Source organism: Agrobacterium tumefaciens (genome assembly GCA_025559845.1).
Classification (GTDB): domain Bacteria; phylum Pseudomonadota; class Alphaproteobacteria; order Rhizobiales; family Rhizobiaceae; genus Agrobacterium.
Window position 1 is genome coordinate 2,993,358 of record CP048469.1, and the last position, 57,671, is coordinate 3,051,028.

Sequence of the window (57,671 nt, forward strand, 5' to 3'; positions counted from 1 at the left end):
CAAAACGGGATGGCAATCCGTCGGCCTTCTTCCGCATTTTCCCGACGCCGCTCGTCTGCCGGCGGAAGATGCGCTCGGCCTCTCCAATGTCCAGACCGCCAAGGACGGCGCAAAAATCCGCATCGCGGTTCCGATCCTGCCGCATATTTCAAACTTCGACGATCTCGACCCCTTGGACATGGAGCCGGATGTCGAACTGGTCCGCATCCGGCCGGGCCAAGCAATTCCTGGCGACTGCGCGCTGGTCCTGCTCTGTGGGTCAAAGTCCACCATCGCAGACCTGAACGCTCTGAAGACATCCGGGCTTGATATCGACATCAGGGCTCATCTGCGCCGTGGCGGCATGGTGCTTGGGCTGTGCGGTGGTTATCAGATGCTCGGCAAAATGGTCTCAGACCCTGACGGCATCGAAGGTCCTCCGGCCACGGTCGAAGGTCTTGGATTGCTTGATGTCGCAACAACCCTCACCGACGACAAGAGATTGGTGTCCGTGCAAGGGACCAGCTTCGATGGAACATCGTTTACCGGCTATGAAATGCATGTCGGACAAACATACGGAGCCGACTGCACACGGCCTTTTTCGAAAATCGGCAATCATACCGAAGGTGCAATCTCATCTGATGGACGGGTCTTTGGCACCTATATTCACGGTCTTTTTGCCGATGATGCACAAAGAAGTGTCTGGCTGCAGCGATTGGGAACGGAAAGTTCCCACTTGAACTACGAAGCCGACGTCGATGCGGTGCTCGACCGGCTGGCTGAGCACATGGAAGCCCATATCGATCTCGACGCATTGCTTGCTATAGCGCGATAGCGAGCGCAAGCACGCCAAACAGGCTGATCAACAGTCCATCCGCAATGCGAGCCAAAAGCAGAGCCTGGCGAATATCCGACGCAGTCAGATCACGTCTCCCGCCGTCGCCCATGAAGCGGGCCTCGATCATCTGCCCCCCATAAGAACGTGGCCCGGCAAGCGCAAAACCGAGCGCACCGGCAAGCGCGGCCTCCGGCCACCCGGCATTGGGAGAACGATGATGGCGGGCATCGCGGAAAACAGCACGGATCGCCTGGCGAGGCGAGGCATCTTTCACAAAAAACGCAGCCACGACAAACAGAAGGCCGCTCAGTCGTGAGGCTGGCAAGTTGACGAGATCATCTAGCCGGGCTGACGCCCAGCCGAATGCTTCATGGCGTGAGGATCGATGCCCAATCATACTGTCTGCCGTATTGATCGCCTTGTATCCCGCCCCGCCCGGCAAGCCAAGCATGGCAAGCCAGAAGGCGGGCGCCACGACACCGTCCGAAAAGTTTTCTGCCAGGCTTTCGATCGCTGCACGGCATACCGCCGCCTCATCAAGCTTCTCAGGATCACGCCCGACAATCATCGAAACGGCCTTGCGCCCACCTTCAAGCCCCTCTTGCTCAAGGGCTGTCGCAACGGCTGCGACATGCTGCTCAAGGCTCCTTTGCGCGGGAAGGGATGCACCCACGATCGCAACAAGCAAAAGACCAAGCGGCATAAGTAACAAGGTCGATTGGGCAATCCATGCGACAAGGATCGTGCTACCGAGGAATACGGTCAACGCCATCAAACCCGCCATCTTGCGCTGTGAAAATGCGTCTTCTTCCCGGTTCCATTTTTTGTCAAGGAGCGCGATAAGCGAACCGATCCAGGTGACGGGATGACCGACGCGCTTGAAAAGCCAGTCCGGGTATCCCGTCAGACGTTCGATCACGAGCGACAAAAAAGCGAGAGCAAGGAACATGGGCGACAACGTACCAGAAAAGGCGCAACCTGCGATCCATCACGGCGGTAATCTCGGTCGGGCACGTCGGTTGTTTCCTCAGGCACCTGAACCATGGATCGACCTTTCGACCGGGATCAATCCGCACTCCTATCCGCATTCGCCCATTCCCGCTAGCGCATTTGCCCGCCTGCCTGAACCCGACACCCTCTCAGCGCTGAAGAAGCGGGCAGCAGAGAGTTTTGGCGCACCTTCTGAGGATCATATCGTTGCCTCGCCAGGCACGCAGATGCTGATGCCGCTCCTGGCACAACTGGCACTCGATCGCGGTGCACGGCGAGGGGGTGTCCTTGCGCCCGCCTATGCCGAACATGCCCGAACGGCCCGAATGGCAGGCTTGCCAATGACGGAAGTCCAGTACGTCAACGACCTCCTGGCCTGTGACTACGCGACGATCGTCAATCCCAACAATCCCGATGGACGAGTCATGGATCGAGACGCGCTGTCGGCAATCGCCACTTCCATGAGACACAAAGGCGGCCTGCTGGTCGTCGATGAGGCCTTCATTGAAACCGGAACCGCAGAAAGTCTCGCAAGTCTCACAAACGAGGATGCACTTGTTGTCCTGCGATCTTTCGGAAAATTCTACGGCATGGCGGGCGTGCGCTTGGGTTTTGCAGTCGCCCATCCCGATATCGCCGCCGATCTGGAATCCCGGCTTGGTCCATGGGCTGTATCGGGACCGGCCCTGCATATCGCAACGGAAGCGCTCGCTGACCGGACGTGGCAGGACGCCATGCGACTCCGGCTAACGATGCAGGCTGGTCGTCTGGATACGCTTCTTCGAAAGGCCAGTTTGTCGATCGTCGGTGGAACGTCGCTGTTCAGATTGGCGAGAGATGAGCGCGCGCCACATCTTTTCGACCACCTTGGTCAAAGCGGCATATTGGTGCGCGTGTTTGACGAAAGGCCGAATGATGTTCGTTTCGGCCTTCCCGCAACCGAGGAAGAATGGCAGCGCCTCGAAGACGCGCTGCACACATTCGATTATCCTTCGAACGTATAGGTCTCGATCGACTCCTGCTTCATCTCGATTGAGAAGCCCGGTAGCCTTGGTGGCATATAGGCCGCATTGCGAATTTCGCAGGGTTCGATGAAGTGCTCGTGCAGGTGATCGACATATTCGATCACTCGGCCTTCCTTGGTCCCGGAAACGACAAGGTAGTCAATCATGGAAAGGTGCTGCACGTATTCGCAAAGACCTACGCCACCGGCATGCGGCCAGACCGGAAGACCATATTTTGCGGCGATCAGCAGAACGGCCAGAACTTCATTCAGTCCGCCCATGCGGCAGGAATCGATCTGCACCACATCGATTGCACCTTCGGCAATGAACTGCTTGAACATGATGCGGTTCTGGCACATTTCACCGGTCGCAACCTTAACCGGACCGATGGCTTCACGGATCTTGCGATGGCCAGCAATATCATCAGGGCTTGTCGGCTCTTCGATGAAGAACGGCTTGGCGAAAGCGAGTTTTTTAACCCAGTCGATCGCCTGATCCACTTCCCATACCTGATTGGCATCGATCATCAGATAGCGATCCGGACCAATCACCTCACGAGCGATGGTAAGGCGGCGAATATCATCTTCCAGATCACGGCCAACCTTCATCTTGACGTGGTTGAAGCCGGCATCGATTGCCTCCTGGCAGAGACGGCGCAGCTTGGCATCGTCGTAACCGAGCCAACCCGCCGACGTCGTATAGCACGCATATCCCTCGGCCTTCAGCGTCTCGATACGCTCCTTTTTGCCACCCTCGGCTTTTTTCAGGATCGCCAGCGCTTCGTCGCGGGTCAGCACATCGGTAAGATAACGGTAGTCGACGATATCGGCGATTTCTTCGGCGCTCATATCCGCGACAAGCTGCCAGACAGGCTTGCCCGCCTTTTTGGCCAGCAGGTCCCAGACGGCGTTGACCACCGCACCGGTGGCAAGATGCATGGCGCCCTTGTCTGGACCAATCCAGCGAAGCTGGCTGTCGCTGGTCAGATGGCGCCAGTATTTGCCAGGATTTTCAAGAACCGTCGCAAGATCAGTGCCAACGACCAGATGATGCATTGCCTCGATTGCCATGCAGCAAATGTCGTTGCCGCGACCAATGGTGAAGGTCAGTCCGTGGCCTTTTAAACCAGGTTCGTCCGTGTCGAGAATGACATAGGCTGCGGAATAATCAGGGTCTGGATTCATCGCATCGGAGCCATCAAGGCTTTGAGACGTGGGAAAGCGCAGATCGAAAACGCGCAAATCTGTAATCTTGGTCATGCCGTTCACTCGCGGTCAGGGGTCACTAATAGGTTAGAGCGTGGGAATAAAATGCAGAATGTTTTCCATCGCTCTCTCGTTGTTTCGGCCTCGGACTGTCTTTCTGTCCAAAGCCTAATCGTGGTGGAAAACGTTCTCCATCATTGCCCACCACTCGCCATCCTTGCGACTTTCGAGCGGCCGCTGGCAGGGAATGGTGAAGGCCCACCATTCCCGGTTCTTTTCACTGGTGGCCATCTTGGCCATGTCCGCATCGAAGTCCGTGCCGTGATATTCCCAGGTGCCAAACAACAGGTTTTCTGGTTCACGCAGGAAAATCGTATAGTTGCGGATGTTACAGTCGCTGATGAGCGCCAGAACCTCCGGCCATACGGCAGCATGCAGCCGTTTGTATTCCGCAATCATCTCCGGCTTCACGCCGATGAGCATTCCCATACGTTGCATCGTCATATCCCGTTATTGATAGTCGCCAAGCCGGCACGGAGCTTCGGCTGCGGCAGGGAGAGTTGCAGACGCTCGGCCCAGGCAATGACCGGAGCGAAACGTCGACGTTTTTTTTCGTCGTGATTGCTGGCAATATCGGCAAGCCGGTGCGCCAGAAACGGGTTCATGAAGCGTTCGCGCACCTCGTCGACATAGGCTGGCGCCTCATCGCCCATCCCGGCAGCGGCAAAGACGGGCAAAACCTCGCCACGCCAGACAGCTTCAAGATCGGCCGAAAGGCCCTTGTCCTGCATCGCTTCGCGTACCGTTTCATCCGGCGCACGACGATCCTGCTGCCAGCGCTCGGCGAGATAGGAATGTCCGAGATTAAGCAGAAACAGTTTCAGCGTCTCATATCGATTGAGGTCATCCGTCAGCACAATCGCCGGATGGCGGCAGGGCAGCGTCAGACCGTCCTGTTTTTCGATCGCCCAGAGGGCGTAGGGCTCCGCCACTGCTCCAACCGGGTCGATGGCTTCGGAAACGATACGATCGACCAGACTGTTGGCGAAACGGCACTTCTCGTTGAGATAGAAGGCAAATCCGGCCGGTAACTGCCAGGCATTCGCCAGGTCGCGCAGAATGGATTTTAGCCTGTCGCCATTACGAGGAACGAGTTCGCACGGAAATATCGAAACCGGAACTTCCGGGCTCTTCTGAAATCGCTCCAGAAGCAGCATGCAAAGCTTCGCTGGAAAACTCCTCGGAACCGACGTGAAATCCGCCGCCAGATGAGGCCCGTCGCCAGCATCGAGATCGTAACCGCGATCACCGGTGTTGGATAAAATGACATCGGCTTTCATCGCGATATCACGAACGTCGCCCCAGTCATTCGCCGCAGTCAAAGACCTGATAACCGCACGCCCCGTATATTCGTGATCGACAATCTCGCCACCCTGCAAACCCCGGATACGAACAGGATAGCCTTTGTCAGAACCAAGCGCTGCAATGCGCTTGGCGCTTTCCGCACTGCTGGTAGTCTGCACAATCGCAATACGTCCAATCGACTGACCCGTGGCCAGAGCCTCCGAAATGAAAAAATCCGCGTGTGCCAGCAGGAAACGACTAGTGCCGAATTGCAGGATCGGGGTGTCGATCGTCATGCGACCTCCACCATGCCCTTGATGACGCCAGCCTTCGGATCGGTGAGACCGGCGAATTTCGACGGCACCTCGGAGAGAGCCATACGATGAGTAATCAGTGCTTCCGGCACCTTTCCGGCGCGTAACGCTTCCATCACCCGCTCAAAATCATCAGGCGTCGCGTTACGGCTGCCCAGCAGGGTGGTTTCACGTTTGTGAAACTCCGGATCATTGAAGCTGATGTCGCTAGCAACGATGGAAACAAGAACATAAGAGCCACCGTGCCCCACGAAGGAGAAACCGCGCTCCATGGCTTTCGGATTGCCGGTCGCATCGAAGACAACATCAAAGAAATCGCCGCTCGTGATATCCGAGAGTTGATCCTTGTCGCCTTCACCGAGCGCGACGACATGCGCCGCACCGAGATGCGTCTTGCAGAAATCCAGCCGGTCCGCGCGACTATCGATCATCGTCACCACACCGCCGTTCAAAACAGCAAAAACAGCCACTGCCATACCGATCGGTCCGGCGCCGACGATCAGAACCTGCTGGTCTTGTTCAACAGCTCCGCGCCGCACGGCATGCGCACCGATGGCCAGGAACTCGGTCATCGCGGCCTGATCCAGCGTCAGCCCTTCGGCCTTCAGCACGAACTGTTGCGGCACACTCAGATATTCGACCATCCCGCCATCGCGATGGACGCCCAGAACACCGATATTGCGGCAGCAATTGCTCTTGCCTTTCAGGCATGCGCTGCAATGACCACAGGACATGTAGGGAATGATGGTGACGACATCCCCGTGCGACAGCACACTTCCATCGGGCGCTTGTTCGACCGTACCGGAGAGCTCGTGTCCCATGACACGCGGATATGATAGATAAGGCTGATTGCCGGTAAAGATATGCAAATCTGTTCCGCAGACGCCGATACGACGGATGCGCACCAGCACCTCACCTTCGCCGCGCGCCGGTTTAGGCAGTTCGCGCGCGCTCAATTGACCGGGTGTATCACAGAAAATTGCCAGCATGGGTCACCTGTCGGAAAGTCTGTAGAAACGGGCGGCATTGCCGCCGAATACTGCTGCGTGGTCTGTGGGGGGTATGATCTCATGGCATAAATCGATCCACTGCTGGTAGTCGCCAGCAAGTCGCAGGACCGGCCAGTCACTACCAAAGATCACCCTTGCCGGACCAAAAAGCTCAAGAATGGTCTCGGCATAAGGACGTACTGCCTCGGGCTTTTGTTCTCCCCGTTCGGTCAGCAGACCGGAAAGCTTGCAGTGCACATTGGGAAGCGCTGCCAATGCGGCCATATTGGCACGCCAGCCGGCATAGATACCCTTGGCGATCAACGGCTTTGCACCATGATCAATGACGACGGGCAAAGCGGGATAACGGCGCGCAAAGCTCAGAAGATGCGGCAGGTGCGGAGGTAGAACCAATGCATCAAATACCAGCCCATGATCGATCAGGGCTTTGACTGCAGGCTCCAATGCGACGTCATCGATCCAGTCAATGTTGGCAATGTCCTGCAACATGGGGCGGACACCTTTGAAGGCTGGATGCGCCGCCCTGCTTGCAATCACGGCAGGAGCATTGTCGGCCTTCAGATCCACCCAACCGACCACGGCCTTTATGAAGTCATTCTTCTCCGCCTGCGCCAGCATGAAGTCGGTATCGGCAGCGTTTTCCATCGTCTGCACGAGAACGGTGCCGGTCACACCCGCCTTTCGCATCAGGGGAAAAAGATCCTCGGGAAGAAAATCACGGTAGATGGCTTGCAGGGAGGGTGGCGGCCATTGACCGGCACGATCCTTCAACAGCCAGAAATGCTGGTGGGCATCGATGACCATTTTATCAGGCCTTTCCACTCGGCACCGGCGAACCCTCAGCAATCAAACCGCGACGGTGCAGCTCTGACCAGAATTCATGCGGAATTTCCTGTTCGAACCAGCCGATATTGGAAGAAAGCTGTTCGGCATTGCGTGCACCGGATACAACGGTAACGGCTGCAGCATGGGCGAGCGGGAACTGCAGCGCAGCAGCCTGCAGTGAAACACCAAGCTCCTCGCAGACATCATGAAGCGCGTCGACGCGGGACAATATCTCCTGAGGCGCGTCAGCATAGTTGAACTTGCGGTTACCGGCGAGAATGCCGGAATTGAATGCGCCCGCGACAACGATGCCTACACCCTTTTTCGCGCAGGCATTCATGAACGACAGGCTCTGCTGTTCCAGCAACGTATAACGGCCGGCCAACATCGCAACGTCTATGTCAAAGACTTCCATGGCATCACGAACGATCTCCCATTCGTTGACGCCAAGCCCGACAGCACCTGTCGAACCTTCTTCGCGCAGCCTGCCAAGTGCCTTGAAACCACCGCCCGACGTCAACTGCTCCCAGTAATGCTGGTGTCTGTCGCCGTGCGTGTAAGGGCCGATATCGTGAATATAGAGAATATCCGGCTTCAGGACACCGAGCCGCTGCTGGCTTGCTTCGAACGAGCGCAGGATACCGTCATGGGAATAATCATAGACCGGGCGGAACGGCAGAGGCGCGACATAGGCATCCTCTTCCGGTCCAACTGTTTCGTCAGGCACCATGACGCGCCCGACCTTGGTGCTCAGCGTATAGTCGTTACGATCGTGCTCCGTCACCATCGTGCCGAGGCGGCGTTCGGAACGGGTGTAGCCGTAAAATGGTGCAGTATCAAAATAGCGGATACCGCTTTCCCATGCCTTGTCGAAAGCGCCCTTCGATTCCGCATAAGGCGTAATCCGATAGAGATTACCCATCTGGGCACAGCCAAGACCCATCAGGGTAACATCGACATTGCGACGAGGCAGCTTGCGTGTGTCGGAGACTTTCATTGCGGGCACTTTCGAAAATACACGGGACTTGGGCGGATGAGCGCCGCACGAGCGGCACCCATCCTGAGTACAGACAATCAGTAGAGAACGTTCTTCGCTTCCGGCTTTTCGATGTTGTCCTTGGTCACGACAACCACACCGGTATCGACGAACTTGTCGGCCTTTTCCTTGCCGATAAGCTTCGCGACGGTTTCAACGCCCTTTTCGCCCATCTGGTAAGACCCCTGAACGACGATACCAGCAAGCGTGCCGTCCTTGACGAAGCTCTGCAGATCCTGGTTACCGTCAAAGCCGATAGCGACGACCTTGCCAGCCTTGCCGGACTGAGCCAGTGCGCGGCCAACACCAATTGCTGTCGGCTCGTTGGCACCGAAGATACCCTTGAGGTCGGCATTTGCGGCCAGAACGTCGGTGGTCTGGTTCAGCGCCGTTGCCATCTGCGACTGCGAATAGAACGGACCAACGATTTCAAGCTTGGAGTTGGCCTTGATGTAGTCAGTGAAACCGCCGACGCGGCCGATTTCAGAACCTGCACCGGCAACATAGGACATCACGGCAATCTTGCCTTCCTTGCCAACCTTTTCGATCAGCGCCTGGGCAGCAAGTTCACCGGCCTTCTTGTTGTCGGTTGCGAGGAAGGACTGGTAATATTGCTCTGCGCCCTTGGCGAGCTGGGAGTCGACAATCACCACCGGAATACGGGCCTCCCAAGCCTTCTTGACAGCGGGAACGAGCGCATCCGGATCGGAAGGGGCCAGAACGATGCCTGCAACCTTACGGTTGACGGCGTTCTCAACCATGTTGACCTGATCGGCAATGGCCGATTCCGATGCCGGACCCTGGAAGGTCATGGTGTGACCGGAGGCGTTCTTGATCGCTTCATCCGCGCCTTTCTGGACGTTCTGCCAGAAGGTGGAGTTGACGGTCTTGACGATGACGGCAATTTCACCGGCCTGCACGGTGGAAACGCTCCACAGGGCGATTGCGGATGTCAGAAGGGCAGTCGCGATTTTTTTCATTTTTTCCTCCATTTTGTCGGCACGCTGGGCCTCCCCCATGCCGTTCTTGTTTGCGGAAAGGGTCCGCAGCCCCTTTTCATCAGCGACGATTGCGAAGCTGGTCGATCCAGACGGTGACCAGAATGACGAGGCCGATGATAATCTGTTGCGTGAAGGCAGAAACGCCGTTCATGTTGAGACCATTGCGCAGAATGCCGATAACGAAGGCGCCAATCGCTGTGCCGGAAATCGTACCGACACCGCCAATCAACGACGTGCCACCAATGACCGCGCTGGCGATGGCATCGAGTTCGTACATCACGCCTTCATTCGGCTGTGCGGTGACGAGACGCGACATCAGCACACAACCCGTCAGACCCGCCAGTGTACCGGACAGGATGTAGGTGAAGTTGGTGACGCGGGCGACGTTCACACCGGAGAGACGGGCGGCTTCCGCATTCGAACCGACAGCATAAATATGACGTCCGAGGATCGAACGGTTGAGCATGAACGAAACGGCAAAGGCAATCACCACCATCAAAATGACGGGGTAGGGGATGCCTGGGAAAACCACGTTGGGAAACCCGTCATCGCCAATCGTCACGATGCGGAAGAGGGCACCATTGCCGAGTTCACCGAACGATTCGCCAAGACCGGACACAGCACGTGCGCCGGTAATCTGCAGGGCAACGCCACGGGCGATCAACATCATGCCGAGCGTCGCGATAAACGGTGGCAACTTGAAGCGCGTCACGAGAAGACCGTTGATGAAACCACACAACGATCCCGTCAGAATGCCGAGCAACATGCCAATCGGAACCGGCATGCCGAGTTCCTTCACGGCGAGTGCGGCAACGACGCCGGCAAGTGCCAGAACCGAGCCCACCGAAAGATCGATACCGCCGGTGATGATGACACAGGTGGCGCCTATGCCGAGAAGGGCAATAGACGTCACCTGAAGCGCGATCGTCATGGCATTGTTAACGGAGAAAAATGCGCTGCTGGTGGCGGAAAATACCATTGTCAACGCCACGAGACTGCCGAGCGCCGCAAACTTCTGGATGATATCCTTCTGCCGGTCGCTGAACGTGAAGCTCTTCTGGGGTTCTGCAATATTCGACATGTGTTTCCTCACTGCACCGGCCGGCTGTAGCCGGATGCATAGCGCATGATTTCTTCTTGATTGGTCTTGGCGGTTTCGAGCACGCCGGTAATCCTGCCTTCATGGAAAACAGCAATGCGGTCCGTCAGCCCGAGAACCTCCGGCAACTCGGAACTGATGAGAATGACGCCGATGCCCTGAGCAGCCAGCTCATCCATGATCTTGTAGATGGCAAACTTGGCGCCCACGTCGATACCGCGGGTCGGCTCGTCGAAAAACAGAACCTTCGACTGACGAAACAGCCATTTGCCGATAATGATCTTCTGCTGGTTACCGCCTGAGAGAAGTCGCACGGTCTGTCCGATCGATGGCGTACGGACATTCAGAAGGTCCACGTATTTTTTCGCGACCATATCGTGCTTCTTGAAGTCAATGAGGCCGAAACGGTTCGAAACCTCTTTCATGTTGGCAAGCGTTGTATTGGCCGCAACCGACATCTTGATCGCCAACCCATCGCTTTTGCGGTCTTCCGAAAGATAGGCGATGCCTTCTTCGATTGCGTCTTGCGGCGATGAAATGGAAAGCTCGCGCCCGTTGAAGACTATTTTTCCCGCATCCAGCGCATCGGCACCGAAAATCGCCCGTGCCACTTCCGTACGTCCAGCCCCCATCAAACCGGCGAAACCGAGAATTTCGCCTCGACGCAGGGAAAAACTGACGTCCTGGAACACGCCGGCGCGGCTGAGCCCCTCGACCGAGAAGATGATATCGTCTGAAGGTTGTGAGGTACGCTCGGGGAATTTGTCTTCCAGGGAGCGGCCAACCATGCGCGTAACGATATCGTCGACCGTGATTGCTTGGAAATCGTCCGTCGAGATGTAACGACCATCCCGCAGAACCGTGACGCGATCAACAATCTCCGCCATTTCATCAAGCCGGTGCGATATGTAGACGATACCGACACCGGCCGTCTTGAGATCACGAATAACCTGGAACAGCAAACGGGTTTCCTGTTCGGTCAGCGATGAGGTCGGCTCGTCCATGATGAGGACTTCCGCATCAAGCGAAAGCGCCTTGGCGATTTCCACCATCTGACACTGCGCAACGGAAAGACCACGGACAAGTTGATCGGGATCGATATCCACGCCCAGCCGATCGAGACAGCGTTTCGCATCAGTTCTCAATTTCTTGCGGTCGACAAGAAAACCACGGCGCGGCTCGCGCGCCAGATAGATGTTTTCCGCGACACTGAGGTGAGGAACAAGATTGAGTTCCTGATGAATAATGGCAATGCCCGCCGCTTCCGATTCCAGCGGCGAGGCATATTGAACCTTGTTGCCTTTGTAGACAATCGTTCCGGAGGTTGGCTGATAGACGCCGCTAATGATCTTCATCAGCGTTGATTTGCCAGCACCATTTTCTCCGCAGACCGCATGGACCTCACCAGAGCGCAGGTCGAAATGCACATCCGACAAGGCTTTGACGCCTGGAAATTCCTTGCTGATATTGTCGAGCCGCAAAACGGTCTCGCCCTTTCCAGCCGCAACACGTTCAGGCGATGAGCCGCCCTCAATCGTCGATGCACCCTGCTGCATCCCATCCTCCCAATCGCGCGCCCGCTCCGTCGGGAGACAGCGAATTGGCGGAATGGTTAGGCCGGTTTCGAGATATGGTCAAGCCAATTTATCCAAATTCTCAATGCAGAGTCGCATGAAGATCCATAACACTATCTGGAATAACATAAAAAACTTATTGTTTTCAGTCGCATAAACATCAACTTGCCTATTGAATTCAATAAAGATACGGTAAGGCCAAATAACCGATCAAAAAAGGTTTCGGCAAAACGCACATGAATGGTCAGGCCAAAATACTGGAGCCACGCAGGCTCTACCAGCAGATCGCAGACCAGATCCGGGAATTGATTGAAGCAGGTGAGTTTCAGCCTGGAGCCCGTCTTCCGGCAGAGCGAGAACTTGCCCAGAAACTCGGTGTATCGCGTCCGTCACTTCGTGAAGCGCTGATCGCACTTGAAATCGACAATACCGTTGAAATCCGGATGGGCTCCGGTGTCTACGTTTCTGCAGAACCGTTGCAGCCCCGGCACCACACAAAATCGCTCGGCGACAGTCCGTCTGAACTGATGCAGGCACGCGCAGCCGTCGAAGGGGCAACGATCGTGCTTGCTGCAAGCCGTATGACGGATGAAACTGTTACAAATCTCCGTCGAATTCTCGCGGCCATGCGCAAGGAAATCGAAGCAGGCCGCAAACCACTCGACCAGGATCGCCTGTTCCACGTCACAATTGCCGAACAATCCGGAAACAGTGTTTTAGCGCGGCTCGTCGCAAACCTGTTCGATGAACGGCACAGCCCTATTTCTGCGCAGCTTCGCGTCAAATTTGAAGATCGTGACACCTGGGCGCATGCGCTGCAGGAGCATGAGACCATCCTCGCAGCCCTTGAGGCAAGGGACCCACTGCTGGCGCAGGCCGCCATGCACGGGCACCTGGAAAGTTCCAAGCGACGCTGGGTAGACGACTGACATCACCAAACATTGCAGGCATTGCATATCGGGAGGAGGAAAACCCGTGAGTGAAAGTTCCGAGGCAACCATCTTGCTAAACGCTGGCGACAATGTCGCAGTGGCGCGCCGTTCTATACCGGCCGGCGGCGTGACAGGGCGAGGTGACTTAAAAGCACTTGATCTGATTGGGCGAGGGCACAAGGTTGCACTGAAATTCATCCGGTCAGGCGAAGACGTCCTGAAATACGGACAGGTCATCGGTATCGCGACCCAGGACATCGAGCCCGGGCGGCACGTACATCTTCATAACCTTGCGATGGTTCCGTCCGAGCACGCTCACCAGTTCAGCGTCGATATCGAAGAGAAGGGCATGCTGCCCGAAGCCGGTCGCCGCACCTTTCTGGGTTACGATCGCGGTCTGGGTGGTGTCGGTACGCGCAATTACATTGGCGTGATAGCTTCCGTGAACTGTTCCGCCACGGTGTCCCGTTACATCGCTGATTATTTCAACAAGCAGGGCGGGCTGGACGGTTTCGACAATGTGGATGGTGTCGTTGCCTTGACCCACGGCGGCGGCTGCGCACTCAATACCAAATCCGAAGGCTACCGCCTGCTGATCCGCACCATTCAGGGATATGCTCGCCATCCGAATTTCGGCGGTATTCTTCTGATTGGCCTTGGCTGTGAAACCAACCAGATCGCTCCGATCCTTGAACATTACAAGATGGAAGAGGGCGAGCGGCTGCGGACCATGACAATCCAGCAGCATGGCGGCACGCGCAAGACGATTGACGCAGCGATTTCCGAGATCAAGGCGATGCTGCCGATCGTCAATGCCGCAAAACGCACCGAACAGCCGCTATCGAAACTGAAGGTGGCGCTGGAGTGTGGCGGCTCCGATGGTTATTCCGGCATTTCCGCCAATCCGGCGCTGGGATACGCCTCCGATCTGATCGTACGCAACGGTGGTACCACCGTGCTGTCTGAGACGCCTGAGATTTATGGTGCCGAGCACCTTCTGACACGCCGGGCTGTCACGCCGGCCGTTGCCGAAAAGCTGTTGCAGCGGATTGACTGGTGGCGTGACTACACGGCACGGAACGGTGATGAGCTGAACAACAATCCGTCCCACGGCAACAAGCTGGGCGGCCTGACCACCATTCTTGAAAAGTCACTGGGTGCTGTCGCGAAAGGCGGCTCCATGCCATTGAAAGCCGTCTATGAATTCGCGGAAACCGTGACTGAGCAAGGTTTCGTCTTCATGGACACGCCCGGTTATGATCCTGTTGCCGTAACAGGCCAGGTGGCAGGCGGCTGCAACGTCATCTGTTTCACTACTGGACGTGGCTCCGTCTCCGGCTTCAAACCGTCACCCTGCATCAAGATCGCAACCAATTCCGAAATGTACGAACACATGAAGGAAGACATGGATCTGAACTGCGGAGAGATCGTGACGGGTGCTGAGACCATTGAAGAATCCGGCAAACGAATTTTCGAACATATCATCGCAGTGGCCTCCGGCGAGAAAACCGTCAGCGAGATTTATGATTACGGCGACAATGAATTCGTGCCGTGGCAGGTCGGTGCCGTGACATAACGTTTCATGTGAAACACTGACCATAAAAAAGGCCCGAAGAGCGATCTCCGGGCCGTTTTCATTTTGGGTATCAGTGCTTAGTGACGGAAGTGGCGCATGCCAGTGAATACCATCGTCACATTGTGCTCATTTGCGGCGTCGATGACTTCCTGATCGCGCATCGAGCCACCCGGCTGGATAACCGCTGTTGCCCCTGCAGCGATGGCGGCCAGAAGGCCGTCTGCAAATGGATAGAAGGCTTCCGAAGCGACTGCCGAACCCTTGGTCAGCGGCTCGGCAAGACCCATGGCCTTAGCAGCGTCTTCCGCCTTCTGCGCAGCGATACGGGCGGAATCAACACGGCTCATCTGGCCTGCACCGATACCAGCCGTCTGACCGTCTTTCGCGTAGATGACAGCGTTCGACTTCACGTGCTTGGCGATCTTGAAGGCAAACTTCATGTCTTCAAGTTCCTGTGGCGTCGGCGCACGCTTGGTAACGACCTTCAGATCCAGATCTTCGACCATGCCATTGTCGCGGCTTTGAACCAGAAGACCCCCAGATACGGTTTTTGCCGTAATACCAGGCGCGCGGGCATCCGGCAGTCCGCCTGCCGACAGGAGGCGCAGGTTCGGCTTTCTTGCAACGATGGCCTTTGCCTCTTCGGTGACGTCGGGTGCGATAATCACCTCGGTGAAAAGCTGGATGATCTCTTCCGCCGTTTCGGCATCAAGCGTGCGGTTGAGCGCGATCACGCCACCGAATGCAGAAACGGGATCGCATGCCAGCGCGCGCTTGTAGGCGTCAAGGAGCGTAGAGCCGGTCGCAACGCCACAAGGATTGGCGTGCTTGATGATGGCCACTGCGGGCGCGGTTTCCGGCAGAAACTCCGCAACGAGCTCATAAGCTGCGTCAGTATCGTTGATATTATTGTAGGAAAGCTGCTTGCCCTGGAGAAGCGTTGCCGTGGCAACACCCGGACGTTTCTCGCCGGTCAGATAGAAACCAGCGCTCTGGTGCGGGTTTTCCCCATAGCGCATCTTTTCTTTCAGAACGCCGCCGACTGCGCGGTAGTGCGGTGTCTCGATTGACAGAGCCTCAGCAAACCAGTTGGAGATGACAGCATCGTAAGCGGCGGTACGGGCATAGGCCTTTGCTGCAAATTTCTGGCGCAATGCATAGCGGGTCTGACCATCATCCGCCTGCAACGCTTCCAGAAGTTCCGGGTAATCGCTGGGGTCTGTTACAACAGTCACATAAGCGTGGTTCTTGGCCGAGGCACGGATCATCGCCGGACCGCCAATGTCGATATTTTCAACCGTCGTCGGGTAATCGCCGCCCTTGGCGCGAACCTCCTCGAACGGATAGAGATTGATAACGGAAAGATCTATACCCTCGATGCCATGCGCGCGCATGGCTTCCACATGGTCGGCGTCGTCGCGAATGGCAAGAAGGCCACCATGAACATTCGGGTGCAGCGTCTTGACGCGACCGTCCATGATCTCCGGGAACTTGGTGATATCCGACACATCCGTGACGGGCAGGCCAGCTTCAGCGATGGCTTTGGATGTTCCGCCCGTCGACAAAAGCTTCACACCAAGTTTGACGAGTGCGCCCGCCAGTTCGATGATGTCTGTCTTGTCCGAAACGGAAAGAAGTGCGGTGCGAATTTTCACCTTATCGGGAGCGGGGATTTTTTTGGAAGCGACGGCCATCGGGCTTACTCCGTGATGGGTGGAGGACAGGCCGGAGGCGATTATCCGGCGGTTGCCGCCGCGTTAACACAGCTTGCCGGATTAATAAACAGCACTAAGCCTTTCGTTCGATGATCCAGCGAATTTCGCTGGTTTTCGCAAGGTTGAAGGCAATTTCAATCTGCTGTGAGGGACGGATACCGGACGCGTCTGCCATGAAAATGTCGTCAGACACAAAGAGCTTCAGACTTGGGGCAGTCAATAGCCACGTTGTACCATCCGCTGCCTGCATATAGACGGATTCCTCGTCTTCCTGATGAAGCTGTATATGCGGATGAATATGGAACCTCGACACGGCGGCGATGCTCGGCATTCTCGCCGCATCATCTTCAAGCCGCAGCGCATCCCGACCTTTGATTTTTGTACCTGTCGGGTTGAGCTCAATTTCGCGCTCGTGAAACAGTCCGAAGGACTTCAAATATCCGTCATGTGATGCCCGTAGAACGTCATTGCCGTTCGCCTTGCTGCGCAGCGTTTCAACATGGCGGACGCCAGACACCATGATGGGGCCAAGCAGACGCGACCGTGACAGGCGGCACGATGACGTATCTGCGAGTGTGACCGTCGAATGGGCGGCAGTCGAACGGCTGGCGGCCTGAAACTCAGGTGCAGCGTTCCTTGGAAAACCTGAATTGACGATAAAGCGGTTTCGGCCGCAGGACATTTCGAACGACAGGCAACCGGCATGGGCATTGCGCGACAACTCCGATGAGCCGGGATAACCGGTATCGACGATGATCACCGTCTCGTCTTCTGCAAGCCGATGATAGGCGACGTCAGGGAGGAGTTTTGAGGGTTTTCCCGATGTCTCGTCATAGCGCAACACAGAGACAAGTTCATTCGCGAGTGTCGCTGTTGCTCCGTTAAACAGCGCAAGGTCGCCGCCCTGATGGCGGAAGAACCGGATAGCCGGAAACATGCGATCCACTGCAGGAACCAGGCCGGGCGGCAGATCATGGCCCAGATTGATATAGCTTTGGCGAAGCGGCAGAAGGTCGAGCAACAGATCCAGCATCACCCGCGGATTGCGTGAAACATGTCCGCCATCGGGAAGGATCTGCCGCTCCAGTTCCTGAGCGAGCTTCCTTCCACTGCGCGCAATTTTCGACGCTCGCGTGGGAATGGTGATCGAAGCCATGGCCAGAGCTATTCTTATTCGCAGCCTGATTTCGCCATCGGGCACGTGCTTGGCGATGCGATCGAGATATCGAACGTGGAAAGACAGGCTTTTCAGAAAGCGTCTATAAAAACCGGCATCGGCCTCATTGAGGACAACAGGAGAATGCGAGAGCCAGGCGATCAACCGCTGCGCAGCAATATCCGGTGACCACGCAATCCCCCTTGTCCGCTTCCCGCTGACCGACATCCAGTCAGAAACGATCCGGCGCGCTCTTGCACATGCTTCACCAGACTTACTGGCCCGCACGTGTCGCAACCAACTGAAAGCGTTCAACCGCTCTTCGAAAACAATTGAGGGGCACTCGAGCAGGAAGGGCGAGGCGCCGCCAGTTTCCAGGACACGTCCCGCGAGACCAATCCGGCCATGCAACAACTCTTCGGCGAAATATGGATCAATTGCGCGAAGATCGGTTGGTGCCGCCACAAGACCATCAGGACTGCCATTTGCCAGACGCGACGTGTGGATGTGCAACGGTGCAAGACCGATGCACACACGACGATATATCATGCGCGAAACGAGACCGGCGGCGCTCATGCCACCTGCAAAAGACCCTAACAAGCTGTGTTTCCCGTTTCACATGTTTTATTTTTTGTCAGTGAACCGCGACGACCGGAACGCTATCTACAAATTTCAAATGATTCGCCAAAAGCTTGGCGCGTTTCTACTTTTTACGCAAGACGCTGCTAAAAAACCCGTCTACCCCACCGAACATATCTGGGGTTGTACGCAAATCCCCGTTGGCGGTGATGGCCAGCTCCATTCCAGGCCAGTCTTCCTTGCGCGCAGGCACACGCTCAAAATCCGGATTTTCTGCAAGGACCGCCTCAACCATGGCCTCTCCCTCCGAAGGATCGAGAGAGCAGTTTGAAAAGGCGACGAGACCGCCGGAATTTACCAGTGTCAGCGCATGACGAAGCATCTGCCCCTGAAGCGATGCCAGTTTTGCAATATCGGCCTCATCCTTGGTCCAGCAAACATCAGGATGTTTGCGCAAGGTACCAGTCGACGAACACGGAGCATCCAGCAGAACCGCATCGAAGCGATCCTCCGGGTTGAACTTCAGCATGTTGGTTTCGACAGTTTCGGCCGTCAGGCCCAGTCGGGTGAGATTTTCTTTCAGGCGCTTTAGGCGATTGGCGGATTGATCGAGCGCCGTCACGTAAGCGCCGGCCAATGCCAGTTGCGCAGTCTTGCCACCAGGCGCTGCACACAGGTCGGCGACGCGCTTACCGGCAATGTCCCCCATAAGCTTGACAGGCATGCTCGCTGCTAGGTCCTGAACCCACCATTGACCATCAGAAAATCCCTCGAGAGACGGTATCTGCCCCTCGAATTCGCCAAGGCGGACGCTGCCATTGGGAAGGACCGTCCCACCGAGCTTCTCCGCCCATAATGCAGGATCGCTCTTGACCGTGAGGTCGATGGAGGAGGGCGTCAATTGCGCCTCGGAGATCCGCGCCGCAACGTCGGAACCATAAGCCTCCACAAGCCTCTGGAAGAACCATTTCGGCAGGACAGGGACTTCGGAGATAGCTTCGATGATTTCCGACTTCTCTCTGCCAAGCCGTCTCAGGACCGCATTCACGAGCTTGACGAAACGCTTGTTGCGGGGATCTCGGTGTGCTTGCTCGACAGCGAGATCAACGGCGGAATGATCCGGTACGTCGAGATAAAGCATCTGCGCTGCCCCAACCACAAGCACATGGTGAAGGGAACGAGCGCCTTGGGGAAGTGGCCCGTCCAGCAACATGGAAAGAGCCGCCTCAATACGCGGGAGGTGACGGAGAGCACTGTTGACGATTGCACGGACCAGAGCGCGGTCTGCTATGGACAAAGAGCGATAGACCGGATTGCCATTTTCAGAATCCAGCATTCCATCCAGCGATGTCTTTTTTTCAAGAACGGCTGCAAGGATACGGGTTGCTGCGATACGAGCGGAAAGGCCCGGCTTATCCTGGAAAGACGAAGGGCCGTCTTCACGGCCCCCGAAACCTGCCGGTCTTGCTTTGTTACGCCGCGCCGGCTTTTTTTCTACGTCAGATGTCAAGACCAGGGTCCCTTACGCTCGTTTTCATTACCGCGCCCCCAACCTGTGGTCGGCACAGAACGTGATTTGCGCAACGGCTTATCACTGGACGCCGGTGCAGTCGATCCTCGCGTACCAAACTCTTGTGCCATCGCATGCAGGGCAGCAACGCGGTTTTCGGTGTTCGGGTGCGTCGAAAAGAGGTTATCCATTCTTTCGCCGGATAACGGATTGATGATGAACATATGTGCTGTTGCAGGATTACGTTCGGCATCGTCGTTATGAATGCGCTGGGCCATGCCCGCGATCTTCTGCAGTGCAGATGCCAGCCAGAGCGGATTGCCGCAAATCTCTGCACCCCGGCGATCGGCTGAGTATTCGCGTGTACGGCTGATCGCCATCTGAACCAGCATGGCTGCCAAAGGCGCGACGATCATCGCCACGATCACACCGATGAAACCCAACGGATTGTTGTTGTTCTCGCGATTTCCACCAAACAGGAACGCAAAATTGCCAAGCATCGAAATAGCACCGGCCAACGTGGCGGTAATCGTCATCGTCAACGTGTCGCGGTTTTGAACGTGGGCCAGTTCATGTGCCATCACGCCGGCAACTTCCTCTGGCGTCAAACGCTCCAGCAATCCCGTCGAGGCGGCGACGGCAGCATTGTCAGGATTTCGACCTGTTGCAAAAGCGTTGGGCTGCGCGCTGTCATAAATATAGACCTTCGGCATGGGCAGGCCTGCGTTGTGCGACAGGTCGCGGATCATGTGGAAAAATTCAGGCGCATTTCGCTCATCCACCTCCTGGGCGCGATAGGCTGAAAGAACCATCTTGTCCGAGTTCCAGTAAGAAAACAGGTTCATACCGGCAGCGATAAGCAGCGCGATCATCATGCCGCCTTTTCCGCCGATCAGAAAACCGACACCCATGAACAACGCGGTCATAAACGCCAGAAGCATTGCCGTGCGCATCATGTTCATCCGTTTAATTCTCCTTTTGAGGCAACAAAGACATACCGGGGTTTATCAAACCCGTTTCATTATATAATCTGGTGGGTAATCGAAGCATTTCAATATCCCGTCATTGGGAAGGAAATCCATGCAGAGCGCCGACAACGACAATAGCACACATGTGGGCAAGAAGCTTTCACCCGCGGCAGAACGAGCCCTCCAGGAAGCCGAGGAACGACGCAAGCAACAGGCTGAGATGCAATTGCCTCCTGAAACCGGAGGGCGCGGCGGCGCTGAGCCGGTTCGATTTGGTGACTACGAAATCAACGGCCGAGCAATCGACTTCTGAGATAGTCAAAACGGAACCAAAATAAAAAATCCCGCTAGAAGCGGGATTTAACATTTAAATCATATAGTTAGACTTATTTTTGCTCGAGAAGCCGACATACAGCTTCCAACTGCTCAAGAGTGCGGTAACTGATCTTAATTTGACCTGCACCTCCCTTGTGGTTGATCTTGACATCCAGGCCAAGCGCATCCGACAGGCTACGTTCAAGAGCAATCGTATCGGAATCCTTCTCGCCCGAGGAACGTTTTTCCTGAGGCTCACCTTGCGACTTGATATCGTTCTGCGCCAGACGCTCCGCGTCGCGAACAGAAAGGCCTTTCGATACAATCGTTCTTGCCAAAGCTGCGGGGTCCGACGTCGAAACGAGCGCGCGTGCGTGGCCGGCGGACAACGATCCATCCGAAAGCATGTCTCGAACCGGGTCAGGCAGCTTCAGAAGGCGAAGGCTATTGGCGACATGGCTTCTGCTTTTGCCGATGATTTCACCAAGATCGTTCTGGGTATAACCATGTTCCGCAATCAATTGCTCATAACCCATCGCCTCTTCAAGCGGATTGAGGTCTGAGCGCTGAACGTTTTCAACAATCGCCAGTTCAAGAGCAGTACGATCATCGACATCGCGAATGATAACCGGAACTTCGGTAAATCCAGCCAGTTGTGCGGCACGCCAGCGACGCTCACCAGCGATGATTTCATAACGGTTGGCCGAAACGGTACGAACGACGACCGGCTGAACAATACCGTGCTGGCGAATGGACGACGCCAGATCCTGCAGTTCATTTTCATCGAAATGACGTCGCGGGTTTCGCTGGCTGCGAGCGATAAACTCGATTGGAATCGTCCGATCGGCACTCACTGCACGCTGCGGCTCACCAACCGGAACCGGCTGATCCATTTCTCCGATCAAGGCTGCAAGGCCGCGGCCGAGGCGGCGTTTGGAAAGATCATCACTCATAGAAATTTACTCCATACATTCCGTCGAAAGCTTACGCTGCCTTGCGCAAACGCTCTCTCTGAATCACCTCGGACGCCAACTGCAGATAAGCCTGGCTGCCAGCGCATTTGAGGTCGTAAAGGATCGCGGGCTTGCCATATGACGGCGCCTCAGACACACGGACATTGCGGGGGATGAGCGTATGGTAGACTTTTTCCCCGAGATGCGTGCGGACATCGCTCACAACCTGCTGAGCAAGATTGTTGCGCGCATCAAACATCGTCAGCACAATACCCTGAATATCAAGTCCCGGATTTACCGAGCTGCGGATCTGACTGACAGTGTCAAGCAACTGGCTGAGACCTTCAAGGGCAAAGAACTCGCATTGCAATGGCACAAGCACGGAATGCGCCGCGGACATCGCGTTCATTGTCAGCAAGTTGAAAGAAGGCGGGCAATCCAGAAGGATGTAGGAGTATCCTTTTGCCTCTTGCGTTTCAAGTGCGGTTCGCAAAAGGAAAACGCGGTTGGCTGCATTGGCCACCTGCATTTCAAAACCAAGCAAGTCCATCGTTGATGGGATAATATCCAGATTGGGAACAGCCGTAGGAACAGCAACTTCGGCAACGGAGTTATCACCAACGAGAAGATCGTAAGAGGATAGTTTGCGCTCCTTACGATCAATACCGAGACCCGTGCTGGCGTTTCCCTGTGGATCGAGATCAACAATCAGAACTCGTTCCCCGATGGCTGCCAATGCCGTCGCGAGATTGATAGCAGTGGTTGTTTTTCCAACGCCACCCTTCTGATTTGCGACTGCAATAATCCGGTTTTTATCGAAAATCATACCGCACCTGCCTTGGTTGTCAGCCCTTCAAAGCGAGGTTGCTGATCTCAAGCACAACAGAATCTGCCTCAATGGCACTACGGTGTTTTACCAGATCGAATTGCCAGCGACTACGCGCTTTCTGCACTTCTGAATCGTAATCCCGGCCTTTATTCAAATATGCGCGTAAATTCGGATTCCGCGACGCCCATGGATGGATATAATCAAACAGAAGATCGAGCTCAGCGAGTGCACGCGCGGATATGACGTCGCAACGTTGAATGGTTTCTGGAGCTTTTTCAATCCGAACCGGATGAACAGCGCCCCGTGCACCCGTTTCTTTGAGAGCGATCCGCAGAAAGGCAGCTTTTTTGTTGTTGCTCTCAACGAGATCTACCCAGCCGTCATTCAGCTCCGCAAGAAATATCGCAGTGATAACGCCGGGAAAGCCACCGCCGCTTCCTAGGTCTACCCATCTTTTCGGTTCAGGAGACAACTGGAAAATCTGAGCACTGTCCGCCACGTGCCGGCTCCAGAGCTCGGTCAGGGTCGACGGAGCGACAAGATTAGTGGTTTTGTTCCATTTCTTGAAAAGCTCGATAAAAAGCTCAAGCCGCTCCTGTGTTTCACGTGAAACACTTTGGCCGTTTATCTCCATCATCAGACTCGCTATTGGTGCAAACGCAACTTCTGGCTTTGCGCGTCCGAGGACTTCCGCAAAAGGGCGAGCAGCAGCGATATCGCAGCCGGCGTCATTCCGTCAACACGAGCCGCCTGTGCAATATTCTCCGGGCGCGCTTTTTCCAGCTTTTGTTTCAGTTCGTTAGAAAGGCCGGATAACGACTGAAAATCGAAATCTTCGGGTATCTTTCTTTCTTCGTCGCGTTTTATGTCGATGATGTCAGCGCTTTGACGCTGCATATAAACCGCGTAGCTAGCCTCGATTTCCAGAATTTCGGCAGCTTTCGACGACACGCTGTTCAATTCAGGCCAATGCTGCTTGAGATCGCTGAGCGAGATATCGGGGTAAGCGAGCAGTTCATAAACCGATCGACGCTGTCCGTCCTGGTTGAGTTTCAACCCCTGCTTTGCAGCTTGCGAGGGGCTAATCGACAGCTCCTTCATCAACTCGCGCCCACGACTAAGTTCGTCAACGAAATGCGCGTACCGCTCTGAACGCTCTTTTTGAACGATGCCCGCAGCCATGCCTTGAGGAGTTAGCCGAAGATCCGCATTGTCAACGCGAAGGGATAAGCGGTACTCGGCTCTGGACGTGAACATGCGATAGGGTTCGGTGACGCCTTTCGATGTGAGATCATCGATCATCACACCGATATACGATTCCGTGCGACTGAAATACACTGGCTCAGCGTCACTTGCGAGGCGCGAAGCATTCAATCCAGCGACTAGTCCCTGCGCCGCAGCCTCTTCATATCCTGTTGTACCGTTAATCTGCCCAGCCAGGAAAAGACCGGGGATTTTCCGGCATTCCAAAGATGGCTTCAGTTCTCTCGGATCAACATAGTCATATTCAATTGCGTAACCAGGTTGAAGGATAGTCACCTTTTCCAGGCCGGGAATGGTACGGATGAACTGTTCCTGTACCGAGGCGGGCAGGGATGTCGAGATCCCATTCGGGTATATTGTGTGATCACCCAGCCCTTCCGGCTCGAGAAAGATCTGATGGCCATCTCTCTCTCCAAAACGGGTGATCTTGTCCTCAATCGACGGGCAGTAACGCGGACCTACGCCCTCGATCTGACCTGAGTACATCGCTGACAGATGTATATTGTCTTGAATGATCTTGTGCCCTGCCGGCGTCGTTCTTGTCACACCGCATTCGATCTGTGGGTTGACGATTCGATCTGTCATGAATGAAAAGGGAACAGGTTCCTCGTCCGCGCCCTGACGGTCAACTGCATCCCAATTGATGCTGCGTCCATCGAGCCTGGCTGGAGTACCGGTTTTCAAACGCCCCATGTTAAGACCAAGCCGCGATAGGGTCTGGGAGAGTCCCAGAGACGGCTTCTCACCGACGCGACCGGCCGGTATCTTTTCGGAACCGATATGAATGAGGCCGCGCAAAAACGTTCCGCTGGTCAGAACAACAGCGCCACATGGAATCCGGCTACCGTTTGCCATGACAACGGCTGACACTCGACCGCTCGTCATGTCTATGTCGAAAGCATCCCCTTCAATCACGGTTAGGTTCGCAATACCGGAGATTTCGCGTTGCATCGCCTCTTTGTATAGACGGCGGTCCGCTTGCGTTCTCGGTCCACGAACAGCCGGTCCTTTCTTGCGATTGAGCATGCGAAACTGAATTCCACCTGCGTCGGCAACACGACCCATCAGTCCGTCCAACGCATCAACTTCGCGTACCAGGTGACCTTTTCCCAAACCGCCAATCGCCGGGTTACAGGACATCACTCCGACCGTGTCACGCTTGTGCGTGACCAGCGCCGTTCGAGCACCAAAACGGGCGGCCGCTGCGGCGGCCTCACTGCCGGCGTGGCCACCACCAATAACGATGACGTCGAAAGACTGATCCATGCACTTAGCCTCATATCCAACAACAGATCAGACAATTTGTCCGCCGATGTTTCACGTGAATCATTTACCGATGCAGAATTCCGAAAATATGACGCCGAGCAACTCTTCGACATCTACGCGTCCGGTAATCCGCCCAAGTGATGTCGCCGCCAGCCTAAGGTATTCGGACCGGATCGCCAGGTCCGCAGCTTCGGAATTGAGCGCATCACTAACATAGTTCAGCGTCTCTTCAAGTCGTTTTTTATGCCGTGCCCTTGCCGGCGCCAGCGTATGCGATGCCCCAGTTCGTTTTTCGATCTCAAACTTAATTCGCGACCGAAGGTCATCCACACCGCGACCATCTTTAGCAGAAATCGATAGGTCAAATTCATTCTTGTCTATCTGCGTAAGAAGATCGAGTTTCGTTCGAACATTCAGGCACGGAACATCCTTAAACCGATCGTCAAATTGTTTCGATACCGAATCGTTGTCATGCAATGCAAGGATAAGGTCAGCGGATGCCGCCGTGGAAACCGCCCGTCGGACACCTTCCTGTTCGACAACGTCTGCAGTCTCACGCAATCCTGCTGTATCGAACATTTTGACCAAATAACCGTCGATGTTCATATCGACCGTCAGAACATCACGCGTTGTTCCGGCGATATCTGTCACAATAGCAACGTCTCGTCCGCTCAATGCATTCAGAAGCGTCGACTTTCCTGCATTTGGTTTGCCAACCAAAGCGATCCTAAATCCGTCGCGTATGATTTCGCTGCCTTGCCCACGCTCGAGATGTTCGGATATTTCACTTTTGAGCTGCGCGACGTTGACCCAGACCTGATCTGCAACAGAGTCTGGTACGTCCTCCTCGTCGGGAAAATCAAGTTCCGCTTCGATGAATGCGCGAGCACGTGTCAGGCGCATAGCCCAGCCATCATAAAGAGCCGAGAGACGGCCTGTGCTTTGTTCCACAGCGAGCCGACGCTGCATTTCGGTCTCGGCCTGCAGAAGATCGGCCAGACCTTCCACCTCGACCAGATCCATCTTTCCGTTCTCAAAGGCGCGCCGCGAGAATTCACCCGCTTCTGCCGGGCGAATGCCTTGGTGTCGTTGCAGTTCCTGAAAAATCGAAGCAACGACTGCGCGACTGCCGTGGCATTGTATCTCGACGCAATCCTCACCCGTGAAGGAGTTCGGCCCAGGAAAGACCATAACCAGCGCCTGATCAATCACGTCAGTGTTTCGGTTACGAATCGAACGCAGCGTGGCCTTTCTGGGCGGCACAGATACATCGCCAATCAATGCCGAAAGGGCAGTGAAGGCAATCGAGCCGCTTACTCTGAGCACCGCCACACCGGCGGGAAGCGCACCGCTGGAAAGAGCGAAGATCGTGTCATTGGAAGAGGTCATTTCACACCTGTGATCCAAAAAGGGAAGCCGCACCCGTTGGAAACGGACGCGGCTTTTGTAACACTGAAATGAATCCGGATAAGGATCAGGTATTCATTGATTCGAAGAAATCCGAATTGTTCTTTGTCTGCTTGAGCTTGTCGATCAGGAACTCGATTGCGTCCATCGTTCCCATCGGTGCAAGAATCCGGCGGAGAACGAAGATCTTCTGCAGATCCTGACGCGGAACCAGGAGATCTTCCTTACGGGTACCAGACTTCAGGATATCCAGTGCCGGGAAGATACGCTTATCAGCGACCTTGCGGTCAAGAACGATTTCCGAGTTACCTGTACCCTTGAATTCTTCGAAGATCACTTCATCCATACGGCTGCCGGTGTCGATCAGCGCCGTTGCAATGATCGTCAGAGAGCCGCCTTCTTCGATGTTACGCGCAGCGCCGAAGAAGCGCTTCGGGCGCTGCAAGGCGTTCGCATCCACACCACCCGTCAAAACCTTACCTGAAGACGGCACAACAGTGTTGTATGCGCGGCCAAGACGCGTGATCGAGTCGAGCAGGATCACAACGTCGCGACCGTGTTCAACAAGACGCTTGGCCTTTTCGATTACCATCTCGGCAACCTGAACGTGGCGAACGGCCGGTTCGTCGAAGGTGGAAGAAACAACTTCGCCCTTCACCGAACGCTGCATATCCGTCACTTCTTCGGGACGTTCGTCGATCAGAAGAACGATCAGGTAACATTCCGGATGATTCGCCGTTATCGAATGAGCGATGTTCTGCAAAAGAACAGTTTTACCCGTGCGTGGTGGAGCAACGATCAGACCGCGTTGACCTTTACCGAGTGGCGCCACCAGATCGATCACACGAGAGGAAAGATCCTTCGAGGTCGGAACATCAAGTTCCATCTTGAAGCGCTCGTTTGGATAAAGCGGCGTCAGGTTGTCGAAGTGAACTTTGTGACGGATCTTTTCAGGATCATCGAAATTGATCGTGTTGACTTTGAGAAGGGCGAAATAACGCTCGCCTTCTTTCGGACCGCGGATGGGTCCTTCAACCGTATCACCTGTTTTCAGTGAAAAGCGGCGGATCTGCGAGGGCGAAATGTAAATATCGTCCGGACCTGGCAGATAGTTTGCATTGGCGGAACGCAGGAAGCCGAAGCCATCCTGAAGAACCTCGACAACGCCTTCACCGATAATTTCGATGTCCTGACTTGCGAGAACCTTGAGGATCGCGAACATGAGTTCCTGCTTGCGCATGGTGCTCGCATTTTCAACTTCCAGGGATTCGGCAAAAGTCAGCAAGTCGGTAGGCGATTTGCTCTTGAGTTCCTGAAGCTTCATTTCAGCCATGAAGAGAAGACCGTTTAGTAATGTTATGTCGGGGGAGGGCGTGTTCGCGAATCAGATACTGTGGGAGGTACCCCAGGTGACTGAATAATTCACATGCCACGAAGATGAGTGCGGTGAAAATAGCGAGTGAACCTCTTCACCGCAAGGGGGAAGCACGAATTCCGCGAAATTTATCGCAATGGCTCCCTACACGAAGGGTTTCACAACCACAAGTATGACAATCGCAATCATCAACAGGGTCGGAACTTCATTCATCAACCGCCAGTGACGGGCCGAACGGGTGTTCTCGTCTCTGGAGAAGCGCTTGGCGCTGCGCGTGAAATAGACATGGGTGACCGTCAGAAGCACGACCAATCCGATTTTGGCATGCAGCCAGCCACCGGAAAATCCATAGACCGACCAGGCAAGGTAAAGTCCAAGCACCCACGAAATCATCATGGCAGGGTTCATAATGATCTTGACGAGCCGCCGCTCCATGACCTTGAACGTTTCGGATTGCTGCGAACCAACAGGCGCATCCGTGTGGTATATGAACAGGCGCGGCAGATAGAAAATCGCCGCCATCCAAGAAATCACCGCGATGATGTGCAGCGCCTTGATCCACAGATAGAGATCGGCGGGGTCCGAAAAGAAAATCAGGGCGACGCCAATTCCGAACAGACAGAGGGCTGTTGCGGCACGAAAGGCGGCCCTGCTGCCGGCACGAACGGAAGTCTGTTTCTCCTCGCTCATCCCCTGTCTCCAAAACCGTGAACGCGCTTCACGAGACGCGCAACATTTTCCGGGTCCGCCTGTGGTGTGATCCCGTGCCCAAGATTGAAAATCAGCGGACCCTGACCCAGCGCCTGCAACACAGCATCAATTCCGTCATCGAGTGACTTGCCTCCGGCAATCATCAGCATCGGATCGAGGTTGCCTTGCACGGGACCGTCTTTCTGCAGCTCACGAGCAAAGCTGAGGGGAACTGACCAATCTAGTCCAATCGCATCAGCTCCGGTTTTTTGCCGGTAATCCTTGAGGAGATAGCCTGCACCTTTGGCAAAGGCGATAATCTTTGCCGAGGGGCGTCTTGCTCGTACCGAAGAGACGATCCGCGCAACCGGTTTTATCGCATATTCCTCAAATTCCCTCTCGCCAAGAACCCCGGCCCAGGAATCGAATATCTGGACGGCGTCTGCACCTGCATCGATCTGCTCAACGAGATAATCGGCAGAGATATCGGCAAGCAGGGCAAGCAGCTTTTCCATTGCCCCGCGCTCCTGATAGCCGAAGAGACGCGCCGGGGCCTGGTCTGGCGTTCCGTGGCCGGCGATCATGTAGGTTGCCACCGTCCAGGGAGCACCACAAAAGCCAAGAAGGGTCGTCTCGCCAGGGAGCGCCTTGCGCAAGCGTGACACCGTCTCAAACACCGGCGAAAGATGGGAGAGCACATTCCTCGCATCCAGTTTGTCAATGCCAGCCGCGTCGATCGGGTCCATTGCCGGTCCCTTGCCTTCGCTGAAAGTGACGTTCCGGTCGAGGCCATCTGGTATCACCAGAATATCGGAAAAGAGAATGGCTGCATCGAAACCAAAGCGACGGATCGGTTGCAACGTCACTTCGGTCGCCAGTTCCGGGTTATAACAGAGATCAAGGAAACTTCCTGCCTGCCTGCGCGTTTCCCGATACTCGGGGAGATAGCGACCAGCTTGTCGCATCAGCCAAACGGGCGGTGGTGTGACCGTCTCTCCGCTCAACACTCTCATCACCTTACGCTCTGTCATGGCTTCCTACTTTTCCAAATCTAAAATCAAAGAGATTTAAAAGATTTTCTATTTCTTAGAGTCGGTGGGTATCAAGGATTAAAATCTTTCCAGTCGAAATGCCGCATCTCGGGACATTTGTCTGTCGGCGTGGATAAAACACCTGCCTTGTACGCCTTGAGAGCGGGATAACCAATTTAATCCATATTTATCAGTATCTTGAATTATCAGTTAGGCCCCATCATGCTGTGGATAGTCTGTTGATAGAATCTCTCGATGGAAATCTTGTTCACGAAATTCACAAGCCCGGTTTTTCGAAACAAAGTCACTTGCGGATTGTGGAAAAAGGGAACCTTATTCGCACCGCCGGTTCTGCCAGGGAACATTTCCCGAGTTTGTCCAGCGTTATCAACAGCGGGAGAAAAACAGCGTGGAGAACAAAAAAAGTTTCTTCCATTTGCATTTGATTTCGGACTCAACGGGAGAGACTCTTATGTCGGCCGGCCGCGCCGTCTCCGCGCAGTTTCATGCTTTCATGCCTGTGGAACATGTTTATCCGATGATCCGAAATCAGAAACAGCTGGCGCGTGTTCTGGATCTGATCGACCAGGAGCCGGGCATTGTCCTCTACACGATCGTCGATCAGCAGTTGGCGGAGTTTCTGGATCTGCGCTGTCATGCGATCGGTGTTCCAAGCGTCAACGTGCTGGAACCGATCATCGGCATTTTTCAGACATACCTCGGTGCACCATCGAGGCGACGGGTCGGAGCGCAACACGCGTTGAATGCCGATTATTTTGCGCGGATCGAAGCGCTGAATTTCGCGATGGACCACGATGACGGACAGATGCCCGAGACCTACGACGATGCCGACATCGTCATTATTGGTATCAGCCGAACATCGAAAACGCCGACGAGCATCTATCTCGCCAACCGTGGCATAAAGACAGCCAACATTCCCGTGGTGCCAAACGTGCCGCTACCAGAAAGCCTTTACAGGGCAACACGTCCGCTCATCGTGGGACTGGTCGCGACATCAGACCGCATCTCGCAGGTTCGTGAGAACAGGGAACTTGGTGCAACAGGCGGATTTGACCAGGGGCGGTACACCGACCGCGCCACGATTATGGAAGAACTGAAATATGCCCGCGCGCTCTGTGCTCGCAACAACTGGCCCCTGATCGATGTCACGCGTCGCTCAATCGAGGAAACCGCAGCGGCAATTCTTGCCCTTCGCCCACGGACACGATAATTCGGTTTTCGATTTTCGGAGCAGTTGATCCATGAAACAAGACCTGATCCTCGCCTCGTCCAGTGCGTCCAGGCAAATGTTGATGCGCAACGCGGGACTGGTGTTTTCGGCAATTCCGGCCGACATCGATGAAAGAGCGATTGACGAGAGGCTGGAAAAAAGCGGGGTCTCTCCGCAAGAGGTTGCGCTTGAACTGGCGAAGGCCAAGGCATGTGCTGTCAGCAAACTGCACCCCGCCGCGATAGTGCTTGGCTGCGACCAGACCATGGCGCTCGGCAGCAGGGTTTATCATAAACCGAAGGACATGGATGAGGCACATTCCCATCTGATATCTCTCTCGGGAAAGACGCACCGGTTGAACAGTGCTGCCGTCTTGATGAAAGACGGCGAGACGATCTGGCAGATCGTCACGACCGCTGATTTGACAGTCCGCACATTGACGGACGATTTTGTGACAAGGCATCTGGGAAAGGTCGGGACGAAGGCGCTCACGAGTGTGGGTGCCTATCAGCTTGAGGGAGAGGGAATCCAGCTATTCACCTCCATCGAAGGCGACTATTTCACCATTCTCGGTCTTTCGCTTCTGCCGCTTCTGGAAAAGTTAAGGGAACTTGGTGTCATCGATGGCTGATTCACGTGAAACATTAACCATGAACGCCTTCGTTGTCGGCTACCCAATCAAACACTCCCGGTCGCCCATCATCCATTCTCATTGGCTGAAAACATTCGGGATCGACGGTACGTACCGTTCGGTGGAAGTCTCGCCTGACGCATTCGCGGCCTTCATATCCGATCTGAAGGAACAACGGTCTGACGGTTTCGTCGGCGGCAACGTCACAATACCTCATAAGGAGGCCGCTTTTAAGCTGGCGGACCGGCCGGACACGCTGGCCGAAGAACTGGGCGCTGCCAACACGCTCTGGTTCGAGAACGGAAAACTCTGTGCGACCAACACGGATGGATATGGCTTTGTCTCCAATCTCGATGATCGCCACTCTGGCTGGGACAAAATACAAAGTGCTGTTGTCCTTGGAGCGGGCGGCGCAAGCCGCGCTGTCATCCAGTCCCTGAGAAATCGCGGTATCGCTGAAATACACGTTCTCAACCGAACGGAAGAACGGGCACGGGAGCTTGCCGACCGCTTCGGAAAACGGGTTTTTGCTCATTCCATGTCTGCCTTGGGTGAAGTGATGCAGGGCGCTGGCCTGTTCGTGAACACAACGTCGTTGGGAATGGATGGGACGGAAGCACCGCATTTTGATTTCTCGCGCTTGTCAGACGGTGCTGTGGTGACCGATATTGTTTACGTGCCGTTGAAGACACCTATTCTGCGCATGGCCGAAAAGCAGGGGCTTGCGACTGTAGATGGCCTGGGCATGCTTCTTCATCAGGCAAAGCCGGGTTTTGAGAAATGGTTCGGAAAAATACCCGAGGTTGATCAAACGCTCCGCTCGATGATTATCGAGGATATGGAGAAACATTGATGTTGGTTATCGGTCTTACCGGCTCTATCGGAATGGGCAAGACAACGACCGCCGGCCTTTTTGCTAGAGAGGGTGTCGCAGTTCTCGATTCCGATAGGGTGGTGCACGATCTTTATCGAGACGAAGCAGTTGCTTTGATCGAGGCGGCCTTTCCGGGATCGACGGGAGAGGGCGGAGTTGATCGGGTGAGACTCGGTGAATTATTAAAGGAGAATCCGGCTAATTTTAAGAAGCTGGAAAACATCGTACATCCGCTTGTTCAAAAGAAGCAGCAGGAGTTTCTCCAGTCCTCGCGAGATCAAGGCAGAGAATTTGCCCTTCTCGATATTCCCCTGTTGTTTGAAACCGGGGCTGAGCGAAGGGTCGACATCGTCGTCGTTGCCACCTGTGACGCTGATGTCCAGCGAGAACGCGTGCTGTCCCGACCGGGCATGACGCCAGAAAAGTTTGAACTGATCCTGAGTAGACAAATGCCAGACGCTGAAAAGCGCCGCCGTGCTGATTTCATCATCGACACCGGTCGTGGTATCGAAGCAGCGCACGGCAGGGTAAAAGAAATCCTGAGCGATTTGGCTGGAAAAAGAGACGCGGGAAAAAAAGATGCGTGAGATTATCTTCGATACCGAAACCACCGGACTGGAATCAAAGCTGGATCGTGTGATTGAAATCGGTGGCGTCGAACTTATCAATCACTTCCCGACGGGAAGAACACTGCATCTTTATATCAATCCTGAGGACCGCAAGGTTCACCCGGACGCCTTGGCCGTCCACGGAATTACCGACGAGTCTCTTCTGGACAAGCCGAAATTCGCTGAGGTCGTCGATCAGATCCGCGACTTCTTCGAAGGCGCCCGCTGGGTCGCGCACAACGCGACATTCGATATGGGATTTATCAACGCGGAATTTGCACGCCTGGGCATCCCGCCGGTCGCGCCCGAGCTGGTGACGGATACGTTATCGCTGGCACGACGAAAAAATCCGATGGGGCCAAACTCCCTCGATGCTCTTTGCCGACGTTACGGCATCGACAATTCACATCGAACGAAACACGGCGCTCTTCTCGACTCTGAACTGCTGGCCGAAGTTTACATCGAGATGATTGGCGGTCGCCAGACCGCTCTCGGTTTCGGATCCGTCGTCAAAGAAGAAACGGTGGTTGTCGAAGACGAGGGACCGATCGAGGCAATGCATCGCGTTCACCCCCTGCCTCAAAGGCTGGATGCGGATGCCGCTGCAGCTCACGGAAAGCTTGTTCTTGCAATGGGCGACAAGGCAATCTGGAACCGCTATCAGAACTGACGGAGTTTCTGAAAAGCGCTCAGCATTTGTCGAAAATCTCTCAACAAAAAACCGGGCTGAAGAGCCCGGTTTTTTTATGCGTCTTATTTCGCATCAGTTCGGAACAGCCTGAACCTTGGCTCTGGCCTGCTCTTCCGCAACGCGCTGTGCAAACATCTGCGCGAAGTCAATAGGATCGATCATCAGCGGCGGGAAGCCGCCATTGCGCGTCACGTCAGCAATGATCTGTCGTGCAAACGGGAAGAGGAGACGTGGGCACTCAATGAAGAGAACCGGCAGCATGTGTTCCTGCGGGAAACCTGCAATCCGGAAAACACCGCCATAAACCAGCTCGGCAGCAAACAATACCTTGTCGCCGTCCTTCGCTTCTGCGTTCAGCGTCAGCACAACATCGAAATCCGAGCCGGAGATCGGGTTTGCATTGACGTTTACATTGATGTTGATCGAGGGCGCATTTTCACGGCCCTGAAGCGAACGAGGAGCACCCGGATTTTCGAAGGAGAGATCCTTGATGTACTGGGCAAGAATGTTGAGAGATGGGCTTGCTGCGCCCTGTGCACCATTTTCAGCGGTCATGCTATTTCCTCGCGGCATGAATTTGTGGGAGGCGGTCTATCATTTCACCCGGAGCCTTACAACCCTACCATTTGCCCGGTCTGTCAAGGTTTGGGCAGATCACGATCATCGGGTTTGTTTGACCAGGGAGAATTGTTCGGGCCATCGCGATGAAATTCCTCTTCGCCCAGATCGACGACCTTCGAGCCGCCCGCGCCTCTCGGCTCGTTGCGAAAACCGGATTGTGCTCCTGCTTCAAAACCGGATTGACGAAAAGATCCGGCGACAACGACGCGCGGTCCAAACGTCTTCCAGAAAAACCGTCTGATTGCGGGAGACAGAAGAAGCAAGCCGATAATGTCGGTGATGAAACCGGGGAGGAAAAGCAATATGCCAGCGATGACGCGCATGGCACCATTCACCAGTTCATCGGCCGGCTGCCGACCAGCGCGTCCGGCATCCTGAAGGTTTCTGACCATGCTGAGCCCGCCCAGACGCAGGATAAGCAAGCCGAGAAATGACGTAAAAACGATAAGCGCCAGAGTGAGCCAAAGACCGATGGCCTTGCCGACGATAATAAAACCGGCAATCTCGAGGATCGGCATCATCAGAACGATGACGGGGAGGAAGGAAAAACGCATATTCTAGCCTTGCGTGTGCGTCTTGGGCAGATTGTGTGCCTTAAGGACACCGATGATTGAATCTGCATGTTTGAATGATGATAAGATGCAGACTATATGATGTTCAAGATTTCGGATTTAAATGGCGGCCTCGGTAAAAGATGAACTTTAGCGACTTTATCACTTTGTTTTTCCTCGTGGCAGCGGTGCTGATCTTTCTTCAGTTGCGCAGCGTTCTTGGTCGCCGGACAGGCAATGAAAAGCCACCGTTCGACCCCTATAGCCCTCGTGATGTCGCAAAGGGCGCTACCTCCGACGATAACAAGGTCGTGACCTTGCCGAAGCGCGGAGAAGGCGATGAGGAAACCCGCTTCTCCGAAGTGGACGCCATGGCGCCTTCTGGATCTGCGCTGAACTCGGCTTTGCGTGACTTGATGGGCAAGGATGCATCCTTCAGCCCCAAGGAGTTCCTTAACGGGGCGCGTATGGCCTATGAGATGATTGTCATGGCTTTTGCCGATGGCGATCGCAAGACTCTGAAAAACTTGCTGTCGAAAGAGGTGTTTGAAGGCTTCGATGCCGCCATCTCCGAACGGGAAGCACGCGGAGAGGTGGTCAAGTCTACCTTCGTCGGCATTGAGAAAGCTGATATCACGCAGGCTCTTGTTCGTGATTCCGAGGCACAGATCACCATTCGTATCGTCAGCCAGCTTATTTCTGCCACCTATGACAAGGATGGAAAGCTGACGGACGGTGATCCGGAAAGCGTTGCCGAGGTGGATGACATCTGGACGTTCTCGCGCGACACGCGTTCTCGTGACCCGAACTGGAAACTCATCGCGACTGAATCCGAACAATGAAAACGCCATCGGCCGAGTTTTCCGTCGAGGAGGTCTCTTTCGGCGATCTGCCGCAATGGCAGAATGACGATCCGCGCGAACTTTTTTCTGCGATGCGCAGAATTCTCGGGCACCTGCGGACCGCTAAACCTTACCGGACGGGAGAACTTGGCCTTTCGGCTGATGACCTCATTGCTTTATTGGAAACAGCCAAAGATGCTGATCCAAAAGATGCCAGTGAAGCGCGCCGGTTTTTCGAAGACAATTGTCGACCGTTTCGCATTTCGCAAAACGGCGGGAAGACAGGATTCGTAACTGCATTTTACGAGCCTGAGCTGCAGGTTTCGGCTGTCCCGGATGACGTCTGGAAATATCCGATATATCGCAGACCGGCCGATCTCATTGACATTGACGACAAAAATCGCCCGGAAGGTTTCGATCCTTATTACGCCTTCGGGCATCAGGATGGCGGCGGTATTTCCTATTTTGCCGATCGCCGGGCGATCGATGAAGGGTGTCTTGAGGGGCGGGGACTTGAGATTGCCTGGGCGAAATCCAAGGTCGACCTTTTTTTTGTCCACGTACAGGGCGCTGCACGGCTGGTATATCCCGACGGACAGATAAGGCGCGTGACCTATGCCGCAAAGGCCGGACATCCGTTCTCGCCGATAGGAAGACTTCTTCTCGATCGGGGAGAGCTGGATCCGAAAACCATCTCGATGCAGACAATCCGGGCATGGCTCGCCGATCATCCTGGTCAGGTTGACGAGGTGCTGTGGCATAACCGGTCCTACATCTTCTTCCGCGAAGCCGATGTGACCGACTTCGATCTGGGGCCGGTTGCCGCTGCAAAGGTTCCGCTCGTTGCTGGCCGCTCGCTCGCTGTCGACCGGCTAATCCATACGTTCGGGTTTCCGTTTTACATTCATGCGCCCACTTTGACGCACCTCGATGCTGAGAAACCCTTTGCGCGGCTAATGCTGGCGCTCGATACGGGATCGGCAATTGTCGGTCCGGCCCGCGGGGATATTTTCACGGGTTCCGGCTTCGATGCGGGTGAGCTGGCTGGAACGGTGCGCAACGACGCCGATTTTTATATATTGATGCCACGCGCGGCGGCGGAGAGGTATCGGGGATGAAAGGCAGTCGGAAGCTCGGCAAGGATGAGCGGATTCTCTGGGGGAGAGTGGCAAAAACCACTCGGCCTATCTCAGGCAAGCTCGAAGATTTGCTGGCTTTTGATGATATAGAGGAGGAGGCGCCTGAGCCTGTTGTGGTGGAAAAGAGCAAGCTCGGTTTCCCACGCATGCTGGTGGAAAATGCTGAAACTCCGCCCAATGCAGCACCGGCAAAGCAGAGAACTCATCACCCGCTCGAAAAGCCCGTCAAGCGCAAGCTGACGCGCGGACGATTGCCGTTGGAAGGACGTATCGATCTGCACGGCATGATACAGAGCGAAGCACATGCCGTTCTCTTGGATTTCCTGATGCAGGCGCATGAACGCGGCTTGCGTCATGTACTCGTTATCACCGGTAAGGGGCGTTCAATGGGCAGTGATGGCGCCTTGAAGCGTGCTGTCCCCATGTGGTTCTCGAAACCGGAATACCGCTATTTGATTTCATCCTACGAGGATGCCTCGATCAACCACGGTGGAGAAGGTGCCCTGTACGTCCGGTTGGCGAGACGCCGCGGTGAGAGATCATGACGCCCTTTGCAGAAGCCGTTCGCATGCTTCGGGAACGCAAGGGTGTGACGCAGAAGGAGATGGCGGCCGCCATCGGTGTTTCGCCTGCTTATCTTTCTGCATTGGAACATGGAAAACGCGGCCGACCGAGCTTCGATCTTCTTCAGCGCATCGCCGGTTACTTCAATATCATCTGGGACGAGGCCGAGGATCTGTTTTTTCTGGCCGGATCGTCCCATCCCCGCATTGTCATCGACACGGCCGGTTTGCCGCCACAATATACCGCTTTGGCCAATCAGCTTGCGCGTGATATACGCAAGCTGTCGCCGACTATGATAGAAGAACTGACGGCGGTGCTGCAAAAAAGCCGTTCTTGCGATTGAAAGCCTTATATCCCCTGCTTTATGCAGCGGTTGGGACATGCGGCCTTTGGATATTGGCTGGGAATTTCTATAGTCGTATGTCGGAATTTGAGTGATTCGCTGGCTTAAGCCTCTCAGAAAAACTTGGCCGGGAAAACTTTGGAAAGAGTACTTATGACCGAAACATCGTCAAGCGAAGTCGGCACGAACACGGAATATGGAGCCGATTCGATCAAGGTTCTCAAGGGCCTTGATGCCGTGCGTAAGCGGCCCGGCATGTATATCGGTGATACCGATGACGGTTCCGGTCTGCACCACATGGTCTATGAGGTGGTGGACAACGCCATCGATGAAGCGCTGGCCGGCCATGCCGATCTGGTGACAGTGACGTTGAATGCCGATGGCTCCGTCACGGTAACGGACAATGGCCGCGGCATCCCAACCGATATCCATTCCTCCGAAGGTGTATCGGCTGCGGAAGTGATCATGACGCAGCTGCATGCTGGCGGAAAGTTCGACCAGAACTCCTACAAGGTCTCGGGCGGTCTGCATGGCGTGGGCGTGTCGGTGGTAAACGCACTTTCGGTCTGGCTGAAATTGCGCATCCGTCGCAGTGGCAAGCTGCATGAAATCGGCTTTACGCACGGCGTTGCAGATGCGCCGCTTTCGGTTATCGGCGAGTATGAAGGACGCTCCGGCACGGAAGTGACCTTCCTGGCGAGCCCTGAAACCTTCACGATGACCGAATACGATTACAACACGCTCGAACACCGTTTGCGCGAACTGGCGTTCCTGAATTCCGGTGTTCGTATTCTGCTGACCGACAAGCGTCATTCCGACGTCAAGCAGGAAGAACTGCTTTATGACGGCGGTCTCGAGGCGTTCGTGCGTTATCTGGACCGCTCCAAGAAGCCACTGGTCGACAAGCCGGTTGCCATTCGTGGTGAAAAGGACGGTATTACCGTTGAAGTCGCAATGTGGTGGAACGACAGCTACCACGAAAACGTACTTTGCTTCACCAACAACATCCCACAGCGCGATGGCGGCACGCATATGGCCGGTTTCCGCGCAGCATTGACGCGCCAGGTTACCTCCTACGCGGACAGCTCCGGCATTACCAAGAAGGAAAAAGTCAGCCTTCAGGGTGAAGATTGCCGCGAAGGCCTGACAGCCGTTCTTTCGGTGAAGGTTCCCGATCCGAAGTTCTCGTCGCAGACCAAGGACAAACTTGTTTCGTCCGAAGTTCGCCCGGTTGTCGAAAACCTCGTCAACGAGGCTCTGAGCACATGGTTCGAGGAACATCCGACCGAAGCAAAAATCCTGGTTGGCAAGGTCGTTGAAGCGGCCGTTGCTCGCGAAGCTGCACGCAAGGCACGTGAACTGACGCGCCGCAAGGGTGCGCTTGATATCGCGTCGTTGCCCGGCAAGCTCGCAGATTGCTCTGAACGGGATCCGGCCAAGTCCGAACTGTTCCTCGTCGAGGGTGACTCCGCTGGTGGTTCTGCCAAGCAGGGCCGTTCGCGCGAGACCCAGGCCATTCTGCCGTTGCGCGGTAAGATCCTGAACGTCGAGCGCGCCCGTTTCGACAAGATGCTGTCCAGCCAGGAAATCGGTACGCTGATTACGGCGCTTGGCACGTCCATCGGCAAGGACGAGTTCAACGCGGACAAGCTGCGTTATCACAAGATCATTATCATGACGGATGCTGACGTCGACGGCGCCCACATCCGTACGCTGCTTTTGACTTTCTTCTTCCGTCAGATGCCGGAACTGATCGAACGAGGGCACCTTTATATCGCCCAGCCGCCGCTTTATAAGGTCACGCGCGGCAAGTCGATCCAGTACCTCAAGGACGAAAAGGCACTGGAAGATTACCTGATCTCGATGGGTATCGAAGAAGCGTCGCTGACGCTGGGCTCCGGTGAGGTTCGTGTAGGTGAGGATCTGCGCGAGGTTATTCTCGACGCGGTACGCATGCGTTCGATGATCGATGGCCTTCATTCGCGTTATAACCGCTCGGTTGTCGAACAGGCCGCCATTGCCGGCGCGCTCAACCCCGAACTTTCGGCGAATGCCTCGCGTGCTGCAGAAACCGTTGCAGAGGTTGCGCGTCGTCTGGACATGATTGCCGAAGAGACCGAACGCGGTTGGATCGGCACGGTTCTCGAAGACGGCGGACTACGGTTTGAGCGCATGGTGCGCGGCGTCAAGGAAGTCTCGACACTCGATATGGGTCTGCTTGGTTCGGCCGATGCGCGTCATATCGACCAGCTCGCTGTGCGTACCCGCGATGTCTATGCGACGCCTCCGACCCTGCAGCGCAAGGAAGGGACGCTGGAACTCTCTGGTCCGCGTGCGCTTCTCGATGCGATTTTTGCAGCGGGACGCAAGGGCCTGTCCATGCAGCGTTATAAGGGCCTCGGCGAAATGAACGCCGAGCAGCTCTGGGAAACCACGCTGGACGCCAATGTCCGCTCGCTGTTGCAGGTGAAGATCAGCGACGCAACGGATGCGGATGGCCTGTTTGCTCGCCTGATGGGGGATGAGGTTGAGCCTCGTCGCGACTTCATTCAGGAAAATGCGCTGAGCGTTGCCAATCTCGATATCTGATCTGGGGATGCGTCTGCATCCACGATTCACGTGAAACAGAAAATTAACGAAAGGCCCGGCAGTGCTTGTCGGGCCTTTTGCTTATTGGGCCTCAGTCGGCCTTTCCTGTAAATTTCCCCTCAAAAGCCACCTCGGCGAGGGGAAGACGTTTGCTCGGAATCTCACGTTCCGCCAGATCATCAGGCAAGGTATTTTTGTCCGTCAAAGTGCCGATAGCCACGGCCGCATTGACGACGTAACCTTCGGGAACATTGAGCTTCTCGACGATCTGATCCTTGAAGATACCTGCCATGCCATGCGCGTGATATCCAAGAAGATGGGCCTGCATTGCCAGTGAGAACCAGGCTGCGCCCGCGTCAAAGGCGTGAGTAGCGGACGGCTTTTTCTCTCCTTCGCGCGATAGGTTGTAGCTTCGGGAAACGACGAACAGCAGCGCCGACGCATTTTTCGCCCAGCGCTGGTTTCCCTCCATCAGCAGTTCCAGAAAGAGCGGCCACTCCTTGCTGTCTCGTTGAGCATAGACAAATCGCCAGGGTTGTTGATTGGAAGCGGATGGAGCCCAATGGGCCGCATCAAGGATTGTCAGCAGGTCTTCGTGCGGCATCGCCTTTCCATCAAAAGCGCGCGGCGACCAGCGATCAAGAAAAAGCGGATCGACGGGAAATTCGGATTGTCTTGTATTGCTGTTCGTCACGATCGGATCCTTGTGGTTGACGGAATGGAAAAGGTATTTTTCAAAACTTGGGTCGGTCAAGGGGTGACAAGTATAAATGCATCGTTCATATATGCATCACCTTGTCTGACAACTGGGAGAGAGCTCCATGAAATTGATGCGCGTCGGAAAGCCCGGCCAGGAAAAACCCGCAATCCTCGACGCTGAGGGTAAAGTCCGCGATCTGTCCGCTCATGTGAAGGACATTGGCGGTGACGCCATTTCGCCAGAAGGTCTGAAAAAGATCGCTGCGATCGATGTTACGACACTCCCTGTTCTCAATGAGGATCGCATCGGCGCTTGCGTTGCAGGAACTGGCAAGTTCATTTGCATCGGCCTGAATTTCTCGGACCATGCGGCTGAAACCGGTGCAACCGTACCACCGGAACCCGTCATCTTCATGAAGGCGACCTCCGCCATCGTTGGACCCAACGACAACGTTGTCATTCCACGCGGTTCTGAAAAGACCGACTGGGAAGTCGAACTTGGTGTGGTTATTGGCAAGACTGCGAAATACGTCTCGGAAGCAGATGCTCTGGACTATGTTGCCGGCTACTGCGTTTCGCATGATGTCTCCGAGCGTGCTTTCCAGACGGAGCGTGCGGGACAGTGGACCAAGGGTAAGTCCTGCGACACCTTCGGCCCGATTGGTCCATGGCTGGTCACGAAGGACGAGATCACCGATCCGCAGAACCTCGGAATGTGGCTGAAGGTCAACGGCCAGACGATGCAGGACGGCTCCAGCAAGACGATGGTTTACGGCGTGGCTCACGTTGTGTCTTATCTCAGCCAGTTCATGTCGCTTCAGCCGGGCGATGTCATTTCCACCGGTACGCCGCCCGGCGTTGGCATGGGCCTGAAGCCGCCGCGCTACCTCCAGGCTGGTGACGTCGTTGAACTCGGCATTGAAGGCCTCGGTTCCCAGAAGCAGACATTCGTCGCCGACATCTGATCTTTTTTTTACCTGGAAATGAGAAGGCGCCGGCGGGAAACCGCTGGCGCCTTCAAATTTGTGCAACTGCGAAAAGCTGCTATGGTGAAAAAAAGAGCGTGATTTGCGAGGGAGGCGTAATCAGTGTTCTACCATCTTTATGAAATGAACCATGCTGCGATGGTGCCGTTGCGCGCCGGTGCTGATATGATGCGTCAGGCATGCAATAATCCCTTCAATCCGCTTTCAAGCACAGCGTTCGGCAGAAGCCTTGATGCCGGTTTTGAGGTCTTCGAGCGTCTGACACGTCGCTACGGCAAACCTGAATTCGGCCTTTCCGAAACTGTTATTGGTGGAAGTAGCGTTGCGGTGACGCAGGAGATTGTCTGGTCGCGACCATTCTGCAATCTCATTCATTTCGCGCGAGCTGCTGAAACGAAAGATCGACCCGATCCCAAGGTCCTGCTAGTCGCCCCGATGTCCGGGCACTATGCAACACTGTTGCGGGGAACGGTCGAGGCGCTGCTGCCATCGGCCGACATCTACATTACCGACTGGATCGACGCCCGCATGGTTCCCGTAACTGACGGGAAATTCGATCTGGATGACTACATCAGCTACGTCACCGAAATGTTGCAACATATAGGGGAGGGAGCGCATGTGGTTGCTGTCTGCCAACCCTCCGTGCCGGTTCTCGCTGCCGTTTCGCTGATGGAAGCAGAGCAAGACCGTTTTGCTCCCGCATCCATGACCCTGATGGGTGGGCCGATCGACACGCGTATCAATCCCACTGCCGTCAACGGACTTGCCAAGGCAAAGCCGATCGAATGGTTCCGCGACAATGTCATCATGGACGTTCCCTGGCCGCAGCCAGCTTTCGGCCGCTCCGTCTATCCAGGTTTTCTGCAATTGTCCGGCTTCATGTCGATGAACCTCGACAAACACATGACGGCGCACAAGGATTTTTATCTGAACCTTGTGAAGAACGACGGGGATTCCGCCGAAAAGCATCGCGATTTTTACGATGAGTACCTGGCAGTCATGGATCTGACCGCCGAATTTTATCTCCAGACGGTTGAGACCGTGTTCATAGAACATGCGCTGCCGAAAGGTACGATGATGCATCGGAGCCGCGCGGTTGATCCGTCCGCCATCCGCAATGTTGCTCTTTTCACCGTGGAAGGTGAAAATGACGATATTTCAGGTGTGGGCCAGACAAAGGCAGCTCACGATATCTGCCGCAACATTCCCAAGGATAAACGAGCACATTACATGCAGCCGGATGTCGGCCATTACGGCGTGTTCAACGGTTCGCGTTTCCGCAAGGAGATCGTGCCGCGCATGCTCGCGTTCATGCATCAACACGCAAAAGCCTAGGGAGACGGGGGCGCTCGTACCGTATTTTCATGGTCAATCGGGGTTCGAATCGGCTATGAAAACGGCATGTTTTCGCTTCTCAGAAAATCCGTGAAGTCAACGGCGCCCAAAAGAGCCGTGCAAAGCCAGCGCACAGTCGAGGTGGCTGGCCGTAGTCTGCCGATTACAGTGAAGGAAAATCCACGCGCGACGCGCATCACTTTGCGGATAGAACCCGGCGGAAGAGCTTTGAAGCTCACGATACCGTTCGGGCTGCATCACGGGCAGGTGGACGATTTTCTGGAACGGCACCACGGCTGGCTTGAAGGCAAGCTTGGCAAGATTGGTCTCGATAACGGCCTGCGCCCCGGAGCAACGATCGAGATCCGTGGGGTCCCACACCGGATAGAACACACTGGGAGCGTGCGCGGTATAACGCGTATGTCCGAAGATGCGGATGGAGTGGCAATTCTCTCCGTCAGTGGTCTTCCCGAACATCTCGGGCGACGGATTTCGGCATTCTTGAAAAAAGAAGCCAAGGCGGATCTCGAAACACTGGTGATGAACCACGCGAGAAGCGTAGGGCGACCGGTTCGTTCGATCAGCATGAAGGATACGCGCAGCCGTTGGGGTTCATGTTCGCACGACGGCAATTTGAGCTTTTCGTGGCGGATCGTCATGGCGCCCGAAAAGGTCATCGATTATCTTGCAGCCCACGAAGTGGCCCATCTGGCAGAGATGAATCATGGCCCGAAATTTTGGGCGCTGTGTGAAAAGCTTTGCCCGCACACAGAGGAAGCGAAAGCCTGGCTGAAGCGTCACGGTTCACAGCTTCATGCCGTCGACTTCGATTGAAGACGGTTCAGTGAATGACTATTTCTGGATTCACGTGAAACAATCGATACTAAAGCGCATCGGTGGCCCCCAAACGCAGTGGCGGATAGGCGGCATTCCCTGCGCTTTATACTCGACTCTTTCGACATTTCGTGTCAGGTCGCAGGTATGAAACCGGATATCAAGATTTGCGGATTGAAGACGCCGGAAGCGGTGGAACGCGCGGTCAGACGAGGCGCGTCCCATATCGGCTTCATCTTCTTTGAAAAAAGCCCGCGCAATATCGAACCCGATATTGCCGGCAAGCTGGCTGACACCGTTCGTGGCAGCGTGAAGGTCGTTGCCGTCACCGTCAACGCTGACAATGACGAACTGGACGAGATCGTCGATCTTCTGAAACCCGATATACTCCAGTTGCACGGCAGTGAAACGCCGGAACGTGTGCTGAACGTCAAGGCGCTGTATGGTCTGCCGGTGATGAAGGCAATTTCCATCCGGGACGCCGCTGATCTTGCCAAAATTGACCCTTATGTTGGCATCGTTGACCGCTTCCTGCTCGACGCCAAGCCGCCGGCTGGATCGGACTTGCCTGGTGGCAATGGTGTGTCCTTTGATTGGACCCTTCTTCGCTCTCTTGACGGCAGCATTGATTACATGCTTTCCGGAGGGCTGAACAAGGATAACGTCGCAGGCGCTCTGGCTGAGACCGGCGCGAGGGGAATAGATATATCGTCCGGCGTGGAAAGTGCGCCGGGAGTGAAAGATCCGGCCATGATCGATACATTTTTCGATGCCGTGAACAATCGGTCGACTGGCCCAAAGGGAGCTTGAAGTGAACGACACGCCAAAACCCAATTCTTTTTGCGCCGGTCCCGATGAGGACGGACGCTTCGGCATTTACGGAGGCCGCTTCGTTGCCGAAACGCTGATGCCGCTTATTCTGGATTTGCAGGCGGAATGGGAGAAGGCGAAGACCGATCCGGAGTTTCAGGCTGAACTGAAACACCTCGGTGCTCACTACACCGGCCGCCCGAGCCCGTTGTATTTCGCTGAGCGTCTGACGGCTGAACTTGGTGGCGCCAAGATCTATTTCAAACGCGAAGAGTTGAACCATACCGGCTCGCACAAGATCAACAACTGCCTTGGCCAGATCCTTCTCGCCAAGCGCATGGGCAAGACCCGCATCATCGCCGAGACCGGTGCCGGTCAGCATGGCGTTGCATCCGCAACGGTTGCGGCGCGCTTCGGCCTGCCTTGTGTCGTTTACATGGGCGCGACCGACGTTGCCCGTCAGGCGCCGAACGTATTTCGTATGAAGCTGCTGGGCGCCGAAGTGAAGCCGGTGTCGGCCGGTCATGGTACCCTCAAGGATGCCATGAACGAAGCGCTGCGCGACTGGGTCACCAATGTCGACGACACCTATTACCTGATTGGCACGGCTGCTGGTCCGCATCCCTATCCCGAAATGGTTCGCGATTTTCAGGCTGTGATCGGTCAGGAAGCAAAGGCGCAGATGCTGGAGGCTGAGGGCCGCTTGCCTGACGTCGTTATCGCTGCCGTTGGTGGCGGATCGAACGCCATCGGTATTTTCCATCCGTTCCTTGATGACGAGAGCGTCAAGATTGTTGGCGTCGAAGCGGGTGGCAAGGGCCTTTCCGGCGATGAGCATTGCGCATCCATCACAGCGGGATCGCCCGGCGTTCTGCACGGCAACCGCACGTATCTGCTTCAGGACGAAGACGGTCAAATCAAGGAAGGCCACTCGATCTCCGCCGGCCTCGATTATCCAGGTATCGGTCCGGAGCATTCCTGGCTGAACGATATCGGGCGTGTGGAATATGTGCCGATCATGGATCATGAAGCGCTCGACGCGTTCCAGATGCTGACGCGTCTCGAAGGCATCATTCCCGCTCTCGAACCGAGCCATGCTCTGGCTGAAGTCATCAAGCGCGCGCCGAAGATGGGTAAGGACGAGATCATCCTGATGAACCTCTCCGGACGTGGCGACAAGGATGTCCACACCGTCAGCAAGTTCCTTGGAATGGATGTATAAGATCATGACCGCACGTATGGACAAACGTTTTGCCGATCTGCGCGCCCAAAATCGCCCGGCCCTGATTACCTACTTCATGGGCGGCGATCCGGATTTTGACACATCGCTTGCCATCATGAAGGCCTTGCCGGAAGCTGGTGCGGACGTGATCGAACTCGGCATGCCGTTTTCTGATCCGATGGCCGATGGCCCGGCAATCCAGATGGCTGGTCAGCGCGCATTGAAGAGCGGTCAGACGCTGAAGGGTACACTCGATATCGCCCGAGAATTCCGCAAGGATGACGACGCAACCCCGATCGTTCTGATGGGTTACTACAATCCCATCTATATCTACGGCGTTGAAAAGTTCTTGGCCGATGCACTCGATGCAGGGATCGATGGACTGATCGTTGTTGATCTGCCGGCGGAGATGGATGATGAGCTTTGCATTCCCGCGCTCAAGTACGGCATCAACTTCATTCGTCTGACCACGCCGACGACAGATGAAAAACGCTTGCCGACCGTTCTCAACCATACGTCCGGCTTCGTTTATTACGTGTCGATGAACGGTATCACCGGTTCGGCTCTGCCAGATCCCGCATTGATCTCCAAGGCTGTCGGACGTATTAAGGCCCACACCGATCTTCCGGTATGCGTCGGTTTTGGCGTAAAGACGGCAGATCACGCCCGGACGATTGGCGCCATGGCTGATGGTGTTGTGGTCGGTTCGGCAATTGTTGCGCAGGTTGCAGGCAGCCTTAGCGCAGATGGAAAAGCGACAGCCGACACCGTTTCGTCTGTCACGACACTGGTAAAGGGACTTTCAACGGGCGTGCGTGCGTCGCGCCTTGCTGCTGCCGAATAATCTTGTTCGGTTAAGCGCAGTCAGTCACAGGAGTATTCAAGTGAACTGGATTACCAACTATGTTCGGCCGCGGATCAATTCCATGCTCGGCCGTCGCAACGATGTTCCGGAAAATCTCTGGATCAAATGCCCGGAAACCGGCGAAATGGTCTTCCACAAGGATCTCGAGGAGAACCTGTGGGTGATCCCGGCCTCCGGCTACCATATGAAGATGCCGGCGAAAGCCCGTCTTGCGACCCTTTTTGATGGCGGCGTATTCGAAGCGCTTCCGCAGCCGAAGGTTGCTCAGGACCCCCTGAAGTTCCGCGATTCAAAAAAATACACCGACCGTCTGCGCGACAGCCGCATCAAGACGGATCAGGAAGACACGATCCTTGCCGGTGTCGGTAACCTCAAAGGCTTGAAGATCGTTGCCGTCGTGCATGAATTCCAGTTCATGGGCGGTTCGCTGGGCATTGCGGCCGGTGAAGCAATCGTCAAGGCATTCGAACGTGCCATTTCCGAGCGTTGCCCGCTGGTCATGTTCCCGGCTTCCGGTGGCGCCCGTATGCAGGAAGGCATTCTTTCGCTGATGCAGTTGCCGCGTACGACTGTTGCCGTCAACATGCTGAAAGAAGCCGGCATGCCTTACATCGTGGTTCTGACGAACCCGACCACAGGCGGCGTCACGGCATCCTATGCAATGCTGGGTGACGTCCATATTGCCGAACCGGGTGCAGAAATCTGCTTCGCGGGCAAGCGCGTTATCGAGCAGACAATCCGTGAAAAGCTCCCCGAGGGCTTCCAGACATCGGAATATCTGCTGGAGCATGGCATGGTGGACATGGTGGTCGATCGCCACGATATCCCCGATACGCTGGCCAACCTCCTGAAGATCATGACGAAAGCTCCGGCTGATGTCACTGAACACAACCAGGTTGCGCTCGCAGCATCGGCCTGAAGAACAGAGAATGTCGCCCGAGGCCGCGCGCCGGCTTCGGGACGATGATACACCGACGCAGGACGACACCCTCCGATGCGGCGGACAGATGACCGGATCAGCGCCTGAAAGGCGGTTAGAAGACATGACGAAGCCCGCAATAAGCGAGGCCGAGCAGATCATCGAAGAGCTGATGCAATTGCATCCGAAAGGCTTCGATCTCTCGCTCGACAGAATTTCCCGCCTTCTTGAAAAACTCGGTAATCCGCAGAAGCGATTGCCGCCGGTTATCCATGTTGCCGGCACGAACGGCAAAGGGTCTGTTACGGCCTTCTGTCGCGCCTTGCTCGAAGCGGCAGGCCTTTCCGTACACGTGCATACGTCACCGCATCTGGTCAACTGGCATGAGCGCTACCGTATTGGTGTCTCCGGCGCCAAGGGCCGCTATGTCGAAGATGCCCTGTTCGCCGATGCTTTGCGGCGCGTGGCAGATGCCAACGACGGGCAGATGATTACGGTTTTCGAGATTTTGACAGCGGTGATGTTCCTGCTGTTTTCGGAACAGCCCGCTGATGCAGCCATTGTCGAGGTTGGGCTTGGTGGCCGCTTCGATGCGACCAACGTCATCAACAACCCTGCCGTATCCGTCATCATGCCCATATCGCTCGATCATCAGGCCTATCTGGGCGATCGTGTCGAGCTGATTGCCGCGGAAAAGGCGGGCATCATGAAGAGCGGTTTCCCGGTGGTGATTGGTCATCAGGAATACGATGCCGCGCTTGATGTTCTGGTCAACACAGCGGAGCGGCTGGGCTGTCCGGTCACTGTCTACGGACAGGATTTTGCTGCGCATGAAGAATTTGGCCGAATGGTCTATCAGGACGAGTTCGGGTTGACGGATGCGCCGCTTCCCAGACTTCCCGGCCGTCATCAACTGGCCAATGCTGCCGCTGCTATCCGCGCCGTCAAGGCTGCCGGTTTCGAGGTGACGGAGCGTATGGTTGAAAAGGCGATGACGTCCGTCGAATGGCCTGGTCGACTACAGCGCATTCAGGACGGCAATATCGCCGATCTGGCGCCCGAGGGTTCAGAAATCTGGGTCGACGGTGGCCACAATCCTGGCGCCGGTGAAGTCATCGCTGAAGCCATGGCTGGTTTCGAGGAAAAGAAACCCCGACCACTGTTTATCATCGCAGGAATGATCAACACCAAAGATCCCGTCGGTTATTTCAAGGCGTTCGCTGATATCGCCGAATATGTCTTCACCGTTCCGATAACGGGTACGGATGCGGCGATTGATCCGGTGGTGCTTGCCCATGCGGCTTTTGATGCAGGTCTGGTGGCTGCTCCCACATCTTCCATCTCCGAGGCATTGGAAGAGCTGGTCCGCCATCTTGATCCTGAGGCGCCGCCGCCGCGTATTCTGATCGGCGGTTCGCTCTATCTCGCCGGCAATGCGTTGGCTCTGAACGGAACAATACCTCAATAAAAAAGCCCCGGTAAACCGGGGCTTTTTTCATCTCAACATACTGTAATCTCAGGCAGCGCCGGAAATCCAGGCGGAAAGCGCAGTCTTGGGAGCTGCACCAACCTTGATGTCTGCCACTTCGCCACCCTTGAACATCGCAAGGGTCGGAATGGAGCGAACGCCAAACTGGGCGGCCAGTTCGGGGTTTTCGTCGATGTTCAGCTTGGCAACCTTGACCTTGCCAGCAAGCTCAGAAGAGATTTCTTCAAGGCTGGGGGCGATCATCTTGCACGGGCCGCACCATTCAGCCCAGAAGTCCACGACAACGGGTTCAGCGGATTCGAGAACTTCGGACTGGAAGTTGGCGGCATCGACTTTTACGGTAGCCATATCTGGCTCTCCTTTCAGTGAATCTTTTTCCGCTATCGATGTGATGCGGGCAGGGGAGAATTTCAATGCCCCGGTATCTCACTTTGTTTTTATTGCGGCAAGGGCCTGCGTCATCGCATCGTTTCCAAGCGTCACGAAAGACGCGTTTTCCGTATAAACCAGTGCGCAGACAAAGGTCTTGTCCGGATAGAGCGGGGTCAGGATTTCCCGATAGATGGCAAGCTGCGCAATATGCGCAAAAGGAATTTCATTGGCGGCGCGAGGCGGAGCCCGGTTGGTCTTGTAATCGACCAGAATAACGCGGTCGCCATCGACCGCCAGTCGGTCGATGCGGCCGGAAACGGCATAATCCTGCCTGCCGAGTGTCATGGTACCCATGACAGAAACTTCTGCCCTGCTGTTCGGTGAAAAAGCGCATTGAATGGCCGGCTCCGAAATCACGCGCAACACCGCTTCGATCAATGATTCGCGCTCGGACGAAGGCCAGAATTGCGCTGCGCGATCCGCATAACGCCGGGCTGCCGCTTCGCGCGCATCATCGGGAAAATCCGGCAAGGTTTGCAACATGCGATGCACTAGCCTTCCGCGTTGGAGGGCTAGCGTCGACCCCACCGTCTTCTGCGTAAAAAGCCGCGAGGATACGATCAGGTCGTCGGCCCCGTCGTCGACGATCATACCGACGCCCGAGGGGCTAAGGGGTCGCGGAAGTGAAGGCAGCGGTGGCAAAGGCGTCAGCAGCCCGGCAGGAAGATGGATTTCCTGCTCATCCGCGATTTCCGCCGTTGCCTGCGTGTGTTGGACCGAACGCACGTCCGAGGATCGCCACAGCACGCCGTTCCACTCCTCGCCTCCGGCAGAGAACTGTTGTGGCTTTGAACGCTCTGGATGGTCGGAGAGGGCGGTTTTGACAATTGCATGCCAGCATTCAGGGTTTTCTGTCGGGCCTCGATACCCGCAAACAATCAGGTGGTCGGCGGCGCGCGTCATTGCCACATAAAGCAGGCGCCGGTATTCTTCTTCGGCCGCATCCTTCAACCTGTCTTTATCCGCTTCCACCAGACTGTTGGAAAAACCGCCACCGGGTAACCAGACCGGGAAGGCGGTGTCGGGCTTTTCAATAAAACGCAGGCTTGGCAGATGGCTGTGGTTGAAAGCCTTTGAACCGCCGTCAACGACAAACACGACCGGCGCCTCAAGCCCCTTTGAAGCATGCACAGTCATGATGCGTACTTCGCCACGATCCTTGTCCTGCTCGCGCTTCACCTCAGGAGAATCGGTTTCCAGAACCGATATGAATGCCTGAAGGCCGGGCATGCCGGCCTTTTCGTGATCCAGCGCGAAAGAAAGAAACTCGTCCAGAACGTCACTGGCCTCGTTGCCCAGTCGGCCGAGAAACTGTTTTCGCCCATCAAACAGGGTCAGAACGGCGGCGAAGAAATCATGCACCGTTGCTGTCCTGGAAAGCGAGATGAAACTTTGCAGTTTCTGCCGAACCATCCCCAGACGGCTGCCGTTTTCGGCAAGGTGCATCAGCCGTTGCCAGGCACTTTCGGTATCTGCGCGTTCGGCGCAGACCACGAAAACATCGTCCTCGGTCAGGTTGAAAAGTGGGCTTTTGAGCAGTGCAGCAAGCGAAAGATCGTCCTGCGGCAACACCACAAACCGGCCAAGTGCCAGCAGATCCTGGACGGCGATATGATCGGTCAGCCGAAGACGGTCGGCACCGGCAACAGGAATGTTCTTGCGCTGCTTCAACTCGCGGGTCAGCGCATTAACGAAGGCATGGCGTTTTCGCACCAGCACGAGAATGTCACCCGGCTCGATTGCGCGCTCGACACCTTTCTCGGCAATCGTCTCCTTGCCGATCATCTCCGCGATGCGCGCAGCTATCCGGCGTGCGACGATCGCAGGGGGAGCGCTCTCTCGCAGCGCATCAAAGGGCGCAGTCCAATCCTCTTCGTTTTCGGTGATTTCTGGCACCACCATGTCCCAGACTTCAACCGTTCCCGGCTGTCCGGCCCGGTTGGATCGGTGTTCGACCGGCTCCTTGTCGGCACTCAAACCGCTGGCGTTGTCGGGGTTGGCAAATACCTGGTCGACAGCAGCCAAGACATCTTCGGTGGATCGGAAGGAGAGCGGTAGCCGGATACGATGAAACTGCTGTTCCACGGCATCCACGCGTCGTTTGGTCTCTTCGCGCTCCTGCGAGAAACGCTCCGGCCGCGCCCCCTGAAACGAGTAGATCGACTGCTTCTCGTCACCCACTGCAAACAGGGTGCGCTGGCCCTTCCGGGCACTCTCGCCGCTAAAGAAATCTGCCGCAAGCGACTGAATGATGGACCATTGCACCGGGCTGGTGTCCTGCGCCTCGTCGACGAGAATATGGTCAATGCCCTGATCCAGCTTGTAGTGAACCCAGGCGCCAGCCGTATCCCGGTTCAGGAGATTGGCGGCCCTTTCGATCAGATCCTCGAAATCGAGCTGACTGCGTTGCTTTTTCAGATCCTCGAAGTCACCGATCAGCCGCTCCGCCAACACCAGAGCAGCCTGGGTGGCTTCCAGCATACGCAGCAGGCGGTAGCGCTCCCGGCACGATGCGACATGGTCTCTCGCCAGCGTCAGCGCATCGATGAGATCGGGTGACGCTTTCTGCATGGCCTTGTTGATGACGTAGGCATCCGATTTTTTATCGCCCTTGGCCGTTAAAAGAGCGGCCTCAACGAATGCCATTCGTTGCAATGGGTCGGTTTGCCGTTTGGCTTCCCGCAATGCGTAGGCTACGTCGATAACACGGGAGCCACCGAGTTCGTCGGCGAGCGTCAGATAAGTGTCGAGTGCCAGACCCGAAAGACCGGGCAGGGGCCAGTAGGCGGCGGCGGCCGTTTCAAGCGTTTCTCCAGCCTTGATCTGCATGGCAAAGCGCAATGTGGCATCAAGGCCGCCTGACTGCCGTGCTTCATGCAGGAAGGCGCGCAGCGCACTGCGATTGGCGATAATGGCGCTCAACAGCGATTCAAGACCGCTTTCATCGGCAAGATCAAGAACATAGGCAAGGGAACTCGCCAGCTCGGCATCGTTGTCTATTGATACCGCTGTCAGAAGAGATCGACGCGCCTCCGCAAGCAGGGTGGCGGCTGCGCGATCATCCAGAACGGAGAAATGCCCGGCAACATTGGCCTCGAGTGGAAACTGGTGCAGCAAAGCTTCACAAAACGCGTGGATGGTCTGGATTTTAAGACCACCAGGTGTTTCCAGCGCCTTGGCGAACAGACGGCGAGCCTCCGCAAGCTTGATAAGATCAGGTATCTTGCCTTCGATGGAAGCAATCCGGTCTTTGAGATCGGAATCCGGCAAAGTAGCCCACTCGGCCAATCGATCGAAGACGCGGCTCGACATTTCCGAGGCCGCAGCCTTGGTGTAGGTAAGGCAGAGGATGGCCGAGGGCCGGCAACCGGCAAGCAGCAGACGGATCACACGCTGGGTCAGCACATGTGTCTTGCCGGAACCGGCATTGGCGGACACCCAGGCGGAGCTTCCCGGATCGGACGCAAGCCTCTGGCGCGCGGTCGTCCAGTCGATCCAGCTTTCAGGATTGTCGGCGATAGGGCCAGCATCGAAAAGATCAATCGCCATCGCCGTCTCCTGGTTCTGCCGTCGACCATTCGGAAACGCGGGCAAGGTGATCATATTCGCCACCGTAGGATTGCTGTTCTTCAGGCACCAGACGGGAAGCAAAACCGTTTTTGCCGTCTCTCAGGGAGCCAACGAACTTTGCAAGCTGATCGATCGATTCCGTTGCCAGATCGATGGCAGACTTCGGTGGTTTTTTGCTTCTCGCAGCGCCTTCGTTGTTGACCTGGTCCCAATGAAAACGGTCGCCTGGGCGCAACCGGACATAGATCAGGTTTTCCGGGGGTGGCGATCCTGCATCCTTGAATGCGCCGCGCATCAACGCGGCGGCCTCCAGCGAAAGCTGCGGGTCAAGAAGAGCGCGGGCCTGATTGACGGAGGGAGCAAGCCCGGTCTTGTAGTCGATGATATCGGCATGACCGCTTGTCTTGATGTCGATACGGTCGGCAATGCCTGTCAGGCGAATGCCTGCCTCAGCAATTTCCTGTCCGGCTCTTGCCTCGAAAAAGCTGCGGCGGATCGAGGGATATCTCTCGCGCTCCCAGTCGATGAAGGCGCGTGCTACGGCTTCGAAGCGTGGACGCCAGATGACATCGACATGTGGCGGCAGATTTTCCGCATCGAAACATTCGTTGAGAATGCGGTGCATCGCATCCAGTGAAGCAGGCGTTCCGGGGATATGGCCTTCTCGTGAATAACGTTCGATGATGGTATGGTAAAGCGTGCCACGGTCGGCCGCACTTGGGTCGCGGTTGAACTCTCCCAGAGGATCGAGGCGCAGGATGCGTCGTGCATAGATAGCATAGGGGTCGCGGCGTAATTTTCCGACCTCACTGAAGGAATAGCTTTTCGGCTGCAGCTCTGCCGGTGGTTTTGGTGCTGGGCGTTTTGCGGCGTCCTGTTCAATACCGGCGTCGAGGAGGGTCGCCCAGCGTCGAAATGTTTCACCCCGATCTCTGAGATGTTCGGCGAACTCCTCACCGCCCAGTGCCAACAGGCGTTGTAGCCAACGTGATGCGACGGCTGGCGTGGAGCCCTGCCGCAAGGCCCGGCTATAGACGATGTGGCGCGTGCCATTGGCCATTTCGAAATCATGGGCGAGCTGTCCGACACTTCGTTCCGGTGGTTCCAGGCCGATTGCCGTTTTCATGGTTCGCGACAGGAACGGATTGTTGGCTGTTTGCCCCGGCCACAACCCTTCATTCAGTCCGCCAATGACAATCGTATCGACATTTTGAAGGCGTGCTTCCAGCGCACCAAAAATAAAGACACGCGGATGACTCATCGCACGTGGCTTGATGGAATCACCAGTGACAAACGCTGCGAAAATATCGATCCATTGGGGTCCGTCCGCATCGAGAACATCACCGCTTTCCATCAATTCGGAGAACAGTGCGGAGAGTTTGTCTCCGGCTTCGCCAGACCACAGTCCCGCCAGATCCCCATTTTCGTCAGCGCAGATCGCCTCGATCACACGTCCGGTTCGCTCCGACCAACTGGAAAGCGGCAGCTTGTCAGTTAAACCACGTCCTGAACGGCTGCGGCTGACAAATGCAGACTGAAGCGGTTCGATTGCCGCCTGGATTCGTCTGGCGAGATCACGGGCCGTTTCCACGCTTCCGTCCGGCAGTGCGGTGCGCCATTTCGGTGGGTGGCGATCATCCTTTTGCACCAGGAGTTGGGCATCGAGGACGGCCTCCAGATTGCCAATCTCGGTTTCCAGTCTTCCACCACGCAGTGCGATCAGTTCCAGAGCCGTTGCCGCGGCCTCAAATGCATCTTTTGAGAGGCCGAACCGCGCCAAGGGGTGTTTGAGAAGCGAAACAGCGGAGACGGGGTCGCCGGGTCTCAGGACGGCTTCTAGCACAAGCTGAACCAGCCCGGCCTGCGGCGTTGCCGATAGCGGTGTACCGGCTGAATCATCGGCAATGATGCCGAAGCGCTTTAATTCTGTCGCCACGCGTCGCGCCAGACCGCGATCGGGCGTGATGAGGGCAGCTTGTGATGCGCGGCCTCGAACCGGTCTTTCCAGCGCCAACTTCAGCGCGATCGCGACTGCAGTGGCCTCTTCTCGTTCATTGGCAGCTTCGATCAAGGTAGCGGAGGTGAAGGCGTGATCGAAAAAACCATCGGGTTTGGATTCGCGCCACCTGTTCCACTCGCTTGTGGATTTTACGGGGGCAAGCGCCATCGAGAATATAGAGGCGCGGTCTTTGAGATCGTCATCCAGTTGACCGATCTGCTCGACGTCCTGCCGCAATACAGCAAGTTTCCGGAGCAACAAGAAAAGACCGTATTGAGAGTGCGTCCGGCTCGCGGGATCGGTCAAATCCTCACCGATTGCCTGCCATTGCTCTTCCGGCATGGCCAGATCGAGACCGGGCAGCACAACGACACCTTGCGGCAGAGACGCAACCGAAGCGATGAAGTCCGCGGCTGCGGGAATGGAGCCTGTGGAACCGGCTACGATGATGGGCCCAGTGTCTGGTATTCTGCCAAGCCGTTCTGCTTCGGCGCGCAGAATAGCGTTTCGGTGCCGCCCGGCCGAAGACCGGTTAAGTTCGCCCAGGCGGGCTGGCCAGAACACACTGGCGATTTTCAGGAACTCAGCGGTGAGTTGCCACCATTGGGCATGTTCGCCAGTGTCCAGTTTTGAAAGCGCTTCCCAATCCTTCTCTTCCGTGTCCATTGCATCGATCACTTCACCAAGCGCACGCGCAAGCCATACTGCATCGGCAGGACTTGCCGGCGCGACGAGCGGTGAGTCCGAGTGAACGGCGCGGATCGCATCGGGCAGGCTGTTGCGCCATGCCAGAATCAGGCGAGCCAATTCGATCAGGCGTCCGGTGCCGGAAATTGGTGGCGCCATATCCATGATTTCAGGATTTTCGATATCGAAGAATCCACTGTCGTCATCGCTTTCGCCGAGTGGCCGAATGAGCGGCAGAATAGCCGACCGCCCGCCCAACAGGTCCACAAATTCGGACCGCAAGACGCGGGCAGAGCGGCGGGTCGGCACGTAGATCGTCACCTTGGCCAAGGAAAGCGGATCGGCCGTATCGTATTTATACGACGCGGTGAGTGTACCGTCGCACAATGCTTCCGCGAGTGTTCTGAGGAACGGCGTTCCCGGTGCAATAGTCAGAATGCGTTTGGCATACGCCAATGGCTTGTCTCACTGTGTCGTTGAAAATGCAGCAATGGTTTTCTCTGCATCCTCTATAGCATCCGGCGTGCCGACCGTAATCCATTGACCGTTCAGCGAGAGTCCAAAAAGCCGTTTTTTGGCAATGGCGCGGTCGAAATAGATGTTGAGATTGAAGGCGTCATCCGGCGCATCATCCAGCAGCCGTGAATCCATCGCAATGGCACCCGCATAGACGACCGGGCGCGGCTCACCTTCATTGTAGCGCGTCAGGAGACCATCATCAGCCAGGTTGAAGTCTTTTTTGCCGTTATGCCCGGTGGTGCGATCCATATCGACGCAGAGCATCGCCATATCCATTACCTTCGGATCGAAAAAAGTCGCGAGTCTGTGCAAACTCGTCTCGGTGCCAGGCGCTTCACCAATCCAGAAGAGGTCGGCATTCATGACGAGAACCGGGCCCGGAGGCAGAAGCTTCAGGCCCTTGGCAAGACCGCCACCGGAGTTCATCAGTGTTTCCCGCTCATCGGAAATCAGGATATTGACGTCTTTGCGGCTTTCAAGGTGCGCGACCATCTGGTCCGCATGGTGATGGACATTGATGGCTATGGTTTCGACGCCCGCCTCGACCAGCACATCGAACACGTAATCGATCATTGGCCGACCCGCGATTTTCACGAGAGGTTTTGGGATCGTATCGGTGATCGGCCGCATTCTTGTACCGAGACCGGCCGCCAGCACCATTGCTTGTCTGATCGTCATGTCGAAAGCTTCGTTATGAGTTGAGGTCTACACCGGCGCCCGAAAGCCAGTCCCGCAGAGGCGCAAGATCGGGATGCATGAGGGCGGAATGAAGATAAGAGAACGTGCGCGGCATATGTTTCATATAAGCCGGTTTGCCATCCCGTTTCATCAGCCTTA

Annotated in this window: 53 protein-coding genes (2 of these 53 cut by a window edge); 23 read left to right on the top strand and 30 right to left on the bottom strand. The window is 55.7% G+C overall.

What is annotated here, in order from left to right; translation table 11 throughout:
• A protein-coding gene (locus FY156_14870) for a cobyric acid synthase (protein UXS02662.1) crosses the window boundary here: on the top strand, positions 1-814 show its 3' portion. It extends 644 nt beyond the left edge of the window; 814 of the gene's 1,458 nt are visible here — the last part of the coding sequence; the start codon falls outside the window, past its left edge; it ends in the stop codon at positions 812-814.
• On the opposite strand, the gene cobD is transcribed toward FY156_14870, so the two are convergent.
• Positions 801-1,766, bottom strand: a complete 966-nt coding sequence (gene cobD, locus FY156_14875) for a cobalamin biosynthesis protein CobD (protein UXS02663.1) — start codon at positions 1,764-1,766, stop codon at positions 801-803. The genes FY156_14870 and cobD overlap by 14 nt on opposite strands.
• Between cobD and FY156_14880 the strand changes: the two genes are divergently transcribed.
• Positions 1,765-2,811 carry a threonine-phosphate decarboxylase gene (locus FY156_14880; protein UXS02664.1) on the top strand — a complete coding sequence of 349 codons (1,047 nt, stop codon included), beginning with the start codon at positions 1,765-1,767 and terminating at the stop codon, positions 2,809-2,811. The genes cobD and FY156_14880 overlap by 2 nt on opposite strands.
• On the opposite strand, the gene FY156_14885 is transcribed toward FY156_14880, so the two are convergent.
• The 9 genes from FY156_14885 to FY156_14925 form a co-directional block, all read right to left on the bottom strand.
• A complete protein-coding gene (locus FY156_14885; GenBank protein UXS02665.1) occupies positions 2,793-4,070 on the bottom strand; it encodes an L-fuconate dehydratase in 1,278 nt (425 codons plus the stop codon). The two genes, FY156_14880 and FY156_14885, sit on opposite strands and share 19 nt — an antisense overlap.
• 114 nt (positions 4,071-4,184) lie before the next feature.
• Positions 4,185-4,514 (bottom strand): L-rhamnose mutarotase, encoded by a 330-nt coding sequence (locus tag FY156_14890; GenBank protein ID UXS02666.1) that lies wholly within the window; start codon positions 4,512-4,514, stop codon positions 4,185-4,187.
• Positions 4,515-4,516: 2 nt separating this feature from the next.
• A complete protein-coding gene (locus FY156_14895) occupies positions 4,517-5,656 on the bottom strand; it encodes a mannitol dehydrogenase family protein (GenBank protein UXS02667.1) in 1,140 nt (379 codons plus the stop codon).
• Entirely contained in the window at positions 5,653-6,663 is a 1,011-nt protein-coding gene (locus tag FY156_14900) for a zinc-binding alcohol dehydrogenase family protein (protein ID UXS02668.1), read from the bottom strand. The genes FY156_14895 and FY156_14900 overlap by 4 nt, the downstream gene beginning before the upstream one ends.
• Positions 6,664-6,666: 3 nt before the next feature.
• The gene (locus FY156_14905) at positions 6,667-7,488 is read right to left on the bottom strand and encodes an amidohydrolase family protein (protein ID UXS02669.1); all 822 of its coding nucleotides are present in this window, start codon (positions 7,486-7,488) and stop codon (positions 6,667-6,669) included.
• A 4-nt stretch (positions 7,489-7,492) separates the two neighbouring features.
• A complete protein-coding gene (locus FY156_14910; protein ID UXS02670.1) occupies positions 7,493-8,506 on the bottom strand; it encodes an aldo/keto reductase in 1,014 nt (337 codons plus the stop codon).
• Between the two features lie 77 nt (positions 8,507-8,583).
• Positions 8,584-9,525, bottom strand: a complete 942-nt coding sequence (locus FY156_14915; protein UXS02671.1) for an ABC transporter substrate-binding protein — start codon at positions 9,523-9,525, stop codon at positions 8,584-8,586.
• A 79-nt stretch (positions 9,526-9,604) separates the two neighbouring features.
• Positions 9,605-10,627 (bottom strand): ABC transporter permease, encoded by a 1,023-nt coding sequence (locus FY156_14920; protein ID UXS02672.1) that lies wholly within the window; start codon positions 10,625-10,627, stop codon positions 9,605-9,607.
• An 8-nt stretch (positions 10,628-10,635) separates the two neighbouring features.
• Complete coding sequence (locus FY156_14925; GenBank protein ID UXS02673.1) at positions 10,636-12,201, bottom strand: sugar ABC transporter ATP-binding protein; 1,566 nt, start codon at positions 12,199-12,201, stop codon at positions 10,636-10,638.
• A gap of 254 nt (positions 12,202-12,455) precedes the next feature.
• On the opposite strand from FY156_14925, the gene FY156_14930 reads away from it, so the two are divergent.
• Both FY156_14930 and FY156_14935 read left to right on the top strand, forming a co-directional pair.
• A complete protein-coding gene (locus FY156_14930; protein UXS02674.1) occupies positions 12,456-13,148 on the top strand; it encodes a FadR family transcriptional regulator in 693 nt (230 codons plus the stop codon).
• 46 nt (positions 13,149-13,194) lie between these two features.
• Entirely contained in the window at positions 13,195-14,727 is a 1,533-nt protein-coding gene (locus FY156_14935; protein ID UXS02675.1) for an altronate dehydratase, read from the top strand.
• Positions 14,728-14,804: 77 nt separating this feature from the next.
• On the opposite strand, the gene purH is transcribed toward FY156_14935, so the two are convergent.
• The 4 genes from purH to htpX form a co-directional block, all read right to left on the bottom strand.
• A complete protein-coding gene (gene purH / locus FY156_14940) occupies positions 14,805-16,421 on the bottom strand; it encodes a bifunctional phosphoribosylaminoimidazolecarboxamide formyltransferase/IMP cyclohydrolase (GenBank protein UXS02676.1) in 1,617 nt (538 codons plus the stop codon).
• A gap of 94 nt (positions 16,422-16,515) precedes the next feature.
• Positions 16,516-18,174, bottom strand: a complete 1,659-nt coding sequence (locus FY156_14945) for a heparinase (GenBank protein ID UXS02677.1) — start codon at positions 18,172-18,174, stop codon at positions 16,516-16,518.
• 127 nt (positions 18,175-18,301) lie between these two features.
• Positions 18,302-19,687, bottom strand: a complete 1,386-nt coding sequence (locus FY156_14950) for an MFS transporter (protein UXS02678.1) — start codon at positions 19,685-19,687, stop codon at positions 18,302-18,304.
• Positions 19,684-20,649, bottom strand: coding sequence for a zinc metalloprotease HtpX (htpX, locus tag FY156_14955; protein ID UXS02679.1), 966 nt, complete (start codon positions 20,647-20,649; stop codon positions 19,684-19,686). The genes FY156_14950 and htpX overlap by 4 nt, the downstream gene beginning before the upstream one ends.
• A gap of 118 nt (positions 20,650-20,767) precedes the next feature.
• On the opposite strand from htpX, the gene FY156_14960 reads away from it, so the two are divergent.
• Positions 20,768-20,968, top strand: a complete 201-nt coding sequence (locus FY156_14960) for a DUF1674 domain-containing protein (GenBank protein UXS02680.1) — start codon at positions 20,768-20,770, stop codon at positions 20,966-20,968.
• 73 nt (positions 20,969-21,041) lie between these two features.
• Here FY156_14960 and FY156_14965 read toward each other — a convergent pair whose 3' ends face one another.
• From FY156_14965 to FY156_15000, 8 genes are all read right to left on the bottom strand, one after another.
• Complete coding sequence (locus FY156_14965; GenBank protein UXS02681.1) at positions 21,042-21,923, bottom strand: ParB/RepB/Spo0J family partition protein; 882 nt, start codon at positions 21,921-21,923, stop codon at positions 21,042-21,044.
• Positions 21,924-21,954: 31 nt separating this feature from the next.
• Entirely contained in the window at positions 21,955-22,749 is a 795-nt protein-coding gene (locus FY156_14970; GenBank protein ID UXS02682.1) for a ParA family protein, read from the bottom strand.
• 19 nt (positions 22,750-22,768) lie between these two features.
• Positions 22,769-23,386 carry a 16S rRNA (guanine(527)-N(7))-methyltransferase RsmG gene (gene rsmG, locus FY156_14975; GenBank protein ID UXS03164.1) on the bottom strand — a complete coding sequence of 206 codons (618 nt, stop codon included), beginning with the start codon at positions 23,384-23,386 and terminating at the stop codon, positions 22,769-22,771.
• 11 nt (positions 23,387-23,397) lie between these two features.
• Positions 23,398-25,281, bottom strand: a complete 1,884-nt coding sequence (mnmG, locus tag FY156_14980) for a tRNA uridine-5-carboxymethylaminomethyl(34) synthesis enzyme MnmG (GenBank protein ID UXS02683.1) — start codon at positions 25,279-25,281, stop codon at positions 23,398-23,400.
• Between the two features lie 60 nt (positions 25,282-25,341).
• On the bottom strand, positions 25,342-26,670 hold the full coding sequence (gene mnmE / locus FY156_14985) for a tRNA uridine-5-carboxymethylaminomethyl(34) synthesis GTPase MnmE (protein UXS02684.1): 1,329 nt from the start codon (positions 26,668-26,670) through the stop codon (positions 25,342-25,344).
• An 85-nt stretch (positions 26,671-26,755) separates the two neighbouring features.
• On the bottom strand, positions 26,756-28,012 hold the full coding sequence (locus tag FY156_14990) for a transcription termination factor Rho (GenBank protein ID UXS03165.1): 1,257 nt from the start codon (positions 28,010-28,012) through the stop codon (positions 26,756-26,758).
• Positions 28,013-28,207: 195 nt separating this feature from the next.
• Positions 28,208-28,753, bottom strand: a complete 546-nt coding sequence (hemJ, locus tag FY156_14995; protein UXS02685.1) for a protoporphyrinogen oxidase HemJ — start codon at positions 28,751-28,753, stop codon at positions 28,208-28,210.
• Positions 28,750-29,784, bottom strand: a complete 1,035-nt coding sequence (locus FY156_15000) for a uroporphyrinogen decarboxylase (GenBank protein ID UXS02686.1) — start codon at positions 29,782-29,784, stop codon at positions 28,750-28,752. Before FY156_15000 ends, hemJ begins: the two co-directional genes overlap by 4 nt.
• A gap of 409 nt (positions 29,785-30,193) precedes the next feature.
• On the opposite strand from FY156_15000, the gene FY156_15005 reads away from it, so the two are divergent.
• The 5 genes from FY156_15005 to dnaQ are packed head-to-tail and all read left to right on the top strand — an operon-like array spanning position 30,194 to position 33,798.
• Positions 30,194-31,015: a kinase/pyrophosphorylase gene (locus FY156_15005; GenBank protein UXS02687.1), complete on the top strand. Its 822-nt coding sequence runs from the start codon at positions 30,194-30,196 to the stop codon at positions 31,013-31,015.
• Positions 31,016-31,046: 31 nt separating this feature from the next.
• A complete protein-coding gene (locus FY156_15010) occupies positions 31,047-31,646 on the top strand; it encodes a Maf-like protein (protein ID UXS02688.1) in 600 nt (199 codons plus the stop codon).
• The gene (locus FY156_15015) at positions 31,639-32,499 is read left to right on the top strand and encodes a shikimate dehydrogenase (GenBank protein ID UXS02689.1); all 861 of its coding nucleotides are present in this window, start codon (positions 31,639-31,641) and stop codon (positions 32,497-32,499) included. Before FY156_15010 ends, FY156_15015 begins: the two co-directional genes overlap by 8 nt.
• Entirely contained in the window at positions 32,499-33,107 is a 609-nt protein-coding gene (locus FY156_15020; protein ID UXS02690.1) for a dephospho-CoA kinase, read from the top strand. Before FY156_15015 ends, FY156_15020 begins: the two co-directional genes overlap by 1 nt.
• Positions 33,100-33,798 carry a DNA polymerase III subunit epsilon gene (dnaQ, locus tag FY156_15025; GenBank protein UXS02691.1) on the top strand — a complete coding sequence of 233 codons (699 nt, stop codon included), beginning with the start codon at positions 33,100-33,102 and terminating at the stop codon, positions 33,796-33,798. Before FY156_15020 ends, dnaQ begins: the two co-directional genes overlap by 8 nt.
• A gap of 93 nt (positions 33,799-33,891) precedes the next feature.
• Here dnaQ and secB read toward each other — a convergent pair whose 3' ends face one another.
• Positions 33,892-34,374, bottom strand: a complete 483-nt coding sequence (gene secB / locus FY156_15030; protein ID UXS02692.1) for a protein-export chaperone SecB — start codon at positions 34,372-34,374, stop codon at positions 33,892-33,894.
• Between the two features lie 83 nt (positions 34,375-34,457).
• A complete protein-coding gene (gene fxsA, locus FY156_15035; protein UXS02693.1) occupies positions 34,458-34,994 on the bottom strand; it encodes a membrane protein FxsA in 537 nt (178 codons plus the stop codon).
• A 140-nt stretch (positions 34,995-35,134) separates the two neighbouring features.
• On the opposite strand from fxsA, the gene FY156_15040 reads away from it, so the two are divergent.
• The 5 genes from FY156_15040 (at position 35,135) to gyrB (ending at position 40,468) form a co-directional block, all read left to right on the top strand.
• Positions 35,135-35,833, top strand: coding sequence for a Tim44 domain-containing protein (locus FY156_15040; protein UXS02694.1), 699 nt, complete (start codon positions 35,135-35,137; stop codon positions 35,831-35,833).
• A complete protein-coding gene (locus FY156_15045; protein ID UXS02695.1) occupies positions 35,830-36,951 on the top strand; it encodes a murein transglycosylase A in 1,122 nt (373 codons plus the stop codon). The genes FY156_15040 and FY156_15045 overlap by 4 nt, the downstream gene beginning before the upstream one ends.
• Positions 36,948-37,517: a Smr/MutS family protein gene (locus FY156_15050; GenBank protein ID UXS02696.1), complete on the top strand. Its 570-nt coding sequence runs from the start codon at positions 36,948-36,950 to the stop codon at positions 37,515-37,517. Before FY156_15045 ends, FY156_15050 begins: the two co-directional genes overlap by 4 nt.
• Positions 37,514-37,879, top strand: coding sequence for a helix-turn-helix transcriptional regulator (locus FY156_15055; protein ID UXS02697.1), 366 nt, complete (start codon positions 37,514-37,516; stop codon positions 37,877-37,879). The genes FY156_15050 and FY156_15055 overlap by 4 nt, the downstream gene beginning before the upstream one ends.
• A 153-nt stretch (positions 37,880-38,032) precedes the next feature.
• Entirely contained in the window at positions 38,033-40,468 is a 2,436-nt protein-coding gene (gyrB, locus tag FY156_15060; protein ID UXS02698.1) for a DNA topoisomerase (ATP-hydrolyzing) subunit B, read from the top strand.
• Positions 40,469-40,559: 91 nt separating this feature from the next.
• On the opposite strand, the gene FY156_15065 is transcribed toward gyrB, so the two are convergent.
• Complete coding sequence (locus FY156_15065; protein UXS02699.1) at positions 40,560-41,162, bottom strand: nitroreductase family protein; 603 nt, start codon at positions 41,160-41,162, stop codon at positions 40,560-40,562.
• 127 nt (positions 41,163-41,289) lie between these two features.
• On the opposite strand from FY156_15065, the gene FY156_15070 reads away from it, so the two are divergent.
• The 8 genes from FY156_15070 to FY156_15105 all read left to right on the top strand — a co-directional run bounded on the left by FY156_15070 (position 41,290) and on the right by FY156_15105 (position 49,606).
• Positions 41,290-42,132: a fumarylacetoacetate hydrolase family protein gene (locus FY156_15070; GenBank protein ID UXS02700.1), complete on the top strand. Its 843-nt coding sequence runs from the start codon at positions 41,290-41,292 to the stop codon at positions 42,130-42,132.
• A gap of 123 nt (positions 42,133-42,255) precedes the next feature.
• Positions 42,256-43,488 carry a polyhydroxyalkanoate depolymerase gene (locus tag FY156_15075; protein UXS02701.1) on the top strand — a complete coding sequence of 411 codons (1,233 nt, stop codon included), beginning with the start codon at positions 42,256-42,258 and terminating at the stop codon, positions 43,486-43,488.
• A 66-nt stretch (positions 43,489-43,554) separates the two neighbouring features.
• Complete coding sequence (locus FY156_15080) at positions 43,555-44,322, top strand: M48 family metallopeptidase (protein ID UXS02702.1); 768 nt, start codon at positions 43,555-43,557, stop codon at positions 44,320-44,322.
• A gap of 147 nt (positions 44,323-44,469) precedes the next feature.
• Complete coding sequence (locus FY156_15085; GenBank protein UXS02703.1) at positions 44,470-45,132, top strand: phosphoribosylanthranilate isomerase; 663 nt, start codon at positions 44,470-44,472, stop codon at positions 45,130-45,132.
• A 1-nt stretch (position 45,133) separates the two neighbouring features.
• Positions 45,134-46,354 carry a tryptophan synthase subunit beta gene (trpB, locus tag FY156_15090; protein ID UXS02704.1) on the top strand — a complete coding sequence of 407 codons (1,221 nt, stop codon included), beginning with the start codon at positions 45,134-45,136 and terminating at the stop codon, positions 46,352-46,354.
• Positions 46,355-46,358: 4 nt separating this feature from the next.
• Positions 46,359-47,198 carry a tryptophan synthase subunit alpha gene (locus tag FY156_15095; protein UXS02705.1) on the top strand — a complete coding sequence of 280 codons (840 nt, stop codon included), beginning with the start codon at positions 46,359-46,361 and terminating at the stop codon, positions 47,196-47,198.
• A 40-nt stretch (positions 47,199-47,238) separates the two neighbouring features.
• Positions 47,239-48,138, top strand: a complete 900-nt coding sequence (locus FY156_15100; protein ID UXS02706.1) for an acetyl-CoA carboxylase carboxyltransferase subunit beta — start codon at positions 47,239-47,241, stop codon at positions 48,136-48,138.
• 124 nt (positions 48,139-48,262) lie between these two features.
• Positions 48,263-49,606 carry a bifunctional folylpolyglutamate synthase/dihydrofolate synthase gene (locus FY156_15105; protein UXS02707.1) on the top strand — a complete coding sequence of 448 codons (1,344 nt, stop codon included), beginning with the start codon at positions 48,263-48,265 and terminating at the stop codon, positions 49,604-49,606.
• A 48-nt stretch (positions 49,607-49,654) separates the two neighbouring features.
• On the opposite strand, the gene trxA is transcribed toward FY156_15105, so the two are convergent.
• The 5 genes from trxA to tsaE form a co-directional block, all read right to left on the bottom strand.
• Positions 49,655-49,975: a thioredoxin gene (gene trxA / locus FY156_15110; GenBank protein UXS02708.1), complete on the bottom strand. Its 321-nt coding sequence runs from the start codon at positions 49,973-49,975 to the stop codon at positions 49,655-49,657.
• 78 nt (positions 49,976-50,053) lie between these two features.
• On the bottom strand, positions 50,054-53,608 hold the full coding sequence (addA, locus tag FY156_15115) for a double-strand break repair helicase AddA (protein UXS02709.1): 3,555 nt from the start codon (positions 53,606-53,608) through the stop codon (positions 50,054-50,056).
• Positions 53,598-56,771 carry a double-strand break repair protein AddB gene (gene addB / locus FY156_15120; GenBank protein UXS02710.1) on the bottom strand — a complete coding sequence of 1,058 codons (3,174 nt, stop codon included), beginning with the start codon at positions 56,769-56,771 and terminating at the stop codon, positions 53,598-53,600. Before addB ends, addA begins: the two co-directional genes overlap by 11 nt.
• 9 nt (positions 56,772-56,780) lie before the next feature.
• Positions 56,781-57,512 (bottom strand): nucleotidyltransferase family protein, encoded by a 732-nt coding sequence (locus FY156_15125; protein ID UXS02711.1) that lies wholly within the window; start codon positions 57,510-57,512, stop codon positions 56,781-56,783.
• A 13-nt stretch (positions 57,513-57,525) separates the two neighbouring features.
• Positions 57,526-57,671: the final stretch of a tRNA (adenosine(37)-N6)-threonylcarbamoyltransferase complex ATPase subunit type 1 TsaE gene (gene tsaE, locus FY156_15130; GenBank protein UXS02712.1), read on the bottom strand. The gene runs 1,369 nt beyond the window's last position; 146 of the gene's 1,515 nt are visible here — the last part of the coding sequence; its start codon lies beyond the right edge, outside the window; the stop codon is at positions 57,526-57,528.

Excerpts from the sequence above, each read along its gene's own strand:
- FY156_14960 (UXS02680.1), top strand. The coding sequence starts at position 20,768 with ATGCAGAGCGCCGACAACGACAATAGCACACATGTGGGCAAGAAGCTT.
- FY156_15105 (UXS02707.1), top strand. The coding sequence starts at position 48,263 with ATGACGAAGCCCGCAATAAGCGAGGCCGAGCAGATCATCGAAGAGCTG.
- FY156_14925 (UXS02673.1), bottom strand. The coding sequence starts at position 12,201 with ATGCAGCAGGGTGCATCGACGATTGAGGGCGGCTCATCGCCTGAACGT.
- FY156_15095 (UXS02705.1), top strand. The coding sequence starts at position 46,359 with ATGACCGCACGTATGGACAAACGTTTTGCCGATCTGCGCGCCCAAAAT.
- FY156_14920 (UXS02672.1), bottom strand. The coding sequence starts at position 10,627 with ATGTCGAATATTGCAGAACCCCAGAAGAGCTTCACGTTCAGCGACCGG.
- FY156_15045 (UXS02695.1), top strand. The coding sequence starts at position 35,830 with ATGAAAACGCCATCGGCCGAGTTTTCCGTCGAGGAGGTCTCTTTCGGC.
- FY156_15010 (UXS02688.1), top strand. The coding sequence starts at position 31,047 with ATGAAACAAGACCTGATCCTCGCCTCGTCCAGTGCGTCCAGGCAAATG.
- dnaQ (UXS02691.1), top strand. The coding sequence starts at position 33,100 with ATGCGTGAGATTATCTTCGATACCGAAACCACCGGACTGGAATCAAAG.
- fxsA (UXS02693.1), bottom strand. The coding sequence starts at position 34,994 with ATGCGTTTTTCCTTCCTCCCCGTCATCGTTCTGATGATGCCGATCCTC.
- FY156_14890 (UXS02666.1), bottom strand. The coding sequence starts at position 4,514 with ATGCAACGTATGGGAATGCTCATCGGCGTGAAGCCGGAGATGATTGCG.
- FY156_15015 (UXS02689.1), top strand. The coding sequence starts at position 31,639 with ATGGCTGATTCACGTGAAACATTAACCATGAACGCCTTCGTTGTCGGC.
- mnmE (UXS02684.1), bottom strand. The coding sequence starts at position 26,670 with ATGACCTCTTCCAATGACACGATCTTCGCTCTTTCCAGCGGTGCGCTT.
- FY156_14990 (UXS03165.1), bottom strand. The coding sequence starts at position 28,012 with ATGAAGCTTCAGGAACTCAAGAGCAAATCGCCTACCGACTTGCTGACT.
- rsmG (UXS03164.1), bottom strand. The coding sequence starts at position 23,386 with ATGGAGATAAACGGCCAAAGTGTTTCACGTGAAACACAGGAGCGGCTT.
- FY156_14895 (UXS02667.1), bottom strand. The coding sequence starts at position 5,656 with ATGACGATCGACACCCCGATCCTGCAATTCGGCACTAGTCGTTTCCTG.
- mnmG (UXS02683.1), bottom strand. The coding sequence starts at position 25,281 with ATGGATCAGTCTTTCGACGTCATCGTTATTGGTGGTGGCCACGCCGGC.
- hemJ (UXS02685.1), bottom strand. The coding sequence starts at position 28,753 with ATGAGCGAGGAGAAACAGACTTCCGTTCGTGCCGGCAGCAGGGCCGCC.
- FY156_15020 (UXS02690.1), top strand. The coding sequence starts at position 32,499 with ATGTTGGTTATCGGTCTTACCGGCTCTATCGGAATGGGCAAGACAACG.
- FY156_15125 (UXS02711.1), bottom strand. The coding sequence starts at position 57,512 with ATGACGATCAGACAAGCAATGGTGCTGGCGGCCGGTCTCGGTACAAGA.
- FY156_14970 (UXS02682.1), bottom strand. The coding sequence starts at position 22,749 with ATGATTTTCGATAAAAACCGGATTATTGCAGTCGCAAATCAGAAGGGT.
- FY156_15050 (UXS02696.1), top strand. The coding sequence starts at position 36,948 with ATGAAAGGCAGTCGGAAGCTCGGCAAGGATGAGCGGATTCTCTGGGGG.
- secB (UXS02692.1), bottom strand. The coding sequence starts at position 34,374 with ATGACCGCTGAAAATGGTGCACAGGGCGCAGCAAGCCCATCTCTCAAC.
- addA (UXS02709.1), bottom strand. The coding sequence starts at position 53,608 with ATGGCGATTGATCTTTTCGATGCTGGCCCTATCGCCGACAATCCTGAA.
- trxA (UXS02708.1), bottom strand. The coding sequence starts at position 49,975 with ATGGCTACCGTAAAAGTCGATGCCGCCAACTTCCAGTCCGAAGTTCTC.
- purH (UXS02676.1), bottom strand. The coding sequence starts at position 16,421 with ATGGCCGTCGCTTCCAAAAAAATCCCCGCTCCCGATAAGGTGAAAATT.
- FY156_15040 (UXS02694.1), top strand. The coding sequence starts at position 35,135 with ATGAACTTTAGCGACTTTATCACTTTGTTTTTCCTCGTGGCAGCGGTG.
- cobD (UXS02663.1), bottom strand. The coding sequence starts at position 1,766 with ATGTTCCTTGCTCTCGCTTTTTTGTCGCTCGTGATCGAACGTCTGACG.
- FY156_14905 (UXS02669.1), bottom strand. The coding sequence starts at position 7,488 with ATGGTCATCGATGCCCACCAGCATTTCTGGCTGTTGAAGGATCGTGCC.
- FY156_14915 (UXS02671.1), bottom strand. The coding sequence starts at position 9,525 with ATGAAAAAAATCGCGACTGCCCTTCTGACATCCGCAATCGCCCTGTGG.
- FY156_15080 (UXS02702.1), top strand. The coding sequence starts at position 43,555 with ATGTTTTCGCTTCTCAGAAAATCCGTGAAGTCAACGGCGCCCAAAAGA.
- FY156_15000 (UXS02686.1), bottom strand. The coding sequence starts at position 29,784 with ATGACAGAGCGTAAGGTGATGAGAGTGTTGAGCGGAGAGACGGTCACA.
- FY156_14880 (UXS02664.1), top strand. The coding sequence starts at position 1,765 with ATGGGCGACAACGTACCAGAAAAGGCGCAACCTGCGATCCATCACGGC.
- FY156_15055 (UXS02697.1), top strand. The coding sequence starts at position 37,514 with ATGACGCCCTTTGCAGAAGCCGTTCGCATGCTTCGGGAACGCAAGGGT.
- FY156_15085 (UXS02703.1), top strand. The coding sequence starts at position 44,470 with ATGAAACCGGATATCAAGATTTGCGGATTGAAGACGCCGGAAGCGGTG.
- FY156_15070 (UXS02700.1), top strand. The coding sequence starts at position 41,290 with ATGAAATTGATGCGCGTCGGAAAGCCCGGCCAGGAAAAACCCGCAATC.
- FY156_14965 (UXS02681.1), bottom strand. The coding sequence starts at position 21,923 with ATGAGTGATGATCTTTCCAAACGCCGCCTCGGCCGCGGCCTTGCAGCC.
- FY156_14885 (UXS02665.1), bottom strand. The coding sequence starts at position 4,070 with ATGACCAAGATTACAGATTTGCGCGTTTTCGATCTGCGCTTTCCCACG.
- FY156_14930 (UXS02674.1), top strand. The coding sequence starts at position 12,456 with ATGAATGGTCAGGCCAAAATACTGGAGCCACGCAGGCTCTACCAGCAG.
- gyrB (UXS02698.1), top strand. The coding sequence starts at position 38,033 with ATGACCGAAACATCGTCAAGCGAAGTCGGCACGAACACGGAATATGGA.
- htpX (UXS02679.1), bottom strand. The coding sequence starts at position 20,649 with ATGAACATGATGCGCACGGCAATGCTTCTGGCGTTTATGACCGCGTTG.
- FY156_14910 (UXS02670.1), bottom strand. The coding sequence starts at position 8,506 with ATGAAAGTCTCCGACACACGCAAGCTGCCTCGTCGCAATGTCGATGTT.
- FY156_14945 (UXS02677.1), bottom strand. The coding sequence starts at position 18,174 with ATGAGCGCCGCCGGTCTCGTTTCGCGCATGATATATCGTCGTGTGTGC.
- FY156_14900 (UXS02668.1), bottom strand. The coding sequence starts at position 6,663 with ATGCTGGCAATTTTCTGTGATACACCCGGTCAATTGAGCGCGCGCGAA.